Origin of the sequence: Streptococcus sp. cx1 (assembly GCF_052384325.1) — a bacterium.
Taxonomy (GTDB): Bacteria; Bacillota; Bacilli; order Lactobacillales; family Streptococcaceae; genus Streptococcus; species Streptococcus salivarius_G.
The window spans coordinates 57,672-115,342 of sequence record NZ_JBQSUN010000002.1; the positions used below are offsets into that span (position 1 = coordinate 57,672).

General features: G+C 39.0%; 53 protein-coding genes (1 of these 53 only partly in view). 42 read left to right on the top strand and 11 right to left on the bottom strand.

Annotated features, from left to right (window positions below; all coding sequences use genetic code 11):
* Positions 1 to 82, bottom strand: partial view of a MobT family relaxase gene (gene mobT / locus ACT170_RS03950; RefSeq protein WP_375343167.1) — the 5' portion only. Its footprint begins 1,124 nt before the window's first position; only the first 82 of its 1,206 coding nucleotides appear in the window; the start codon lies at positions 80 to 82; its stop codon lies beyond the left edge, outside the window.
* A gap of 420 nt (positions 83 to 502) precedes the next feature.
* On the opposite strand from mobT, the gene ACT170_RS03955 reads away from it, so the two are divergent.
* The 3 genes from ACT170_RS03955 to ACT170_RS03965 are packed head-to-tail and all read left to right on the top strand — an operon-like array spanning position 503 to position 2,353.
* The gene (locus ACT170_RS03955; RefSeq protein ID WP_070655024.1) at positions 503 to 883 is read left to right on the top strand and encodes a GntR family transcriptional regulator; all 381 of its coding nucleotides are present in this window, start codon (positions 503 to 505) and stop codon (positions 881 to 883) included.
* Positions 876 to 1,724, top strand: coding sequence for an ABC transporter ATP-binding protein (locus ACT170_RS03960; protein WP_070655022.1), 849 nt, complete (start codon positions 876 to 878; stop codon positions 1,722 to 1,724). Before ACT170_RS03955 ends, ACT170_RS03960 begins: the two co-directional genes overlap by 8 nt.
* Positions 1,724 to 2,353 carry an ABC-2 transporter permease gene (locus ACT170_RS03965; RefSeq protein ID WP_070655019.1) on the top strand — a complete coding sequence of 210 codons (630 nt, stop codon included), beginning with the start codon at positions 1,724 to 1,726 and terminating at the stop codon, positions 2,351 to 2,353. The genes ACT170_RS03960 and ACT170_RS03965 overlap by 1 nt, the downstream gene beginning before the upstream one ends.
* Before the next feature lie 262 nt (positions 2,354 to 2,615).
* Here the strand turns inward: ACT170_RS03965 and ACT170_RS03970 are convergent, their stop codons facing one another.
* Genes ACT170_RS03970 through ACT170_RS03980 form a run of 3 tightly spaced genes read right to left on the bottom strand, consistent with a single transcriptional unit; the run spans position 2,616 to position 4,934 of the window.
* On the bottom strand, positions 2,616 to 3,755 hold the full coding sequence (locus ACT170_RS03970; RefSeq protein WP_444818066.1) for a tyrosine-type recombinase/integrase: 1,140 nt from the start codon (positions 3,753 to 3,755) through the stop codon (positions 2,616 to 2,618).
* The gene (locus tag ACT170_RS03975) at positions 3,742 to 3,945 is read right to left on the bottom strand and encodes a DUF3173 family protein (RefSeq protein WP_000998327.1); all 204 of its coding nucleotides are present in this window, start codon (positions 3,943 to 3,945) and stop codon (positions 3,742 to 3,744) included. Before ACT170_RS03975 ends, ACT170_RS03970 begins: the two co-directional genes overlap by 14 nt.
* A complete protein-coding gene (locus ACT170_RS03980) occupies positions 3,942 to 4,934 on the bottom strand; it encodes a replication initiation protein (protein WP_444818067.1) in 993 nt (330 codons plus the stop codon). The genes ACT170_RS03975 and ACT170_RS03980 overlap by 4 nt, the downstream gene beginning before the upstream one ends.
* 650 nt (positions 4,935 to 5,584) lie before the next feature.
* Between ACT170_RS03980 and ACT170_RS03985 the strand changes: the two genes are divergently transcribed.
* Together ACT170_RS03985 and ACT170_RS03990 are read left to right on the top strand one after the other, a co-directional pair.
* Entirely contained in the window at positions 5,585 to 5,887 is a 303-nt protein-coding gene (locus tag ACT170_RS03985) for a helix-turn-helix transcriptional regulator (RefSeq protein ID WP_444818068.1), read from the top strand.
* 189 nt (positions 5,888 to 6,076) lie between these two features.
* A complete protein-coding gene (locus ACT170_RS03990) occupies positions 6,077 to 6,433 on the top strand; it encodes a hypothetical protein (RefSeq protein ID WP_444818069.1) in 357 nt (118 codons plus the stop codon).
* Between the two features lie 336 nt (positions 6,434 to 6,769).
* Here ACT170_RS03990 and ACT170_RS03995 read toward each other — a convergent pair whose 3' ends face one another.
* Genes ACT170_RS03995 through ACT170_RS04005 form a run of 3 tightly spaced genes read right to left on the bottom strand, consistent with a single transcriptional unit; the run spans position 6,770 to position 8,900 of the window.
* Positions 6,770 to 8,155 carry an FtsK/SpoIIIE domain-containing protein gene (locus ACT170_RS03995; RefSeq protein ID WP_000813488.1) on the bottom strand — a complete coding sequence of 462 codons (1,386 nt, stop codon included), beginning with the start codon at positions 8,153 to 8,155 and terminating at the stop codon, positions 6,770 to 6,772.
* Positions 8,156 to 8,183: 28 nt separating this feature from the next.
* The gene (locus ACT170_RS04000; RefSeq protein ID WP_000985015.1) at positions 8,184 to 8,570 is read right to left on the bottom strand and encodes a YdcP family protein; all 387 of its coding nucleotides are present in this window, start codon (positions 8,568 to 8,570) and stop codon (positions 8,184 to 8,186) included.
* Between the two features lie 15 nt (positions 8,571 to 8,585).
* Positions 8,586 to 8,900, bottom strand: a complete 315-nt coding sequence (locus tag ACT170_RS04005; RefSeq protein ID WP_000420682.1) for a YdcP family protein — start codon at positions 8,898 to 8,900, stop codon at positions 8,586 to 8,588.
* A 561-nt stretch (positions 8,901 to 9,461) separates the two neighbouring features.
* Between ACT170_RS04005 and ACT170_RS04010 the strand changes: the two genes are divergently transcribed.
* The 4 genes from ACT170_RS04010 to ACT170_RS04025 all read left to right on the top strand — a co-directional run bounded on the left by ACT170_RS04010 (position 9,462) and on the right by ACT170_RS04025 (position 16,008).
* Positions 9,462 to 14,201 carry a glycoside hydrolase family 70 protein gene (locus ACT170_RS04010; protein ID WP_444818070.1) on the top strand — a complete coding sequence of 1,580 codons (4,740 nt, stop codon included), beginning with the start codon at positions 9,462 to 9,464 and terminating at the stop codon, positions 14,199 to 14,201.
* A 230-nt stretch (positions 14,202 to 14,431) separates the two neighbouring features.
* Complete coding sequence (locus ACT170_RS04015) at positions 14,432 to 15,169, top strand: YhfC family glutamic-type intramembrane protease (RefSeq protein ID WP_444818071.1); 738 nt, start codon at positions 14,432 to 14,434, stop codon at positions 15,167 to 15,169.
* Positions 15,156 to 15,431 carry an autorepressor SdpR family transcription factor gene (locus tag ACT170_RS04020; protein WP_444818072.1) on the top strand — a complete coding sequence of 92 codons (276 nt, stop codon included), beginning with the start codon at positions 15,156 to 15,158 and terminating at the stop codon, positions 15,429 to 15,431. Before ACT170_RS04015 ends, ACT170_RS04020 begins: the two co-directional genes overlap by 14 nt.
* Positions 15,421 to 16,008: a DUF1648 domain-containing protein gene (locus tag ACT170_RS04025; RefSeq protein ID WP_270281529.1), complete on the top strand. Its 588-nt coding sequence runs from the start codon at positions 15,421 to 15,423 to the stop codon at positions 16,006 to 16,008. The genes ACT170_RS04020 and ACT170_RS04025 overlap by 11 nt, the downstream gene beginning before the upstream one ends.
* A 47-nt stretch (positions 16,009 to 16,055) precedes the next feature.
* Here the strand turns inward: ACT170_RS04025 and ACT170_RS04030 are convergent, their stop codons facing one another.
* Entirely contained in the window at positions 16,056 to 17,093 is a 1,038-nt protein-coding gene (locus ACT170_RS04030; RefSeq protein ID WP_444818073.1) for a S66 family peptidase, read from the bottom strand.
* 331 nt (positions 17,094 to 17,424) lie between these two features.
* On the opposite strand from ACT170_RS04030, the gene ACT170_RS04035 reads away from it, so the two are divergent.
* From ACT170_RS04035 to ACT170_RS04050, 4 genes are all read left to right on the top strand, one after another.
* Positions 17,425 to 17,748, top strand: a complete 324-nt coding sequence (locus ACT170_RS04035) for a bacteriocin immunity protein (RefSeq protein ID WP_048790024.1) — start codon at positions 17,425 to 17,427, stop codon at positions 17,746 to 17,748.
* 163 nt (positions 17,749 to 17,911) lie between these two features.
* Positions 17,912 to 19,927, top strand: a complete 2,016-nt coding sequence (locus ACT170_RS04040; RefSeq protein WP_270617351.1) for a M13 family metallopeptidase — start codon at positions 17,912 to 17,914, stop codon at positions 19,925 to 19,927.
* A 130-nt stretch (positions 19,928 to 20,057) separates the two neighbouring features.
* Positions 20,058 to 20,381: a hypothetical protein gene (locus ACT170_RS04045; protein ID WP_175057644.1), complete on the top strand. Its 324-nt coding sequence runs from the start codon at positions 20,058 to 20,060 to the stop codon at positions 20,379 to 20,381.
* A 50-nt stretch (positions 20,382 to 20,431) separates the two neighbouring features.
* The gene (locus tag ACT170_RS04050; protein ID WP_014634746.1) at positions 20,432 to 21,262 is read left to right on the top strand and encodes a metallophosphoesterase family protein; all 831 of its coding nucleotides are present in this window, start codon (positions 20,432 to 20,434) and stop codon (positions 21,260 to 21,262) included.
* A gap of 105 nt (positions 21,263 to 21,367) precedes the next feature.
* Here the strand turns inward: ACT170_RS04050 and ACT170_RS04055 are convergent, their stop codons facing one another.
* Positions 21,368 to 22,633, bottom strand: a complete 1,266-nt coding sequence (locus ACT170_RS04055) for a threonine/serine exporter family protein (protein WP_048790027.1) — start codon at positions 22,631 to 22,633, stop codon at positions 21,368 to 21,370.
* A 325-nt stretch (positions 22,634 to 22,958) separates the two neighbouring features.
* On the opposite strand from ACT170_RS04055, the gene dhaK reads away from it, so the two are divergent.
* From dhaK to ACT170_RS04085, 6 genes are all read left to right on the top strand, one after another.
* Entirely contained in the window at positions 22,959 to 23,948 is a 990-nt protein-coding gene (gene dhaK, locus ACT170_RS04060; RefSeq protein ID WP_048790028.1) for a dihydroxyacetone kinase subunit DhaK, read from the top strand.
* 31 nt (positions 23,949 to 23,979) lie between these two features.
* Positions 23,980 to 24,555 carry a dihydroxyacetone kinase subunit DhaL gene (dhaL, locus tag ACT170_RS04065; RefSeq protein WP_444818074.1) on the top strand — a complete coding sequence of 192 codons (576 nt, stop codon included), beginning with the start codon at positions 23,980 to 23,982 and terminating at the stop codon, positions 24,553 to 24,555.
* 3 nt (positions 24,556 to 24,558) lie between these two features.
* Positions 24,559 to 24,933, top strand: a complete 375-nt coding sequence (dhaM, locus tag ACT170_RS04070) for a dihydroxyacetone kinase phosphoryl donor subunit DhaM (RefSeq protein ID WP_002885319.1) — start codon at positions 24,559 to 24,561, stop codon at positions 24,931 to 24,933.
* A gap of 14 nt (positions 24,934 to 24,947) precedes the next feature.
* Positions 24,948 to 25,931, top strand: a complete 984-nt coding sequence (locus tag ACT170_RS04075; RefSeq protein ID WP_410532233.1) for a Gfo/Idh/MocA family protein — start codon at positions 24,948 to 24,950, stop codon at positions 25,929 to 25,931.
* Positions 25,932 to 26,083: 152 nt separating this feature from the next.
* Positions 26,084 to 27,175 (top strand): glycerol dehydrogenase, encoded by a 1,092-nt coding sequence (locus ACT170_RS04080; RefSeq protein ID WP_289092599.1) that lies wholly within the window; start codon positions 26,084 to 26,086, stop codon positions 27,173 to 27,175.
* Between the two features lie 302 nt (positions 27,176 to 27,477).
* Positions 27,478 to 27,822 carry a hypothetical protein gene (locus ACT170_RS04085; RefSeq protein ID WP_410532232.1) on the top strand — a complete coding sequence of 115 codons (345 nt, stop codon included), beginning with the start codon at positions 27,478 to 27,480 and terminating at the stop codon, positions 27,820 to 27,822.
* Between the two features lie 221 nt (positions 27,823 to 28,043).
* On the opposite strand, the gene ACT170_RS04090 is transcribed toward ACT170_RS04085, so the two are convergent.
* A complete protein-coding gene (locus ACT170_RS04090; RefSeq protein ID WP_021146096.1) occupies positions 28,044 to 29,528 on the bottom strand; it encodes a DUF1846 domain-containing protein in 1,485 nt (494 codons plus the stop codon).
* A 306-nt stretch (positions 29,529 to 29,834) separates the two neighbouring features.
* Between ACT170_RS04090 and ACT170_RS04095 the strand changes: the two genes are divergently transcribed.
* From ACT170_RS04095 to dexB, 6 genes are all read left to right on the top strand, one after another.
* Positions 29,835 to 31,094 carry an ABC transporter permease gene (locus ACT170_RS04095; protein ID WP_444818075.1) on the top strand — a complete coding sequence of 420 codons (1,260 nt, stop codon included), beginning with the start codon at positions 29,835 to 29,837 and terminating at the stop codon, positions 31,092 to 31,094.
* A gap of 15 nt (positions 31,095 to 31,109) precedes the next feature.
* Positions 31,110 to 31,742, top strand: a complete 633-nt coding sequence (locus ACT170_RS04100; protein WP_444818076.1) for an ABC transporter ATP-binding protein — start codon at positions 31,110 to 31,112, stop codon at positions 31,740 to 31,742.
* 13 nt (positions 31,743 to 31,755) lie between these two features.
* Positions 31,756 to 33,132, top strand: coding sequence for an ABC transporter permease (locus ACT170_RS04105; protein WP_444818077.1), 1,377 nt, complete (start codon positions 31,756 to 31,758; stop codon positions 33,130 to 33,132).
* A 71-nt stretch (positions 33,133 to 33,203) separates the two neighbouring features.
* Positions 33,204 to 33,857 (top strand): response regulator transcription factor, encoded by a 654-nt coding sequence (locus tag ACT170_RS04110; RefSeq protein WP_002885374.1) that lies wholly within the window; start codon positions 33,204 to 33,206, stop codon positions 33,855 to 33,857.
* Positions 33,854 to 35,158, top strand: a complete 1,305-nt coding sequence (locus ACT170_RS04115; protein ID WP_444818078.1) for a histidine kinase dimerization/phospho-acceptor domain-containing protein — start codon at positions 33,854 to 33,856, stop codon at positions 35,156 to 35,158. Before ACT170_RS04110 ends, ACT170_RS04115 begins: the two co-directional genes overlap by 4 nt.
* A 230-nt stretch (positions 35,159 to 35,388) precedes the next feature.
* A complete protein-coding gene (gene dexB / locus ACT170_RS04120; protein WP_201061422.1) occupies positions 35,389 to 36,999 on the top strand; it encodes a glucan 1,6-alpha-glucosidase DexB in 1,611 nt (536 codons plus the stop codon).
* A 57-nt stretch (positions 37,000 to 37,056) separates the two neighbouring features.
* Here the strand turns inward: dexB and ACT170_RS04125 are convergent, their stop codons facing one another.
* Complete coding sequence (locus ACT170_RS04125; protein ID WP_014634734.1) at positions 37,057 to 38,052, bottom strand: LacI family DNA-binding transcriptional regulator; 996 nt, start codon at positions 38,050 to 38,052, stop codon at positions 37,057 to 37,059.
* 140 nt (positions 38,053 to 38,192) lie between these two features.
* Between ACT170_RS04125 and ACT170_RS04130 the strand changes: the two genes are divergently transcribed.
* From ACT170_RS04130 to ACT170_RS04210, 17 genes are all read left to right on the top strand, one after another.
* The gene (locus ACT170_RS04130; protein ID WP_444818079.1) at positions 38,193 to 39,359 is read left to right on the top strand and encodes a galactokinase; all 1,167 of its coding nucleotides are present in this window, start codon (positions 38,193 to 38,195) and stop codon (positions 39,357 to 39,359) included.
* 19 nt (positions 39,360 to 39,378) lie between these two features.
* A complete protein-coding gene (gene galT / locus ACT170_RS04135; protein ID WP_175064854.1) occupies positions 39,379 to 40,860 on the top strand; it encodes a UDP-glucose--hexose-1-phosphate uridylyltransferase in 1,482 nt (493 codons plus the stop codon).
* A gap of 29 nt (positions 40,861 to 40,889) precedes the next feature.
* Positions 40,890 to 41,891: a UDP-glucose 4-epimerase GalE gene (gene galE / locus ACT170_RS04140; protein WP_002888050.1), complete on the top strand. Its 1,002-nt coding sequence runs from the start codon at positions 40,890 to 40,892 to the stop codon at positions 41,889 to 41,891.
* Between the two features lie 69 nt (positions 41,892 to 41,960).
* Positions 41,961 to 43,007, top strand: a complete 1,047-nt coding sequence (locus tag ACT170_RS04145; protein WP_156209604.1) for an aldose epimerase family protein — start codon at positions 41,961 to 41,963, stop codon at positions 43,005 to 43,007.
* A gap of 110 nt (positions 43,008 to 43,117) precedes the next feature.
* On the top strand, positions 43,118 to 45,022 hold the full coding sequence (locus ACT170_RS04150; protein WP_175061369.1) for a PTS sugar transporter subunit IIA: 1,905 nt from the start codon (positions 43,118 to 43,120) through the stop codon (positions 45,020 to 45,022).
* A 3-nt stretch (positions 45,023 to 45,025) separates the two neighbouring features.
* Entirely contained in the window at positions 45,026 to 48,043 is a 3,018-nt protein-coding gene (locus ACT170_RS04155; protein WP_156209608.1) for a glycoside hydrolase family 2 TIM barrel-domain containing protein, read from the top strand.
* A gap of 437 nt (positions 48,044 to 48,480) precedes the next feature.
* Positions 48,481 to 49,701: a hypothetical protein gene (locus tag ACT170_RS04160; protein ID WP_225745243.1), complete on the top strand. Its 1,221-nt coding sequence runs from the start codon at positions 48,481 to 48,483 to the stop codon at positions 49,699 to 49,701.
* A gap of 93 nt (positions 49,702 to 49,794) precedes the next feature.
* Complete coding sequence (locus ACT170_RS04165) at positions 49,795 to 50,637, top strand: aldo/keto reductase (protein WP_048675304.1); 843 nt, start codon at positions 49,795 to 49,797, stop codon at positions 50,635 to 50,637.
* Positions 50,638 to 50,768: 131 nt separating this feature from the next.
* Complete coding sequence (gene relB / locus ACT170_RS04170) at positions 50,769 to 50,984, top strand: type II toxin-antitoxin system RelB family antitoxin (protein WP_048675307.1); 216 nt, start codon at positions 50,769 to 50,771, stop codon at positions 50,982 to 50,984.
* Positions 50,974 to 51,228 (top strand): type II toxin-antitoxin system RelE family toxin, encoded by a 255-nt coding sequence (locus ACT170_RS04175; protein WP_444818080.1) that lies wholly within the window; start codon positions 50,974 to 50,976, stop codon positions 51,226 to 51,228. Before relB ends, ACT170_RS04175 begins: the two co-directional genes overlap by 11 nt.
* Before the next feature lie 144 nt (positions 51,229 to 51,372).
* A complete protein-coding gene (locus ACT170_RS04180) occupies positions 51,373 to 52,059 on the top strand; it encodes a YoaK family protein (RefSeq protein ID WP_444818081.1) in 687 nt (228 codons plus the stop codon).
* A gap of 92 nt (positions 52,060 to 52,151) precedes the next feature.
* A complete protein-coding gene (locus tag ACT170_RS04185; protein WP_227072029.1) occupies positions 52,152 to 52,784 on the top strand; it encodes a nitroreductase family protein in 633 nt (210 codons plus the stop codon).
* 185 nt (positions 52,785 to 52,969) lie between these two features.
* A complete protein-coding gene (locus ACT170_RS04190; protein ID WP_073687034.1) occupies positions 52,970 to 54,262 on the top strand; it encodes a PTS sugar transporter subunit IIC in 1,293 nt (430 codons plus the stop codon).
* The gene (locus ACT170_RS04195; protein ID WP_070438109.1) at positions 54,249 to 55,112 is read left to right on the top strand and encodes an alpha/beta hydrolase; all 864 of its coding nucleotides are present in this window, start codon (positions 54,249 to 54,251) and stop codon (positions 55,110 to 55,112) included. The genes ACT170_RS04190 and ACT170_RS04195 overlap by 14 nt, the downstream gene beginning before the upstream one ends.
* 178 nt (positions 55,113 to 55,290) lie before the next feature.
* Positions 55,291 to 55,740: an Rrf2 family transcriptional regulator gene (locus ACT170_RS04200; protein ID WP_049553619.1), complete on the top strand. Its 450-nt coding sequence runs from the start codon at positions 55,291 to 55,293 to the stop codon at positions 55,738 to 55,740.
* Between the two features lie 132 nt (positions 55,741 to 55,872).
* Positions 55,873 to 56,754 carry a VOC family protein gene (locus ACT170_RS04205; protein ID WP_080611926.1) on the top strand — a complete coding sequence of 294 codons (882 nt, stop codon included), beginning with the start codon at positions 55,873 to 55,875 and terminating at the stop codon, positions 56,752 to 56,754.
* Positions 56,755 to 56,850: 96 nt separating this feature from the next.
* Entirely contained in the window at positions 56,851 to 57,453 is a 603-nt protein-coding gene (locus tag ACT170_RS04210) for a nitroreductase family protein (protein WP_004182276.1), read from the top strand.
* Positions 57,454 to 57,671 lie beyond the last annotated feature (218 nt).

A 57,671-nucleotide genomic window follows, 5' to 3' on the forward strand; every position in this document is an offset into this window, starting at 1 on the left:
GGTTTTGAGATAGTCCATAAGCCAAGCGTTTTTCTTTTAAATGCTGTAACCAAGTTTGTTCATTCAGTAAAAATCCCTCCAATCAAAAAGGCGTATGTCAACTTTTAAAGCCCATTTGACATACGCTGAAATTTTGTAAATCCCTTGTAACCAAAGGATTTTCTAATGTTTTTTTGACTGTTTCCTGTCGATTTGTACCCCCCTGTTAGATATAGTGGGAAAATATGAAAAAAAGCCCTTTAAAATGAGGCTTTTGAGGTGTGTTTTCTTTTTTTGGTAGCTAATTTGGTAGCCAAAGAGATTTAGTCGATAAAATCACTTGATATGAGATTGAGTTTATCTGTTAATTCGGAATCAGAGTTTGGGTATAAATGACAATTTAGATAGTAATGAGAAGAAGCGGGCAAAGAAAATTTTGTCTGCTTTTTTTAGATGTTGAAATGTTTTAACTGTTATGCTATAATAATAACAGTAAGAGCACAAATAACAGTAGGGGTTGAGGATGAATATACAGATAAATAATTCCAGTGATGATCCAATATATCTGCAAATAAAAAATCAAATTAAAGCACAAATCATTTCTGGAGATTTGAACGTGGGAGAACAACTACCTTCGATAAGATTCTTAGCGAAAGAATTAAGAGTAAGTATGTTAACTGCAAAAAGAGCTTTTGATGAATTAGAGTTAGACGGGTTTATAAATTCGGTACAAGGAAAAGGTAATTTTGTTGCAGCACAAAATAAAGAACTAATTCGAGAAGAATACTTAAAGAAAATTGAATCGAAGCTTCAAGAAGTAGTTGAACTTTCAGAAATTGCAGATGTATCCAGTGATGAATTGATAGAAATGTTAAAGAGTTATGTGGAGGGTGAATATGAGTAAATATGCTATTGAAATTAAAGATTTAGTAAAAACATTTGACAGTTTTAAACTAGGACCGGTAAATCTTACTATTCCGAAAGGAACAATAGTTGGATATATCGGACAGAATGGTTCTGGTAAAAGTACAACTATAAAATTGTTACTTGGGCTTTTAAGAAAAGACTCTGGCGATATAAGACTTTTAGATGAGGAAAATCCTAATAGTGTTGAACTGAAAGATAAACTTGGAGTGGTATTTGATGATTTGTTAGTGCCGGAAGAAATGACATTAATCGATGTTGAAAAGTTTTGTTATAGAGTTTATTCAAAATGGGATAAAAAGCAGTTTTATGGATTAGTTGAAAAATTCAATTTACCACATAAAAAGACGATTAAAAATTATTCTCGTGGTATGAAAATGAAACTTTCAATGGCTGTTGCTTTATCTCACAATGCTGAACTTTTGATTTTAGATGAAGCAACAAGTGGGCTTGATCCAATTGTAAGAGAGGAAATCTTGGATTTGTTATTAGATTTTATGCAAGATGAAAATCATACAATTCTTATTTCTTCCCATATTTTATCTGACTTAGAAAAAGTGGCAGATTACATTGCTTTTATTCACAATGGAAAAATCTTATTTATGGAAACAAAAGATGATTTAAAAGAAAACTACGGTATATGTACTTTATCCAATGAAGAAGTAAATAACATTGATGAAGAAGCCATTGTAGGAAGAAGAATACATTCTTTTGGGCAAGAGTTACTTGTTAAAAAGAGTCTTGTACCTGATGGTATCAAGTTACAAAAACCGTCAATTGAGGATATTATGATTTACTTTGTGAAAGGAGTGAGACAATAATGACAGCATTAATTTTGAAAGATATAGCTACTTTAAAAAAGACATTATTATTAACGGTTACTATCAGTATTGCACTGGCTGTATATGGAATTTATGAAAATGAATTGTTTATGGTTCCGTTAATATGTGCAATGATTCCGCTTATACTTACTGCAATCGCCTTTGGTTATGATACAAAATCAAATTTCGAACAGTTTGCATTTTCTATGCCAATAAAAAAGAGCAGTTATGTGTTGAGCAAGCTTTTCTTTGCATTTGCCTTTGGTTTGGTCGGTTCAATCTGCATTTTTGTACTGTTGATGATAAAAAATCAAATGTCATTGGATAATATAGTGTTTATTGCTTTAATTACATTAGCTGCTAGTATACTTATGCCTGCCATTCAATTACCATTTATTCTTAAATATGGTGCTGAAAAGGGTAGACTCATTATGGTAATCACTTATTTCTTAATATTTGCTTTATCAACACTGTTAAAAGAAAAGTCAAATTTTCTTGCAGAACTAATGGAGATTTTTAGTAAGAATTCTATATCAATGATTTGCTTAGGAATTTTAGTTGTAAGCATATTAATCATAGGGGTTGCAGTAAAATTGTCCGTTATGATTATGGAGAAAAAAGAATACTAGTTATAAATTATTTAATTTGTAGTTAGATGGTAGAGATGGGAAAACAATTTTTTTATTTAGCTGCTATTATATTTTTAGTATTAGGTTTACAGACAAAATATCTTGTTTTTTGCAAATAATACTTAAAAAGAATGTTGAATTATCAGCATTCTTTTTCATTTCAGATTGATTCTCGGAATTTAGTCATAGTGGGAAAATATGAAAAAAGCCCTTTAAAATGAGGCTTTTGAGGTGTGTTTTCTTTTTTGGTAGCCAAAGAGATTTAGTCGATAAAATCACTTGATATGAGATTGAGTTTATCTGTTAATTCGGAATCAGCGTTGGGGTATAAATGACTATAAATGCTAAGTGTAGTTTTGACATCAGAATGACCTAATCGTCTTTGAATATATAGAGCATTTACATTATATTCATTAATAAGTAATGACGCATGGGAGTGTCTTAAACCTTTTGGTTGAATGTATTTTACTCCTGCACGTTTAGAATATTTTAGAATCTGGTCTCTAATACTACGTTTACGATATGGGTTTCCATCAAGTGATAGAATGAACGGTATCTTGTCAACTTTTGCTTGTCGTTCTTTCCATTCTTTAAGTACGTTTAGAGTATTATCATCAAGGCCAATGGTTCGTCTGGAGCTTTCAGTTTTTAGTTTGTTACGCCGAACCCAATTATTACGGTTGATGTACTGTAAGTTATGATTGATTGCTAGAGTTTTCTTTTCAAAATCTACATCTTCCCAATAAAGAGCAGTCGCCTCATTTACACGCATTCCTGTAAAATAATAAAGCCAAAAAAGTGTATAAACAAAGTGCTCAAAATAACTATTTTTATCAAGTGATTGTATTACTTTTTGGAACTCGTCTTTTGTCCAAAAATCTATATGTTTTTTTATGATTGGAATTGGACTGATATTACTTGTGGGGATTTCATGAAAAATCAACCCATATTTTTTTGCAGTTTTCAAAACTTGATTAAGCAAAGTCATCTTGTTTCTTGCATATGAATTTGAATATCTCTCTAATAAACCGTTTCTATAATTAATCACATCATAAGTAGTAATTTCTCTAGGTTTTTTCTTACCAAAGTATTGAATAAATTCATCGAATATAACTTGACGTCTGTGTTCGAGATCCGGACTTGTTGTAGCGTAATAATTTGGCATAAAAACTTCTTCCATAAACTGCTTAAAAGTCCATTGAGTATGCTTAATTCCTCCTTTTTGTTGTATCTTATTTAAGGCTCTTGTACGTGCTTCAAAGGCTTCTTTTGCGGTTTGAAAACCACGTCTACGTTCTTGATAAGGTTTACCAGTGGCTAGGTCAACCCCAGCTTTAAAATAATAAGTATATTTCCCAGTTTTATCATCTTTAGTAACACCAGTGTATCTAGTTTTTGACATGAAGTTCCTCCAATCCAAGTATTTCTGCTACAACTGATACTGGAACAGTTCCAAGTCCTTTATTGTTATAGAAATCGAAACCACGCTCAACCATAATATGTTTTGCTTGTCGTAAAATATTATAAGCAGTCCATTTTGAAAAACCTAAGTCCATAATTTCTTGTACTGTCATAGTTAGTTTATCGTTCATAAGTCAATTTCTCCTTTACTAGTAAGTTCTAGGAATTCTCCTATTAATTGCTTTAGTTCATTATTTAATCGTTGGGTTTGTTCTTTAAGTGCATCTTGTAGCTCTAAAGAAAATGAGCTACTATCAAATGCTTTTAAATGTTTTCTAAGTCTAGTCTTTTTAACTCTTATAGTGTTAGGTTTCAGATAGGGGAATAATTCGGGTAAGAGTGCAGGTTCATGGAGAAAGATATAAGCAAATGCTTTGCTATCATCTGGAACACTTGAAAGACTAAAAAAGCTAAAATTCTCCAATCGTTTAGAAATCTCTGAAATGGTTTCTTCATTTATAGCCTTTGTCCGAAGTTGGAACTCTAATCGCCACCAAAAAGGCTTACTCTCTATATTTAATTTATCAGCTCTTTTATGACTTAATACCTCTATATTCTTATCATACAAACGTACTTGAACGTTGCTACCACTTGCACCCCAGTATTTACTTTCTATATTTCCCCCTCTACCGTAGAATATTTTATGACTAACCCCTCCTTTGATATGTTGTAAAAAAACTATTTCTGGCCTATTAAAGATATCAAAAGCAAGATCTAATCGTGACAGTCTAATTTCTAATCGATTTAATCGAGCATAATTCATAATCTGCCTCCACACTTGTAACCCCTCAAATTCTTTTAGTGAGTTTGGGTTGAAGTCTAGGCGTATGACTTGATAACCACCATAATCCGATAGTTGAAAGAAAACTAGATTTATACTATCTTCGTTTATCGTTTTATAAAGAGTAAAATAGTCTTCTTTTGGATTTTCTTGAATACTAAATTCTTGAATTATATTATCGAGTGATTTTCGTAATTCACGAAATATTCGTCTAAGTGATTGGTTCTCACTATCAAAGATTACTGTTAATCGGTCAATGCTGATATAAATAGATTTTTCTAGTTTTGATAAATCTACTTGACTTTGATATTCTCGTAGAGATTGAATGGTATTTTTCAACTGTAACGCCTCCTTTCTATGCTTAAAATATGCGTAATTCGTTGCTACTATTGATTTTTGCCAATGACTCGTTACTTAGGACGTTGTCTTAAGTGTATCGGTTTGCTGGCTGTTAGAAACGCCAGCTTTTAAATTGAAGGTTGAAAGTACTTCGTGCTTCGGGCGCTTTGCCTTCGGCTTGCGCCCTTGCACTTGCCTCCCAACCTTCAATTTAATTGGTTAAAAAATTAGCTAAAGTACTTGTCTAGAAAAGCCGAGAGCAGTTCAAGTACTCGAAGCTCAATTTCCTCATCTCTAATGTCATTAAATACCTCATCATTTACTAAAATAGACATTTCTAAACTAGGCGAATAGAAAGAATGAGTATTGCTAATGTTGTTGTCTTTTATTGTGTAGATGTCATAATATCCTCAATCCAACCATATTTAGCTTCTTATGGACTTTTTATTACCATTTTGGTATAATTGCGTTGGTTTTAAACGAAAGCCTCAGAACGCTTTGCAGAGCTTTCTGGGGTGTTTTTGCATACTCATAAAGCTAACTAGTATCACTTATTTTGGATGCTTTGTTTTATATAACCATTTTGGTTATATAAGCATAGTACAACCATTTTGGTTATAAGTCAATAGAAAAACGAAAGGGATTATAAATTGTTAAAAGACAATATAAAAAAAGCCCGACTAGAAGCAGGACTTACTCAATTAGAAGTTGCTAAAAAATTGGGTGTAGCTCAAGCACAATATGCTAGGTGGGAAAACGGAGGGAGAAATCCGAAAGATGAAACAGTAGAAAAATTAGCTGAAATCTTTGGTACGTCTTTTGAGATTTTAAAAGGACGCGATGACGGGCTAGAAGAAATTGTTAGTTTATTGAAAAAGTATGAACTAACTGAAGAAGACAAACAAGAAATTATTACTTTTTTAGAAAATTTTCTTGCTAACAAGAAAGATTAATATAGTGCGAGGAACTTACAGTAATTACAAGATTGTAATATGTTTCTGTTATAGCTTTATGTAGCATGGGTATATATGTTATAATAAATAAAATAGAATTTTATAGGGAAGCACCATTATGGCAATTGCTAATATAAAGGTTATCAATAGTATAATTTAAAGAGAAATAAGATTTAGGAGGAATAACATATGGTATTTAATAATGATTGGTTATTGAGTCAAATAAGAGGTACAGCTAATATGATTGGAAAGGTTTTTAAACTAGAGACCATTTTAATTGATTTAGGTGTTGTAGAGGATGAAGAGGGGCGAACAATAAATGGAAATGATTATCTCAACCAACTTATTATTGATGAAAAATTTGACCTAGCTACTGACTTTATCCATGGACAAATGAAAAGACTTAGTACATATGAATATAATCGTTTAGTTGATATTTATATTGCATATCTAAAATCATTAGATAGTGAAACACAAAAAAGAAATCAAATTAGCGATGATTCCATCCAAACAGTTCAAGATAATCTTAGAAATTTTAATTGGTAAAAGGTTATGCTTAAAGATATTTGAAAGGGGAGAGTGGCTTCTATAGTCGCTATAACGTTACTAATAGTTATAGAAGTTATTCTTTCAATGCCAATTCCTTATTTAATTTATCAGAAACTTGGTAATAAGATATATCACAATTAAACTTATTAAAACTAATTACAAATTTATTGGTAGCTTTTTGGTAGCTAAACAGACAAATTTTATAATGTTTATCAAAGTGAACATAAAAAGAATGTTGATTTGTCAGCATTCTTTTTTATTTCAAATGTATTCTCGGAATTAGAAACGGGGGGTTAAGTGCTGGCGTGGCTATTGCCACACCAGCCAGCAAGATCAGTCCACACCTGCGACTTCCGCTTCGCACGTCGCCTGCGTGGACTGTCTGCTGTTGGATAACTTTTTAATTTCCTCCAAGAAATCATATCCTTTTGGTACAAGGGGAGTATAAAACTCTGATATGACACTTGTTCCTACATCAACATAGCCACGACCTTTGATTCGCTTTAAGAAGAAATCCTTTTGTACGTCACTGCCAAACATCATGCCATAGCCCATTTCAGACATACGACCTAAAGCCACTCTGAAATTAAACTGATCACGGATTCCGTCGCCTAAATATTTTGCGTCTGGACGTTGACAAGCCAGTATTAGAAAGAAGCCAGCTTGACGACCTAACATGACAATCTGTTTCAGCTTATTCATAACTGCGGTGTTTTCTTTTGTTCCCAGCATTTCCATGAAAGCGACGTATTCATCAAAGATTAAGAAGTGTGCCGGGAGACCTAAGTAAGCATAATTTTTGCCAGTCTTATAGTTCTTCATCTGCTTCATTTCCTCACTACGTTTCATCATTTCTTCATAGAATGTTTCAATGCAAGAAAGCAAGTCTTCTTTTCTATAGTAGACATTTGCCATCACAGAACCTAAGTCCGCAAGATCAGCATTTTTCGGGTCAAGAATATACAGTTTTGAATCTGTATGAAGCAAGGCTTCAATCAGTGTCAGTATAAAGTAAGTTTTACCGCCACCTGTACCACCAGCAATCAACATATGAGGGAGCTTATCATATTCCCACCATACGTTTTTCATTAAGCGAAGTTTACCATCTTTAGCTTCTACTTCATCAATAGAAATACGACTGGCTATGGTGTCATAGAGCAAAGTATATTCCACATAGGAATCCTTTAACTCTTTATCCGTCAGCTCACAGTACAAGCCACTCTCTAATTTCTTTTCCAAGTGTAAGAGTTGGTCTTGATATTTTCCCAGCGTGATTTCCACCCGTATCTGTATCAAGCCATTTTTAAGTCGATAATACATTTTAGGGAAGTAGGTTATCTTTTCCTTTGTACGACCAGCACTATCTTTAAAGAAACCCTCTGTTTTGACCTGTTCAGATTCATACCACTTGTTTTCAAGTATCATCTTTGCCAGTTTTTGACGGTGGTAAAGTTGTTTAACCGTATCATAGCGAACCCGTTTGAATACAAACGCTACCAGCAAGCAGATAAGAATTGCGACACTGAAACTGATAATTAAATAGGGAATGTCAATCTTATCTGCTTGTGATAGGTTAAAATCCTGCCAGTTGATCTGCTGGATTGTCTTCACATGAAACAGTCCGACAACCAGCAGGAAAACAGGCAGGAGTGACGCTATCGTAAAATGAAAGACTAAATCTTTACCAGATGGGCGAATCCTTTTACCACGCTGTTTCATGCGAAAAAGTCTCCTTTCTACCTAGCGACTATTTGTCTTGTGTCGGTTCTTTCTTTGCTTGTGGTTGAGCTTTGAATGAACTAGAATCCTTTGTCAGCACAATATCGTCTGCCTTGATATACCAGTCAACATCTGCTCCTTGATAGGTGGCAGTAGCAACGGTGTCCGCAATGGGATTGATAAGTTCCACCCGTGCGTTATAATCAAACTCTTTCAAAGGCACGCTGGCAGGAATACTTACTTGAATCATGCGTCCTTGTCCTTTGGATTTTAAGTCATAGGTACGTTCCTTGATTTCATCTGAAACCGACCCGTCTTCATTTTGGATTCTCACTTCACGACGTAGAGCAGAGAATTTCAATTCTCCAAAAGTCGTGTCTTTATCTAATACAATGCCATTTGCTAATCTCATCATTTTTCCTCTCTTTCTTTATTCTTTTATCATGTCGTCAGCATGTAAAAGGTAATTTGTAAAACCACGAGTGCCGATTTTGTAGCCCTCTGCGGTAATACGTGGATTGACTAACTTCACACGTTCCTCAAAGCCGAAATGTTTTTCGCCAGCTTCAGCAGGAAGCACCACCACAATATCATCTGCTCTTTGAACATCAGAATAGAGATTATAGCTTCTTGATAAGACAGTTAGCCGTCCGTTGATTCTTCGCTGAACGACTTTATCCTCGCCAGCAAATTCTAAATTGCCGAATGTTTTTTCCATGTTGGGAATCACAAATTTAAGTTCCATATTTTTACCTATCCTTTCTTTTTTATTGGCTGAATGAATGTTTGATGGTCTTAAAGAGTGGGGAACGACCTTTTGATTCTTGATTTTTTGTTTTCATAAGTTCACTTCCTTTCAAAATCGGGTAAAAAAATAGACACCTCATTTTTTGAAGTGTCTACCTATTAAATATTCAAATTTTATTGGAAGTATCTTTATATCTTCACTTTTCAAGGATAAATCGTCGTATCAAAGCTCATTCATAAGTAGTAAATTAGTAGTAAATTGAGTGGTTTTGACCTTGATAAAGTGTGATAAGTCCAGTTTTTATGCGGATAACTAGATTTTTATGCTATTTTTTATTTAAAAATAAATTAAGATTGTTGGGGTGCAAGGAGTGCTTGGAGGGGCTATAACCTAATGATACCGTTAGTTACCAATTCCTCGTTTCGTCTACCATTCATTTGAGCCTGATTTCTTAGAAAACCAGGGGCTATACATTAAGCTGACATTATAGTTGTGTAATTGTATTCCCTTGTCAAATAGCTTATGATAGAAGTAATATAAGGGAAAAAGGTATATAATATGGAACAAAAAGTACGCTTTAAAATGCATAAAGTGAAGAAGAATTGGGTGACAATTGGGGTAACAGCACTTTCAATGGTTACTGTTGCTGGTGGAACCTTGTTGGCGGATCAACAGGTTCAGGCCGATGAGCAAAATCCTGCGAATCAGTCGGGTGATAGCAGTCAGGAACTACTTCAAGAAACGCCTGCCACAACTAATGATGCAGCAACTACGGTAGCACCAACTATCACAGCAGATGCTAATACTGCTAGCGTCAACATCCCTGTCGCAGATGCTACTAGCACGACAACAAGTGTGACAGATAGAGCAGCCACACCTACCACAAACGCAGCGACAGTTGATACCAACTCAGATCAAGCAGCACCAAGCACAAATGTGCAACCAGCTGCAGCTGATACGAGTGCTACAACTACAGATACAACCAACAATACTACAACAGCCACTACAGACCGTGCAGCAACAACGGATACGGCAAATACAGAAGCTCGTACACGTAGTCGTCGTGCCTTGGCAGAAACTCGTGAAGCCAACACCAACACAACGACTGGAATCCAATGGATCAACGGCAAACAATACTATGTCAATAGTGACGGTAGTGTGCGTAAAAACTTCGTTTTTGAGCAAGACGGTAAGTCTTATTACTTTGATGCTGAAACAGGGGCTCTTGCAACTAAGTCACAGGATGAATTTTCAACAGAACCTATCAAGGCAACTGTAGATTTTTCATCTGGAAACCAGCTCTACAAAAACGATGACAAGTCTTTGGACCAACTTGACACCTTCATCACAGCGGATGCTTGGTACCGTCCAAAGAGCATTCTCAAGGATGGTAAGACTTGGACGGCTTCAACCGAGGCTGACAAACGTCCACTCTTGATGGTTTGGTGGCCTGACAAGTCAACTCAGGTTAACTACCTTAACTACATGCAAAATCAAGGTCTTGGTGCAGGCTCATTTTCAACAAACTCTAGTCAGGAAAGTCTAGACCAAGCTGCCAAAATGGTTCAGACTAAGATTGAAGAACGTATCGCTCGTGAAGGCAACACAAACTGGTTGCGTACAAGTATCGACCAGTTCATCAAGACTCAGCCAGGTTGGAATAGTAGCACTGAAAATAGTTCATACGACCACTTGCAAGGTGGACAGTTGCTCTTTAACAACAGTAAGGGTGATACTGGCAACCGTACCAGTCACGCCAACTCTGACTATCGTTTGCTTAACCGCACACCGACTAACCAGACGGGTACACGTAAGTACTTCAAGGACAATTCTATCGGTGGTCTTGAGTTCTTGCTTGCCAACGATATTGATAACTCAAACCCAGCTGTTCAGGCAGAGCAACTTAACTGGCTCCACTTTATGATGAATATTGGAAGCATCATGGCCAATGATCCAACTGCCAACTTTGACGGTTTGCGTGTCGATGCCTTGGACAATGTGGACGCCGACCTGCTCCAAATCGCTTCAGATTACTTCAAAGCAGCCTATGGTGTTGACAAGTCTGAAGCCAATGCCATTAAGCACTTGTCATACTTGGAAGCTTGGTCTGCCAATGACCCATACTACAACAAAGACACTAAGGGAGCACAACTTCCGATTGATAATGCCCTTCGTAATGCCCTTACCAACCTCTTGATGCGTGATAAAAATACACGTATGCAACTTGGGGACATGACTGCTTTCATCAATAGTAGTTTGAATCCACGTGGTGCCAATGATAAAAACGGTGAGCGTATGGCTAACTATATTTTCACCCGTGCCCATGATACAGAAGCTCAAACCATTATTCAACGTATCATCCGTGATCGTATCAATCCAAATTTGTTTGGTTACAATTTCACCCGTGATGAAATCAAGAAAGCCTTCGAGATTTACAATGAGGATATTGATAAGGCTCACAAGACTTATGCATCATACAACTTGCCATCTGTCTATGCCCTCATGTTGACCAATAAGGACTCTGTAACACGTGTTTATTACGGAGACCTCTACCGTGAAGATGGTCACTACATGGCTAAAAAGACACCTTACTTTGATGCCATTGACACCCTCTTGCGTGCTCGTATCAAGTATGTAGCTGGTGGTCAAGATATGGAAGTGAAGAAAGTCGGAAATGATGGACTCTTGACATCTGTTCGTTATGGTAAAGGTGCCAATAACAGAACAGATTTGGGAACTTCAGAAACTCGTACGCAAGGTATGGGTGTCATTATGACCAACAACTATGATTTCCGCTTGGGTAGCAATGAAACTGTAACGATGAACATGGGTAGAGCACACCGTAATCAGCTTTATCGCCCATTGCTTTTGACGACTAAGGATGGTATAGCAACCTACCTCAACGATTCTGATGTGCCTAAACACCTTCTTAAACGTACTGACTGGAATGGGAACTTGACCTTCAATGCCAACGATGTTTTCGGTGTAGAAAATGTCCAAGTCTCAGGTTACCTCGGTGTCTGGGTACCATACGGAGCTAAGGCTAATCAAGATGCACGTACACAGCCAAGTAATCGTGCCAATAGCGACGGTCAAGTTTACAAGTCTTCAGCAGCCCTTGATTCGCAAGTCATGTATGAAGCCTTCTCAAACTTCCAAGCCTTTGCGGACGATCAACCTGAACTTTACATGAACCGTGTCTTGGCTAAGAACACTGACTTGCTCAAAGCTTGGGGGATCACGTCAGTCGGACTTCCACCACAGTACGTTTCAAGTAAGGATGGCACCTTCCTTGACTCAACAATTGATAATGGTTATGCCTTTGATGACCGTTACGATATGGCCTTGAGTCAAAATAATAAATACGGCTCACTTGAGGACCTTCTTAACGTCCTTCGTGCCCTCCATAAAGACGGTATTCAAGCCATTGCTGACTGGGTGCCAGACCAAATCTATAACCTCCCAGGAAAAGAAGTGGTAAATGCGACACGTGTTAATGGTTATGGTAACCACCAAGTAGGTTACCAAATCATTGACCAAGCCTATGTGGCTAATACTCGTACAGATGGTACAGACTATCAAGGTAAATACGGTGGTGCCTTCCTTGATGAGCTTAAAGCTAAGTACCCATCTATTTTCAACCGTGTGCAAATCTCAAATGGAAAACAGTTGCCTACGAATGAAAAGATTACTAAATGGTCTGCTAAGTACTTCAACGGAACTAATATCCTTGGACGAGGTATCAACTATGTCCTTCGTGATGACAAGACTAACCAGTACTTTAATACTTCAGCTAACAGCCAACTCTTGCCAACACCACTTCGCGATACAGGTGCCATCACAAGCACTCAAGTCTTCCAACGTCGTGGACAAGATGTTTACTTCCTTCGTGATAACCAAACCGTTAAGAATGAATTTGTTCAAGACGGAAACGGTAACTGGTATTACTTCGGTGGTGACGGTAAGATGACTAAGGGTGCCCAAAACATCAATAACAAGGATTACTATTTCTTTGACAATGGTATCCAATTGCGTAACGCCCTTCGTCGTGCTAGCAACGGCTATACCTACTATTATGGTCTAGACGGTGCCATGGTTAAGAATGCCTTCGTTGATTTTGATGACAAACATAAGCAGGTTCGTGCCTTTACGACTCAAGGAACAATGGTAGTAGGTAACCTTCATTGGAGTGGCCACCATTTCTACTTTGACCGTGAAACTGGTATCCAAGCTAAGGATCGCGTTGTTCGTACAGATGATGGCAAATTGCATTACTATGTTGCTGAAACGGGTGACATGGGACGTAACGTCTTTGCGACAGATAGCAGCACAGGTAAACGTTATTACTTTGACGCTGATGGTAACACTGTGACTGGCTCACGTGTCATTGACGGTAAGACTTATTACTTTAACCAAGATGGTAGTGTTGGTACGGCCTACAGCAATCGTGCAGATTCTATTATCTTTGAAAATGGTAAGGCTCGCTACATCACACCAGCAGGTGAAATCGGACGCAGCATCTTTGTCTACAACCCAGCAACTAAGGCATGGAACTACTTTGATAAAGAAGGTAACCGTGTCACAGGACGTCAATACATTGATGGTCACCTCTATTACTTCAAGGAAGATGGTAGCCAAGCTAAGGGTGAAATTATCGAGGAAAACGGCATTAAGTATTACTATGAGCCAGAATCAGGTATTCTTGCTAGCGGACGCTACCTCCAAGTTGGTGATGACCAGTGGATGTACTTCAAACAAGACGGTTCACTGGCTATCGGCCAAGTTCGTGCTGATCATGGATACCTTAAGTACTTTGATAAAAATGGTATCCAAGTTAAGGGGAAAACTGTTGTCGAAGATGGTAAGACTTATTACTATGATGCGCACAGTGGAGCTCTTGTCACAAGCAGCTTTGCTGAGATTGCACCAAACCAATGGTCTTACTTCAATACTGATGGCCAAGCCCTTAAAGGCAAGTGGACGATCAATGGCAAGGAATACTACTTTGACGAAAATGGTATCCAATACAAGGGCAAGGCCGTTAAGGTCGGCAGCCGTTACAAGTACTATGACGAAAACGACGGTCAACCTGTAACTAATCGCTTTGCCCAAATCGAGCCTAACGTCTGGGCTTACTTCGGAGCAGATGGTTATGCCGTAACAGGCGAACAAGTCATCAATGGCCAACACCTTTACTTTGACCAATCAGGTCGCCAAGTTAAAGGTGCCTACGTCACAGTCAACGGCCAACGCCGTTACTACGATGCTAACACTGGCGAATATGTCCCAGGAAGGTAAGCAGTAGTAGCTCATGTGACTGACCAGAGAATACACAGCCGAGAATGAGGGAAAATTCTCAAGAAGAAAGATCGTGAAAACGGTCTTTTTTTGTATCACTATTTCGATTTTTTTCGAAATAGCCTTGACAGTGCTTTCAGAAAAGCGTAGAATCTATTTCGAAAAGTATAGAAATAGGTGTTCTAACTCAAGTCGTATTGATGCTCCGTTTCAATGAAAGGATAAATCAAATGGAAACATTCCTTTTTATGGCAATTCTTACCATGTTGGTTATCGCCGTCATTAGTTTTATCGTTCTGAAGAAAAGATGGCAATTTTCAATCAAGCTCTTTTTAGTCGGTCTGATTGGTTTTGCTTTACCTGTCATGATGATTGAAGGACCTATCAATGCCCTAGTTCTTTCAAGCTTTGGTCACTCTTCTAAATGGTTCACCATTATTTATGGAGGGCTTATGGCTGGCCTTGTTGAAGAAACAACTCGCTATTTGGTTTTTAAGGTACTTGCAAAGAAAAGAAGTTTGATGACGTCTGATATTGTAGCCTACGGTTTTGGACATGGTCTTAGTGAATTTATTTTACTTGGGGTGATGGGCTTACTCACTAACATCATTGTTTTACAGGCCATCCATTCCGGTCAGGCCAGTGAGTTACCTTCAACTCTTGTGAGTCAGGTCAACCAATTAACGGGATTTACTGTGCTTATGTCTCTCTTTGAAAGACTAGTTGCCTTGGTGTTACAAGTCTTGCTTACAGCTTGGGATTTTCTAGCAGTCACTAAGCATAGACTTTCATTCTATTTCTGGGCAATTATACTCCATGCTGCCATTGATTTTTTGGCAGGTGCTTATCAACTAGGGCTAGTCAGCAATCTCTTACTAATCGAACTTATTTTAGCTATTTATGTGTTAGGTATGGGACTTCTGACACGTCGGATTTGGAGAAAGGAGGAAACTCATGGGCTTATCTGAAACCTTAAAAGCCATCTCTGCCCCTGTGAGGAGAGAAATTTTAGACTATCTAAAGTCTGGACCAAAGTCCGCTGGTGAAATCAGCCAGCAGTTTGACTTGGCTCCCGCAACAGTTTCCCATCATTTGTCTACCTTGAGAAAAGCGGGACTTATTGAAGAAGAAAAACAGAAGAATTTTATCTACTATAGTTTGAACTTGACCGTTTTTGAAGAAATTTTAACTTGGATTCAATCACTTAGAGGAAAAGAAGATGAAAAATAATATACAAAGAGTCATTGGTAATATAGTAATACTTACACCGGTTATCGTCGGACTAGTCTTTTACAAACAACTACCAAATCAGATTGCTATCCACTTTAATGTCGAAGAGCAAGCCAATGGCTTTATGAACCGCAATCTAGCAATTGTTGCCCTACCTTTTCTTGCGTTAATCATATATAATCTCTGTTTTTCATTCTTTAAACAAATAACGATCCCATTCTTAAAAGAGTTTATGCTATGGTTGCTCCCAATTTCTGCTGTGCTTATCCAAGGTCTTATATTGACTGTTGCCTTAGGAGGCCATGTTCAAGTTCGCTTGACTGTGATTTGGTTAGTGGCACTTATTTTTCTAGTGATTGGAAATTATCTTCCTAAAAGTATTGGCCTGGCTACAAAAAATCATAACCAGAGCAGTAAATCAGTAGTGAGAAAGTTGGGATACCTAATGATTGGAATAAGTCTTGCCTTGCTAATAAGTCTCTGCTTTAATCCCTATACTACAATTATGGTTTTGGGCATTTTTATAGTTCTTATCTTGAGTGTCATAATACCTATTTTTCGCTATTTAAGAAAATAAAGAGAAGTAATCATCTGATTACTTCAATCTGAGCTGAGAAATTCATCTCAGCTTTCTTTGTGATAGTCAAAGCGAATGACTTGCTCTGTTGCATCTACATACGCGTGAACTCCAAAGGGAACAATCGCTCTTGGTGTGGCATGTCCGACATTCAGATTATAGACAATCGGGATATTGCTATCAATGATGTCCATTAAAGCCTCCTTATAGTCGTCATAGAAGGTTTCATCCATAGGTTTCCCGACCAAGAGTCCACTGATGATCTCGAATATACCAGTTTCCTTTAAAGTCCACAACATCTTTTTGAAATCATCAGGTTCAGGCTTTTCTTCACTTGTTTCTAGCAATAGAATCTTTCCTTCCCAGTCGGATAAGTCAGGGAAAAGTTTGTATTTTTGGCAGTGGTCTGTGCTATCTGCGTGTAGAGAGTTGTCAAAAATATCATAGAGAGACTCAAGACAACCACCGAGGATTTCTCCCTCAAACTGAGCATTGCCTTGTAACAAGTCAAAACCTGTATTTGCATGGCTGACACGAGGTGTTCCCAAGGCTTTGGGACTAAAATCAGTCCGTTCCTCATACCAAACGTTACTAGGGCGAATTTCTGAGATTTTTCCAGTCTCAATCAATTCTTTAAAGTAGTAGCGGCTATATGGCAACATTTCTTTGTCTAACTCACAAATGTCTGCTAGAAATGATTGGCCGTAAAAAGTCTTGATTCCTAGTTTATGCAACATGAGATGGTTCATGGTTGAATCTGAGAAACCAAGAAAAATCTTTTGTTTGATAAACTTTTGTAGTTGGTCATTTTCAAAAAGATAAGGTAGCAAGCGATAGGTATCGTTTCCACCGATGGCGCATAGGATCATATCGATACTATCATCAGAAAATGACTGAATCAAATCCTCCGCACGAGCTTCGGGATGTTCTTTGATAAAGTCTAAGCCTTTTAGTGAATGAGGTAAAAAAATAGGATTGAGTCCCAGGTCTTTGAGTCGTTGGACCCCCAAGTCCACTTCGTGCTTGACAAAGTCCTCTCCGATAACCCCACTAGATAAACTTACAATACCAATAGTAGAAGCCATATATTATCCTCCTAGAAATAAATTGATGCTATTGTATCATAAAGAATGATAGAAAAATATAAGGAATAGCGTTAGACATACGATTTTGTGTCAATAAAGCAATAGAAAAATAACCGCTCGAAGTGCTTACTTCTTTTTATCTGTTTGTGCTAAATTTGGACCATTTGTGGCAGAAGGATATTATTATTCTTGAATTTGCTATGTTAGATGTGTATAATGATGTCACAGCGAACTATTGAAAGAGGTCGTTGCTCATGACAACACAAACAATTAACCAATTTAATTCACTTGCTCAACCTAATCTTGCTACAGGTTATAGGAGGTAATCTAGATGACAAAAAGCAATAACACGCAAATTACGGATATCTTAAACAATATCTATAATCTGATTGTAAATCCAGAAACAACTGAAAATGAGAGAGAGTTGCTCGTAACGTTTAAAAATGAAATCGAAGTTGGAAAGAAGGATAATGACGAACTTCTTGCAGAATTAAGGAGAGCTATTCAAGTTCTAGCAGTCAGCAATCTTTCTAAAGGGAAATCACTGAGTTCTGGAGTGAGTGACTTGAGTAAGATGCTCACAGAATTCCAAGAAAAATCAGAGCGTAACTTTAATCTAGCAAGAGGATTAACATCACTCGGTAGTTTCTTTTAGATGATTTATCTTGAGTGTCATGATACCTAATTTTCGCTATTTAAGAAAATAAAGAGAAGTAATCGTCTGATTACTTCTTTTTGTCTCCCAAAAACAGCTTGCTAAAACAAGTGTTCTAATGATATAATACAAGTATATTAATCTAATTTTCTAAGGAGTATCTATGAAAAAGCGTAAGAAAATTATTCTTGGTTCCATAACGGGAGCTTTGGCCTTGGCTCTTGCAGGAGGTGGTTTTTGGGCCTATAAAACCTTTGTCCCACAAGAGACACCGATTGACAAGAATGCTACGGTAGCCTCAAATTTTTACCAAGCTGTTAACAAGGACTGGCTCCTAAAAACTAAAATCCCTGCTGATTCTCCAAGTATTGATAATTTTTATACTTTAGATGAAGATATCAAAGGAAAGTTAAAGAAGGATATCAAAAATTTAGGGGAGGGCAAGGAAACGTCAGATATTACAGGGATGTCTGAGTTTATCACCTTCTACAAGGCTGCTAGTGATTACAAGCAACGTGAGAAAGATGGCCTTGAACCTCTCAAACCTTATCTAAAAGAGATTGAGGATATCAAGGATTTAAATGATTTGGCCAGTAAATCTGCTAATCTGACTGATAAGGGTATTCCTCTTCCATTTGGTTACAACGTTGGAACTAACGCAGAGAATACCAGTCAAAAACAAATCCAATTGAGTCCCCCAAGTATCTTATTGCCAGATGTGTCTATTTATAAAGACGAGGCCAGCAAGAAACAATATTTAACTCCAATTGAAACAGCTACGCAAAAAGCCTTGGAAATGCTTGGGTATAGCGAAAAAAATAGTAAACGCATTGTCAAAGAAGCACTGGAGTTCGACGAAATCATTGCTAAGTACAGTCTCAGTAACGAAGAGATGTCTGAAAGTAAGAATTTAGTTCACCCTAAAACAGCAGAAGAGATTAATGCCTACTCTGGTTCCTTCAAATTATATGATGTCATTAAAGGCATTATGGGACGTGATTTAGAAACCATCAACGTCCCTAATACCAAGTATTTTGAGAATTATAGTAAGATCGTCAATCAGGACAATTTTTCTAAAATCAAATCATGGATCTTGGTGCAAGAAGCTATGGCAGCCTCAAATTCTCTGACAGAAGATTACCGCTTGAATTTTCAATCGATTAGCATGGCTATTATGGGTACACAGAAGCCAGTTTCTAAGGAAGATACGGTTTACGAGATGAGTGTCCATCTGTTTAGTGATGTCATGAGTGTCTATTATGGACGTAAATACTTTGGTGAGGAAGCCAAGACTGATGTGACAGGCATGATTGATAAAATCAAAAATGTCTATCGTGGCCGTCTTCAACAGAATGATTGGTTAACGGAAGGCACACGCAACAAGGCCATCGAAAAGTTGGATAAAATGAAGGTTTTTGTAGGTTATCAGGAAGATGTGGATCCCGGTACTAAGGAACTACATCTTGATTCGAACAAGTCCTTCTTTGAACTGTCAGAAGATATTGCCCAGTTTGGAAAACGTTATACCATTGATCATTTTGATGATCCTATTGATAAGAATAAATGGTCTGGTTCTGCCTTTGATATCAATGCCTATTACAATCCAGAAAGTAACAGTATCAACTTCCCGGCTGGTATTTTGCAAGCTCCATTTTATGACAAGAACCAAAGTACTGAAAAGAACTATGGTGGTATCGGTGTCGTGATTGGACATGAAATTACCCATGCCTTTGACTCCAATGGTGCCGACTATGATGAGAATGGCGACATGCATAACTGGTGGACAAAAGCAGATACTAAAGCTTTTGACAAGAGAATCAAAGCTTTTGAAGACCAGTGGAATGGTTTGGAAATTTACGGGACTAAGGTAAATGGAAAACTCACAGTCACTGAGAATGTCGCAGATGCTGGCGGTCTTTCATCCACACTCCAAGTGCTCAAAACAGAAATGACAAAACCTAATCTCAAGGATTACTTTGAGAACTACGCAGATATCTGGAAACAAAAGGCCAGCCTACAGTACAATAAATATACCATGGTACAAGACGTCCACGCACCAAATGAGTTGCGTGTAAACCAACAACTTAAAAACCTTCCTGAGTTTTATGAGGCCTACCCTCAAATCAAAGAAGGAGACGCCATGTATTTAGCACCAAGCAAACGCATTAGTTTGTGGTAAGATGTGTTGCTATTTTGTAAATCGAGAAGAGAATTTGGAATGGAAACATCCCAGGTTCTCTTTTTATGTTGTCGTTTTGGGGAATCATTTTCTAGTGTTATAATGGTGCTATTAAGGAAAGGATTCAAGAATGAAGCATAAAAGGAATCTGATAGAAGATAATAAAAGGGGTGAGAATCAGAGCTTTCTCTACTTCCTACACGAGGAGAAAAAATTTGATGTAAAGGCACTTGATGATTTGTGTCACTACATCATAGAATTGGATACAATCAGTCTCGGGCAGTTGAGAGATATCCATTATATTGAAAATCAAATACTACGCCATCTCGTGTATCATTTTGATGATAATGATCTAAGTAAGATTTCCAATCTCCCTTTTGAGTATTGGGAGTATATAGAGCCCTTTGAACGCTTGGTGGCATGTTTGTATGAGGGTGAAAGTAAGGAAGGATAGTTGATGTTGTATTGGTTTCAACCTAGTAGACCATCAGTAAAGGAGTATAGATGAAACATCGTATTGCAATTTTGTCAGATATTCATGGGAATACAACAGCTCTTGAAGCAGTTATTAAGGATGCACAAGAGTTGGGTGCAACAGAATATTGGTTAATGGGGGATATTTTGTTACCTGGACCAGGTAGAAATGAACTCTTTAAACTCCTGTCTTCTATTCCGATAACAGCGACTGTTAGAGGAAATTGGGATGATTGCGTTTTGGAGGCTTTGGATGGGGAGTATGGTCTGGAGGACCCTCAAGAAATTCAGCTCTTGCGACTTACTCAGTACTTGATGGAAGAGATAGATTCTAAATATGTTGATTGGATACGTTCTCTTCCTCTGGTTGTGAAAAAGGAAATCAATGGGATTCGTTTTTCTTTGACGCATCACTTACCGGAGAAGAATTACGGAGGCGAGTTACGTCCAGCTAACGATACCAGTCATTTTGATCAGTTGTTAGATAATCAAACAGATATGGCAATTTACGGTCATGTGCATAAGCAATTGCTTCGCTATGGTAGTAAGGGGCAACAGATTCTTAATCCTGGTACGATTGGGATGCCCTATTTTGATTGGTCACCCCTGCAAAATCATAGGGCTCAGTATGCCATAGTCGATGTCGAAGAAGATGGTGTTACTAATCTCCAATTTCGAAAGATTGCCTATGATTATGAAGCAGAGTTGCAGTTAGCCAAAGACAAACAGTTGCCTTATATTGAGCTTTATCAAGAATTACGAAGAAATGACAATTATCCAGGGCATAACAAAGACTTAATCGAGCGTTTAAACCAGCAGTATGGCTATGCTAAAGATGTTAAGGAATATTTTGATTTGTAGTAGATTTTGCGAGGTAGCTTTTTAGGGCTACCTTTTTTGGTGTCAATTACTTAATCGAAATACTAAGAAAGCCACTGGCATACAAAACCACTGGCTTTTAATAATTTATTTCTTCTTCCCTAGTACAAAATAGCGGCTAGGGATTTGTTGTGTCAAACTGACGGCGATGGCGATGGTAAATGAGGCCAGAAAACAAGCCCGTAGGAAGCTGAGTCCTAGGTCTGAATTTCCAATCAAGAGGAAGTAGACCGCACGGTAGAAGCTCATCCCTGGGATGAGTGGGAACATGCTTGAGGCTAGGAAGACTGTAGCTGGACATCTACGGTAGTGGGCCAAGAAGCGTGAGGTGAATGTGACTAGAAGGGCTGGGAAGAGGATGGCAAGGACTTCGTGATGGGTATTGTTCCAAATCAAGAGGTAGAGGAGCCATGAGCCTGCACCTAGGGTTCCGAGGTCTAAGAAGTATTTCTTTGGTACTCGGTAAAGCACGGAGAAGGCTGCTGTCCCTAGGCCTGCCATGAAGGTCTGAATCAAGACCTCCTGCCATGAGGTAGATGGTGTTGAGAACATGCCTGATAATTGTTCCGCAAAGGGAAGAAGTGAAATCATGGCAAGAACACCGACAGAGATAGACAGACAAGTGGAGACCCCAGACAGCATCAGGGCCAGACCACTATAGTAGTTGTTCTGGGTGAATTCTCGTATGGCATTAACAAAGTAGGCCCCAGGAATCAAAATCATCAAGGTTCCCAGAATAATCACACTACGATGTTGGCCGATTCCTAGATAGTAGAGAACATTGGCTGATAAAGCAGCAATGGCACTAGAGAGGATAATCTGCAAGAAGCTGGTATGAATAAAACGAGAAAAGAGCTGCATACCAATCCCTACAAAAAGTCCCGATATAGCCGCAGCAGTTCCGTCAATCCAGCTACTTCCAAGGGCTAGCGAGAAGCTCCCAGCACCAATGACACAGGCTATAATATCCTCTAAAGGACGATAGAAAGTCTTCTGCTCAATAGTTTTCAGCTTTTGGAAAATACTAGAGACAGGTTGATTGGGCTGCTCTGCCAGTTCACGAGACAGGCGGTTCACTTCCTCGAGTTTGCCCAGATGGATAGAAGGAGCTGAGGTAGCTAGGACACGGGACTCCTTAAGACCTGAGCGGTTGAGTCCGGAGATCATAACCCCTCGATTGACCACGTAAGTGGAAAAGTCTCTGATGCCAAGAGACTTGGCCATATGACCCATGGTGTCTTCAATACGGTAAATCTCAGCACCGCTCTCCATAAGGACACGGCCAGCCTGAAGGACGGCATCCATTTCGTTTTTAGTTTCTGTTTCTGTCTCTCTTTGGAAATCGATGGTCATTTGAACCTCCTTATCGCTTAATTCGTCATTCCATTATAAGGTTTGAATGGTGGTTTTTCAATAGCTTTGGCGACTAAAATAGGACTTTCTATGAGATTTTTCTTCTACTTAATGATAGAAGTCAGGAAAATGGAGGTCTTGCCTTTTGCCTTGCTATTGATAGAGGCAAATGCTACAATTAAATTATAAAATGTATGCGTTTACATATTATTACGCTGTCTTTCTCAAAAAGCCTTGAAGTCCTTTATTTAAAGGGAATTAACAATCACAGAAGGAAGCCAATGTAAGTGCAAATAGTTGATACCTTTGAAAAGGAGGCAATCCCATGAAAAAAATTATCAATAAACCTGAAAATGTAGTGACAGAGATGCTAGATGGCTTGGCTTATGTTCACAGTGATTTGGTACATCGTGTTGAGGGGTTTGACATCATCGCAAGAAATGAGCAGGCTGCTGGTCAGGTTGGTCTCATTTCTGGTGGTGGAAGTGGTCACGAGCCAGCTCACGCAGGTTTTGTAGGTGATGGTATGCTTTCTGCAGCCATTGCAGGTGCTGTCTTCACGTCACCAACGCCAGATCAGATTTTGGAAGCTATCAAGGCAGCGGACCAAGGAGCTGGTGTCTTCATGGTTGTTAAAAATTATTCTGGCGACATCATGAATTTTGAGATGGCTCAAGAATTGGCTGAAATGGAAGGCATCGAGGTTGCTAGTGTTGTTGTAGACGATGATATTGCTGTGGAAAATAGCCTCTATACACAAGGTCGTCGTGGGGTTGCAGGTACTATTTTCGTTCACAAAATCCTAGGTCATGCGGCTCGTGAAGGTAAGTCTCTGGCTGAAATCAAGGACTTGGCTGATAAGATTGTTCCTAACATCCACACCATTGGTTTGGCCCTTAGTGGTGCGACCGTTCCTGAGGTTGGTAAGCCTGGTTTTGTCCTAGCTGAGGATGAAATTGAGTACGGTATTGGTATCCATGGTGAACCAGGTTATCGTAAGGAGTCTATGCAGCCATCTCGCCAGTTAGCTGAAGAATTGACAGGGAAACTCCTTGAAGCCTTTGAGGCTAAGGCAGGTGAACGCTATGCCCTTCTCATCAATGGTATGGGTGCGACACCTCTCATGGAGCAGTATGTCTTTGCTAACGATGTAGCAAGCATTCTTGGAGAAGTTGGACTAGAAGTGGCCTATAAAAAATTAGGTAACTACATGACATCGATTGATATGGCAGGTCTTTCATTGACGCTCATGAAGATTGAAAATGACGCTTGGCTTGAGGCTCTGGAGAGTCCTGTTAAGACCATCGCTTGGTAGTCTGACATGAAAACTAGAAATTAGGTATATTATGGATAAAACAGTTGCAGTAAAATGGATGCAATGCTTTGATCAAAGGGTTGAAGCAGAAAAAGACCACTTGTCTGAATTAGACGGTCCTATTGGAGATGGTGATCATGGTGCTAACTTGGCGCGTGGTATGGCAGCAGCCATTGAGGCTATTAACAGCACTGAACCACAAAGTGCAGCAGAAGTGTTCAAGGCGGTCTCTATGGCCTTGATTAGTAAGGTTGGTGGTGCCTCAGGTCCGCTTTATGGGTCTGCCTTTATGGGCATGATGAAGGCTGAACAAGCTGGTCAAGATTTGGCAGGAGTGCTTGAGGCAGGTCTCGAGATGATTAAAAAACGTGGTCATGCAGAGGCCGGTGAAAAGACCATGGTTGATGTTTGGCACCCAGTTGTTGAAGCTGTCAAACAAGGTCAATTAACCAATGACCTTATTGATCAAGCTGTTCTTTCAACCAAGGAAGTTGTGGCTACCAAGGGGCGTGCCTCTTATGTAGGTGAGCGTTCTATTGGTCACATTGATCCAGGCTCTTATTCGTCTGGTCTACTCTTCAAAGCCTTGCTAGAAGCGGAGGGCTAGGATATGCCAGAACTTGGAATTGTGATTGTGTCCCACTCTGCGGACATTGCTAAAGGTTTGGTGAGTCTGATTCGTGAGGTTGCCCCAGATATCCCTTTGACGGCTACAGGCGGTCTGGAAGATGGTGGCTTGGGATCTAGTTTTGACCATGTCCAAGTGGCTGTGGAAAGTCAGCCCGCCAACCGACTCTTGGCCTTTTACGACCTAGGCAGTTCCCGTATGAACTTGGAAATGCTTGAGGAATTTTCAGACAAGGAAATCCTTATTCAACAGGTACCTCTCATTGAGGGGGCCTATGCGGCTGCAGCCTTGCTTCAGGCAGGAGCGAGTGAGGTTGAAATCTTATCTCAGATTAATGAATTGACTATTCAAAAATAGAATAAAGGAAAACTATGACAAATCAAATTAAGTACAACTGGGCTAGTCTTGGAACTGGCGTTATTGCCAACGAATTGGCACAAGCCTTGGAAGCTCTTGGCGGGAAACTCTATTCCGTAGCCAATCGTACCTACGACAAGGGAGTAGCCTTCGCTGAAAAATATGGCATTGAAAAGGTTTATGAAGAGATTGACCAAGTCTTTGAAGACCCTGAAGTGGATATTATCTATATCTCAACGCCTCATAATACGCATATTAATTACCTTCGCAAGGCCCTCGCAGCTGGCAAGCACGTCCTCTGTGAAAAATCTATCACTCTAAACAGTGAGGAATTGACAGAAGCTATTCAACTCGCCGAAGAAAATCATGTCAAACTGGCAGAAGCCATGACCATTTTCCATATGCCTATTTATCGGAAACTTTCTGAAATCGTGGAAAGTGGTAAGTTGGGACCTCTTAAGGTTATCCAGATGAACTTTGGTTCTTATAAAGAATATGACATGACCAACCGCTTTTTCAATCGTAACTTGGCTGGTGGAGCTTTACTTGATATCGGTGTCTATGCCCTCTCCTTTGTACGTTGGTTCATGACATCGCAACCGACAGAGATGGTTTCACAGGTTAAATTAGCTCCAACTGGTGTTGATGAACAAGCGGGTATTCTCCTTACCAATGTAGAAGGGGAAATGGCCACTGTAACGCTTAGTCTTCATGCTAAACAACCAAAACGTGGCACCATCGCTTATGACAAGGGCTATATCGAACTTTATGAATACCCACGTGGGCAAAAGGCGGTCATCACCTATACGGAAGATGGCTCACAAGAAGTCATCGAAGCAGGAGAAACCGCTAAAGCCCTCCAGTATGAGGTCCTCGATATGGAAGCAGCTGTTGCAGGCGAGGATGATTATACCTACCTCAATTACAGCCGAGATGTCATGGAACTCATGACACAACTCCGTAAAGACTGGGGTTTGACCTACCCAGAAGAAGAGTAGGAGTTTTGAAAACAGAGTAAAAAATTAGACTTATGTACTGACTCCAAATAGATATGCTGTCAATTAAAGTGAGTTTTTAGCTCTATATTCCATAGAACTAAGGTCGTTTAATTGATTCTATATAAATACATTTATGTCAAAGGAGAAAGACTATGAGAAATTTTGCAAGTCCGTCGCGTTACATTCAAGGTGAAAACGCCTTATTTGAAAATGCAAAAACCATTTTGGAACTAGGAAGTCATCCTGTACTATTGTGTGATTCAGTAGTTTATGACATTGTGGGTAAACGTTTCGAAGAATACCTCGTTCAAAATGGACTTACAGTTGTTCCAGTCTTCTTTAATGGTGAAGCTTCGGATAATGAAATTAATCGTGTGGTAAGTTTGGCCAAAGAAAAGGGCTGTAATTTAGTCGTTGGATTAGGTGGCGGTAAGACTATTGATAGTGCTAAAGCCATCGCAGATCTTCTAAAATCTCCAGTAGTGATTGCTCCTACCATTGCCTCTACAGATGCTCCAGTTTCAGCCTTGTCTGTTATCTATACGGACGAGGGTGCCTTTGAACGCTACATCTTCTATTCTAAGAACCCAGAATTGGTTTTGGTTGATAGTAAGGTTATCTCTCAAGCGCCAAAACGCTTGCTCGCTTCTGGTATTGCAGATGGCTTAGCAACTTGGGTAGAAGCTCGAGCAGTTATGCAAGCAAATGGTAAAACCATGCTAGGCAAACACCAAACACTTGCTGGTGTTGCCATTGCTGAACGCTGTGAAGAAATTCTATTTGCGGATGGTTTACAAGCCATGGCTGCCTGTGAAGCAAAAGTGGTAACGCCTGCCCTTGAAAACATTATTGAAGCCAATACCCTTCTCAGTGGTATCGGATTTGAAAGTGGTGGCTTGGCTGCGGCTCACGCCATCCATAATGGTTTCACAGCCCTCACTGGCGATATTCACCATTTGACTCATGGTGAAAAAGTAGCTTACGGAACTCTTGTACAATTGTTCCTAGAAAATCGTCCAAAAGAAGTTTTGGATAAATACATTCGTTTCTATCAACAAATTGGCATGCCAACCACTCTTAAAGAAATGCATCTTGAAAATGCAAGTTACGAAGATCTTCTCAAGGTTGGTCAACAAGCAACAATCGAAGGAGAAACTATTCATCAAATGCCATTTGAGGTGAAAGCTTCTGATATTGCGCAAGCCATCGTTGCTGTAGATGCTTATGTTCATGGATTAGCCTAAGTAAATTTGGTCTTTTGTAGGGAAAGTGCCACCATTCCCGTATAGGAATATTATCCCCCTCAGGCACTTATCCCAACAGGATAGACAAATTCTTATAGGAAAGGGTTCAGTTCTGTATTAGATAGGACTGAGCCCTTTTTACTATTTAAAAACCAATATTTCCAAAGTCCCTCAAAGCGGTTTAAGAACTTTTGAAAACATAAAACATTTTCAAGAAATCTTGATTTAACAGTCATTTCCCTTGTGTAAGCGTTTCAAAAAGTGTATACTATAAGTAGAAAGATAGGAAAAGGAGATGGCTAGTGGCTAGTATAACAATTGAAGCGAGCAAGGTAGCTAGAAAGAGTCCTATTCGCGTAGACACTAGTCTTGTGGGGACCGTTTCTGGAGTGGAAGACGTGAGCGTTTCCCTACCATCGTCAAAAGCTCGTTTGAGTGTCGGAAAATTGGGTTACAAGTCTAACACCATTACTGTCGAGGACGGACAAACCGTTCGTGTTACTAGCAATTTTCTAAATCGTTTCATAGCGATAGCGCCATTGTTACTCTATCTTGTTGGAGGTCGTTACCTCCCACTTGTGGCAGTCCTATCTACTATAATTTTGCTTTTTAGCTTACCTTTTCTCAAGTTAGAAATCGTAGGCTGATTAGAATCGGGAGTGGCTTAGCCCTCTGTTTGATACCTTTAACTCACTTTTTCATAATAATGCTAGGCCACTCCCTTTTCATTGGGAACGGGTCGAGACGAAAGAGTGGGTTATCAAAAAGGGAACTCGATAGAGTTTCCCTTTTTTCTTTCTCCAACTAAATGCAATTCTAAAAGACCTCAGTTTTAGCAACTGAGGTCTTTGTTGTTTATAGTCATGCATTATTTACGATACAATTTGTCGTATTGATAGTAAGGGTCGAAGGTTACATTGATACCAAGCTTACGGAGAACATTTTTATCTTCATCAGTAAGGATGATAGTTGAGTGGGCTTCAGAACCCTTGAGGTTACCAAGTTCCTCCATGGCACGCGCTGCATCCGCATTGTTAGCAGCTGTGATGGCCAAGGCAATGAGGATTTCGTTTGAGTGGAGGCGAGGGTTACGGCTACCTAAATGGTCAATTTTCAGACCTTGGATAGGTTTAACCACTTCAGGCTCGATAAGTTTAGTTTCCTTATCAATACCTGCAGAAGTCTTGATAGCGTTGATCAAAGCAGCCGCAGTTGGACCAAAGAGTTCTGAATTTTTACCAGTGACAATTTGGCCATTTGGCAATTCAAGCGCAAGGGCAGAACCACCTGTTTCTTCAGCCTTAGCGCGTGCTGCAACGACCACTTGGCGATCTTCAGGAGTAATGCCAAGATCGTTCATGAGCAACTCAATCTTCTTGACAGCGGTCTCAGGAACACGTTCATTTTTGAAATCAAGTACAGTTTGATAGTAGCGACGGATGATTTCTTGTTTAGAAGCTTCTTTGGCGGCCTCATCATCCGTAATGGCAAAACCAACCATGTTAACACCCATATCCGTAGGTGAAGCGTAAGGAGACTCACCAAGGATACGCTCAAGCATACGTTTGAGGACTGGGAAAATCTCGATGTCACGGTTGTAGTTTACTGTAGTCTTGCCGTAAGTTTCCAAGTGGAATGGGTCAATCATATTGACATCATCAAGGTCTGCAGTGGCAGCTTCATAGGCCAAGTTAACTGGGTGATGAAGCGGCAAATTCCAAACTGGGAAGGTTTCAAATTTAGCATAACCTGACTTGATACCATTGATTTGGTCGTGGTACATGTTAGACATACATGTCGCCAATTTACCAGAACCAGGACCAGGAGCAGTAACGACGATAAGGTTACGGCTAGTCTTGATATAATCGTTTTTCCCCATACCCTCAGGAGAAATGATATGGTTCATATCCGTTGGATAGCCCTTGATAGGGTAGTGGATGTAAGACGTGATGCCATTTTTTTCCAATTGGTTACGGAAAGCATCGGCCGCAGGTTGACCTGAATACTGAGTGATGACAACAGAACCCACATAGATATTGAGTTCGTTAAATTTATCAATCAGACGAAGAACCTCTTGGTCGTAGGAAATGCCAAGGTCACCACGAGCCTTAGAGTGCTCGATATTGCTGGCATTAATAGCAATAACCACTTCGACCTGATCTTTGAGCTCTTGAAGGAGTTTGATTTTATTGTCAGGTTCATAACCAGGAAGGACGCGGGCAGCGTGGAAATCTTCCAACATCTTACCACCAAACTCCAAGTAGAGCTTGCCGTCAAACTGGTTAATGCGCTCCAAAATATGGTCGCGTTGCAGATTCAAATACTGTTCAGAACTAAAAGCTTGTTTCTTCATAAATAAAAATACCTCTGAGAAAAATTATATCAAATGCCGAGGGTAAATGCTATTGGCGAGAGACGATTTATGGGAGAAAAAGAGGTGAAGTCAATCATGAAACGAATTTTTTATGATAGTCCTTTAGAGTTATTATTTAATTGGAGTTCTCATCTCAGCAGTTAGATTTTTAGATAACAATCACTTTAGAATATTGAATTTCATAAAGGTTTCACATTTGTCGTCTATAATTAGGATAAGAAAAATGAAGAGTCCTCATTTATCTTTGGTGTAGCTGAGGGCCAATGTCTTAAATGGAGGTGGAAGATGGTTCTCTTACAACAGGCAGTTGCTTATATTTTCCGCAAAAAAACGCGGAATTTTATCCTTTTTCTTATTTTATTTTTGATATTATCTTGCTTGTATTTTTGTTTTTCTCTTATGCAAGTTGGTGGAGGAATGGAGGCACAAATCAGGAAGTCAAGTGGGGCAAGTTTTGATCTGGTAAGTAAAGAAAGAGGGAGTGCCTTTTCCTGGAAAGAGGGGGCAAAGATTAGTCATCTATCTGATGTGATTTCAACGATACCCCAATATGTAAGTCCGGTGCGACTTATCGATAAGAAGGTAGTTACAGGAAAACAAACGGTGGAACGTGATGATCTTGATAATGAGGCTAATCAAGCCTTGGGAGCCACTTTTACTAAGGAAACAGGCCAAAGTGTTGATTTTAGGAGTGGTGCTTTTCAACTCCGTAAGGGGAAGCACTTATCTGCTAAAAGGCAAATTATGATTCATGAATCGCTTGCTAGGAAAAATAAGCTAAGCGTCGGAGATAAGCTGACCTTGTCCAATTTCCAGATGACTGAAAGTGGAGCTAGGGAAATGACCTTTGATATCGTTGGTATTTTTTCTGGCAAGAAGGAGGAGACATTTACTGGAATGTCCTCAGATTTAAGTGAAAATCAAGTATTCCTCCATTATGAGGACGCTAGCCAACTGCTTAATTTGACTGATAAGTTAGTGACAAAATTATCCTTTGGTATTAAGAATCCAGATAGAATCGACCAAGTCATTAAACAAGTGGAACAATTGGATATCGATTGGTATCGTCTACGTTTGGACGAGGACCGTAAGGCTTTTGACTCCTTGAAGGAATCGTCTCAAGCGCTACAAGGAATCGTCAGAACGATGATGATTAGTTTAATTGTTACAGGAGCAGGGATCCTCTCATTTTTAATGGCACTATGGACGCGTGAGCGAAACCATGAGATAGGTATTCTTTTAGCAATTGGGAAGAGTAAGGGACGCATTTTTGCTCAATTTCTTATGGAGATATTATTGGTGTCCCTTATGTCTTTGCTACCTGCCCTTGCTATTGGACGGCTACTAAGTCGACTGTTTTTGCAAGAATTTATAGGACAGCAAGGACAGCAGCAGGCTCTTCAGTTATTAGATCAAATTCCTCAGGGACTACCTTTAGGCCAATCTTATCTAAGTCTTCTAGTCTTGGTAATATTATCGCTCGGTGTGACAACAGGTCTCATTTGGCGCAAAACTCCAAAAGAAATCTTATCTAATATGAGTTAAGGAGAAAGGAACACTATGTTAGAACTCAAAGATGTTACGTATAGTTATCAAAATAAAAGTGAAGCTATCCTCTCGAAGGTGAATTATCGTTTCGAGAAAGGTAAATTTTATAGTATTATTGGGCAATCTGGAGCGGGAAAATCGACCTTACTTTCCCTTTTGGCAGGTCTTGATTATCCCAAGAAGGGGCAGGTCTTGTTTAATGGAGAAAATATCAAGAAAAAAGGCTCTAGTTATCATCGTAGACACCATGTTGCGCTTGTTTTTCAAAATTACAATCTCATTGATTATCTTACACCTTTAGAAAATCTACGACTTGTTAATAAAAATGCCGATAGGAAGATACTTTCTGAATTGGGATTAGATGAAAAACAAATTAATCGAAATGTCCTGCAACTTTCAGGTGGGCAACAACAACGTGTAGCTATTGCGCGGGCTTTGGTTTCAGAGGCTCCAATTATCTTAGCAGATGAACCGACAGGAAATCTAGACGAGGAAACTGCGAAGGATATTATTGCTATCCTTAAAAGAATGGCCTTAGATCGCCAAAAATGTGTCATAGTTGTTACGCACAGTAAGGAAGTTGCTCAGGCATCTGATGTGGTTTTAGAGTTGAAGAAGAAACAACTCATAGAAAAGAAAAAATAAAGAAAGGACTCTTATGTTTCGAAACGCTTTTGCATATATTACACGAAAATGGTCAAAGTCACTATTACTGTTAATTATTATTCTTTTGATGAGTACTCTTAGTTTGTTAGGACTTGCTATGCGAAGTGCAACCCAAGAAGCTGCATCCAAGAGTCTAGGGTCAATTACCAATAGTTTTTCAATGCAGATTAATCGTAACACGAATCCTGGAACTCCTCGAGGGGCTGGAAATCTTAAGGGAGAAGATATTAAAAAGATTAGTGAGACTAAAGGGATTGTTTCGACTATAAAACGAATAAATGGTATTGGTGATTTACTAGATTATGAGATTATCGAAACAGAGCAAACGCTACAAAATCAGTCGCCAGAACGTGCTAAAAATTTTAAGTCTACCTTGATGTTGACAGGAGTCAATGACTCATCAAAAGAAGACAAATTTGTTTCAGGTGCTTATAAACTAGTTGAAGGAGAACATCTAACCGATAAGGATCATAATCAAATCTTGATGCACGAAGATTTAGCTAAAAAGAATGGTCTTAATGTAGGAGATAAAGTAAAGCTTAAATCTAATCTCTATGACGCTGATAACGAAAAAAGGGCTGATGAAACAGTAGAAGTGACTATCAAAGGTTTATTTTCTGGTCAAAATAAAGCAGCCGTTACCTATGCTCAGGAGTTATATGAAAACTCCCTCATCACTGATCTAGATACAGTAGCAAAACTCTATGGTAATACTGTAGAAACTGCCACTTATGAGGATGCCACTTTCTTTGCTAAAGGCGATCAAAATCTTGATTCCTTGATAGCAAAGATTCAAAAGTTGGACATTAACTGGACCCTCTACGATCTTGTTAAGAGCTCATCAAACTACCCTGCATTACAGGAATCTATTCTTGGGATGTATCGTGTGGCAAATCGTATGTTTATTGGAAGTCTCATTTTTACAAGTTTATTGCTAACCCTTCTGTTGATTTTATGGTTAAATGCTCGTCGTAGAGAAGTTGGTATTTTTTTGGCCTTGGGACTTAAAAAGACACAGGTTGCGGGTCAATTTTTAGTGGAATTGCTGATGATTGCCTTACCAGCCTTTCTTTTATCATATGGTTTAGCGAGTTTCTTTGCCGAAAAAGTTGGTAAAACAGTCCTTTCCAATGTTACGGAAGGTATCAATAAGCAAATGACAAAAGAATCTCTAGCTGCAAATCTCGGTGGAGGGGCTGAGGCAGAGAGCTTCAGTAAGACTCTGACTCAGATTCATATGACAGTCCAACCTAAGCAACTTTTGGTAGTCATTCTAGTCGGTGGCTTTATCTTAAGCTTAGTATCCTTGATTTCTTCTCGCTGGCTTCTTCACAAGAAACCTAAAGACCTCTTAGTTGATGTTGAATGATAAGTTTGCTGCACCTATAAAAAACGGTATAATGAAAGAAAGCGACTATATATAGATGAAAAGGATAATGTATGAAGATACTAATCGTAGAAGATGAAGTCCTGATTCGAGAAGGGATGAGCGACTATCTCATGGAATGTGGCTATGAGGTCTTTGAAGCAGGCGATGGGCAGGAGGCCCTGGATCTCTTTCACAGAGAAGCTCCGGATCTAGTCTTGCTGGATATCCAGCTTCCTATCCTCAATGGCTTGGAAGTACTGAAGGAAATCCGTAAGACCAGCTCAGTCCCAGTCCTCATGCTGACGGCCTTCCATGACGAAGAGTATAAGTTGACAGCTTTTGGAGAGTTAGCAGATGGCTATCTGGAAAAACCTTTCTCCTTGTCCCTCTTGAAAGTCCGCATCGAAGCTATTTTTAAAAAGCTTCAACCTTCACGGGTCTTCACCTATGGAGAGGCACGGGTGGATTTTGAGAGTTATACAGCCAGCCTCGCTGGGCAAGCCATTTCCATGAATGCTAAGGAGTTGGAAATCTTGGAATACTTGCTCCAGCATGAAGGCAAGGCTCGGACCCGCTCTCAGATCCTCGATGCCGTCTGGAAGGAAACCGAGGAGATTCCTTTTGACCGAGTAATTGACGTCTATATCAAGGAACTACGAAAAAAACTAGAACTGGACTGTATCGTAACGGTACGCAATGTCGGCTATAAATTGGAGAGACCATGACCAAACGGAGTATCTTTGTAAAGCTCTTTCTGATAACTTTCGCCCTCTTTAGTGGCTTAGTTATCCTGTTACACGCATCCGTCTACTTTATTTTTCCATCGACTTATATTGAGTCGCAACGTCAGACGATTTTGAAGAAATCGCAAGTCTTGGCTGAAAGTTTTCAAGGTCAAGAAGTGGGCACCATTGAGACGGTTATTGCCCTCTATTCTAAGACTAATGATATCAAGGTCTCTATCAAGGGCAAGGAAAAACAAAATGCCCTAGAGGTCAAGGATGACCTGCTTCTGAACCCTGACAGCCAGAATAATTCCCTGGTGATTGAAGAGCGAAAGATTCAGACCAAGGAAGGGAAAGACTTAACCTTGCAATTCTTAGCGACCGTCGATTCGCAAAAGGAAGCGCGGGACATCAGTCTGGGCTTTCTTCCCTATAGTCTCCTTGCTTCCTTTGTTCTGTCGCTAATTGCCTCCTATCTCTATGCCCGCATGATTTCTGCTCCGATCCTTGAGATCAAGCAGATGACCAAGCGGATGAAGCGGCTGGATCGGACAGCCAGTCTTCCTATTCACTCGCAGGATGAAATCGGTGTCCTTAAGCAACAGATCAACGACCTCTATCATCATCTTTTAGAGGTGATCGACAATCTAGAGCAGCAGAAACAGGAAAATCTGAAGTTGGAGCAGATGAAGGTGGAATTCCTACGGGGGGCTTCGCATGAGCTCAAAACGCCTCTGGCCAGCTTGAAGATTATCCTAGAAAATATGCGAGATAAAATTGGTCGCTACAAGGATCGGGACCGCTATCTGGCGGTCTCCCTCGATATCGTCGATGAGATGAACCAGATTGTCCTAGAGATCCTGTCTTTATCTTCTGTTCAAGAATTAGGTGGTGATAAGGAGTGGATTCAGTTAGATGATGTGGTAAATCGCATACTTACTCAAAATCAAGTGTTGGTTGAGAATCGCTCCCTATTAATTGACAATTATCTTCCGGCAACTAGTATTTTCATGAATTTACCTATTTTGAAATTGGTTCTCTCAAATATCATCAGTAATGCAGTCAAGCATTCTGATAAGGGTGGAGTGATTCGAATAGATTTAGAAAATGAAGGAACTGATTTTGTCATTGAAAATACGAGTGTATCTAAAGAAAATATTTCAACTAAAGCTCAGTCTAAGAAAGAAGGAGGATTAGGCCTTTTTGTGGTCAAATACCTTTTAGAGCATGAGGAACTTAGCTATAGATTTGAAGAAAGTTCTACGGGGAGGCGCTTTGTTATGGTCTTGCCCAAAAAGTAAAAAGCGACGGTTAAGGTATTAACTGTCATTTTTTGTATTGTTAAAATAAGCAAAGGCTAACCTTACATTTCAACTCTATTATTTTTCAATATTACCAAAAGTTTATGGAGTCCGGAGTATAGGTCATTGAAATGTTTTAAACAACAAAAGAAAACGCTTGCATAACTTCTAGAAAAACGTAAAATAGAACTATCAGACTCACGATAATAATAACTACGAGGAGTAGAATCATGCAAAAATACTGGTGGCACAAGGCTACAATTTATCAAATTTACCCCAAGTCGTTCATGGATTCCAACGGTGATGGCATCGGTGACCTCAAGGGGATTACAAGTAAACTAGATTATCTTCAAAAACTCGGAATTACAGCTCTTTGGCTTTCTCCTGTTTATGATAGCCCAATGGACGACAATGGTTATGATATTGCTAACTATGAGGCTATTGCGGATATTTTTGGGGATATGAGTGACATGGATGAGCTTTTGGCGGAAGCCAAGAAGCGTGATATTCAAATTGTTATGGACTTGGTGGTTAACCATACGTCTGATGAGCATGCATGGTTCATCGAAGCGCGTGAAAATCCAGAAAGTCTTGAACGAGATTTCTACATCTGGCGAGACAAACCTAATGAGTTAGTATCTATCTTTAGTGGCTCTGCTTGGGAATATGATGAGACCTCAGGTCAATATTATCTGCATTTCTTTAGTAAGAAACAGCCAGACCTCAATTGGGAAAATCCACAGTTGCGCCAGAAAGTTTATGACATGATGAATTTCTGGATTGATAAGGGAATCGGTGGTTTCCGCATGGATGTGATTGATATGATTGGTAAGATCCCAGATCAACTGATTGATACAAACGGTCCAAAACTTCACGATTATATCAAGGAGATGAGCCAGGCAAGCTTTGGAAAGCACGACCTTCTAACCGTTGGTGAAACCTGGGGAGCAACACCTGAAATTGCTAAACAGTATTCAAATCCTGATAATCAAGAACTTTCTATGGTTTTCCAGTTTGAACATATTGGACTTCAGCATAAGCCAGATAGTCCTAAATGGGAGTATGAGAAGGAGTTGGATGTTTCAGCACTTAAGACTATTTTTAATAAATGGCAAACCGAGTTAGAGTTGGGACAAGGGTGGAACTCACTTTTTTGGAATAATCATGATCTGCCTCGTATTCTCTCAATGTGGGGAGATACTGGTGTCTATCGTGAGAAGTCAGCTAAGGCCTTGGCTATCCTCCTTCATCTGATGAGAGGAACACCTTACATTTATCAAGGTGAAGAAATCGGCATGACCAATTATCCTTTTAGAACTTTGGAAGAATTGAATGACATTGAATCTCTCAACTATGCCAAAGAAGCTCTCGAAAAAGGGGCATCGATAGAAGTTATCATGGACCAAATCCGTCAGGTGGGTCGTGACAATGCTCGAACACCAATGCAATGGGATACGTCTAAAAATGCTGGCTTTAGCTCAGCAGAACAAACATGGCTAGCTGTTAATCCTAACTATAAAGATATCAATGTTGCCTCAGCCCTTGCTAATCCAGATTCGATTTTCTATACCTATCAGAAACTGGTTGAGCTTCGCAAAACACAGGATTGGTTGATTGATGCTGACTTTGAACTCTTGGAAACTGCCGATAAGGTCTTTGCCTATATCCGTAAGACTCAGGATAGCAGCTATCTAATTGCAGTTAATCTATCAGACCAAGAACAAGACTTTGATTATGATTTTGAAGTCGCAGAAGTCGTCATCGCAAATACCGAATTAGAGCCAATTACAGACCAAGGCAAACTCCAAGCCTGGGATGCTATTTGTGTGAAAGTGAAATAAAAAGAAAAGTGGTTGTCAACTAACTGTTGGCGACCACATTTTTCTATTAAATAGTTGTTATTTCGTACTTTCTCTCAGAGTCAGTTTAGTGCCTAACATAGTAAGTGTCGGGATTTCTCTTGGAGCCAAGACTTGTTTATTAAGGACATCCATGGCCGTTCGTCCCATTTCTTCGGTATAAACAGTAACACTAGAAAGTGGCGGATAAACTTGTTTGGCTAGACTGGTGTCATTAAAGGAGATAATCTGGATATCTTCTGGGACATTAATGCCATTTTCCTGAAGGGCTCTAAGAGCACCGATAGCCAGACTGTCACTAGCTGCAAAGTAGGCATCTGGTAGGGGTGTACCACTTGCTATTTTAGAGGCTAAAAGGTCATAGCCAGATCGAACTGTAAAATTACCTGAAAGAATCAAAAGAGGGTCATAGATGCTCTTTTCAATACAGTAGTTACGATAAGAACGTAAACGAGGCTCCGGAACGATTTCAGTTGAATCCGTTGTTTTTTCTTGCCCTGTTAAAAGACCGATGCTCTTACACCCTTGCTCAGTGAGATAACTTAGTGCCGTTTGAACAGCATTTTCAAAGTCAGTTGTCACACAAGGATGTCCCTGAAGTAGGGTATCACTATCTACAAAGACCAGTGATCTACCCAATGATTCCAATTCAGTAATCTGTTCACGACTAAACTTTCCGATACAAAGTATACCTATGACTTCTTCAGCGAGACTAAAAGGAATGTCATTGAAATAACGAAGCATCTCGTAGTCTAGCTCATGGGCTCTTGTTTCAATTCCAAGCCGAATGTTGTAGTAGTAGAGATCGTCTAACTCATCTTCCTCACTTACCCATTGGATAATTGCCACTTGATGTTTTTCTTTTTTCAAGGTTCCGATTTTCTTATGTTTGGTATATCCGATTTCATCTGCCGCAGTTAAAATACGGTGCCTGGTTTCTTCAGTAACGGAGAGGTTTTCATCTTGGTTGAGAACACGTGAAACAGTTGCGATTGATACATCAGCCAATTTTGCGATATCTTTTAATGTAGCCATATTGTTCTCCTTTCATCCAAAGTATATCATAAATTCTAAAATTTTACCTATTTTTTACTAAAAAAACAGTAAAAATATTGATTTTCCTTGTGAAAGGGGTTACACTGTTAGTGTAAAAAAGAATAAGCGAGGTACATCCTATGAAGACATCACAGTTAAGAGAAAAGTTTAAAGAAGTTTTTGGTGTAGAAGCAGAACATACTTTCTTTTCTCCAGGTCGTATTAATTTGATTGGTGAGCATACGGACTACAACGGTGGTCATGTATTTCCAGCAGCCATTACCCTAGGTACTTACGGAGCGGCCCGCAAACGTGATGACAAAGTTTTGCGTTTCTTCTCAGGTAACTTTGAGGATAAAGGCATCATCGAAGTACCACTTGAAAATCTTCGTTTTGAAAAAGAACACAACTGGACAAACTATCCAAAAGGTGTTCTTCATTTCTTGCAAGAGGCTGGTCATACGATTGATTCAGGTATGGATATTTACATCTATGGTAACATTCCAAATGGATCAGGCTTGTCATCATCATCATCTTTGGAATTGTTGATTGGTGTTATTGCTGAAAAACTTTATGACCTTAAATTGGAACGCCTTGACTTGGTTAAAATCGGTAAGCAAACTGAAAATGACTTTATCGGCGTTAACTCTGGTATCATGGACCAATTCGCTATTGGTATGGGAGCTGATCAACGTGCGATTTACTTGGATACAAATACTTTAGAGTATGACTTGGTACCACTTGACCTTAAAGACAATGTTGTTGTTATCATGAACACTAACAAACGTCGTGAATTGGCTGATTCTAAATACAATGAACGTCGTGCTGAATGTGAAGCAGTTGTATCTGAACTTCAAGAAAAACTTGATATCCAAACACTTGGTGAATTGGACCTTTGGACATTTGATGCATACAGCTACTTGATTAAAGATGAAAACCGTATCAAACGTGCCCGTCATGCGGTTCTTGAAAATCAACGTACACTTCAAGCTCGTAAAGCACTTGAATCAGGTGATTTGGAAGGATTTGGTCGTCTTATGAATGCTTCTCACGTGTCATTGGAACATGATTACGAAGTTACAGGTCTTGAGCTTGATACTTTGGCACACACAGCATGGGAACAAGAAGGTGTTCTTGGAGCTCGTATGACAGGAGCGGGATTTGGTGGATGTGCCATCGCGTTAGTAAACAAAGATAAAGTTGAAGATTTCAAAAAAGCAGTTGGTCAACGTTATGAAGAAGTCGTTGGTTATGCACCAAGCTTCTATATTGCTGAAGTAGCTGGCGGTTCACGAGTACTTGATTAATGAGAAAGAAGTAGAGATTATGGCTGAAAATTTAGTAAACACTTTTGTAACTCTGGTTATTGAAAATAGTGATTATGAGGAATTGGACCGTATCTATTTGACAAACAAAGTTTTTGCTTTGGTTGGAGAAGGAGTTGCTGATGTTGAAACAGATAGCTCTGAATTGATTGACCTTAAAGACCATTTGCTTCAAGCAGGTGTTAAAGCTGGTTCTGTAGGTGATCTTAATGAAGAGCAAGATATCATTGGAGCTCAACTCATGGACTTGATTACACCAAGCCCTAGTGCTGTCAATCGTAACTTCTGGGATACTTATAAATCTGCCCCAGAGCAAGCAATTGCTGACTTTTATGCACAAAGTAAACGCAATGATTATGTGAAAGTCAAAGCCATTGCACAAAATATTGCTTATAAAGCACCTACTAAATACGGTGACTTGGAAATTACGATTAACCTTTCAAAACCTGAAAAAGATCCAAAAGCCATCGCTGCAGCTAAAAATGCGGTAGCTTCTGATTATCCAAAATGCCAACTTTGTATGGAAAATGAAGGTTATCTTGGTCGCATCAATCACCCAGCTCGTAGTAATCACCGTGTTATTCGTTTCCAAATGGAAGGAAATGATTGGGGCTTCCAATATTCACCATATGCTTACTTTAATGAACATTCTATCTTCTTTTATGGTAAGCATGAACCAATGCACATCAGTCCATTGACATTTGGTCGTCTCCTATCAATTGTTGAAGCATTTCCTGGTTACTTTGCAGGTTCAAATGCCGATCTTCCAATTGTAGGTGGTTCAATTCTTACACACGAACACTATCAAGGTGGTCGCCACACCTTCCCAATGGAAGTAGCAGGCATTAAAGAAAAAGTTAGCTTTGATGGATACTCTGATGTTGAGACTGGTATCGTTAATTGGCCTATGTCTGTTCTTCGTTTAAGAAGTGAAGATAAGGAAAGACTTATTGCTCTTGCAACCAAAATTTTAAATTGTTGGCGTGGTTATTCAGACGAAAAAGCTGGTGTCTTGGCTGAGTCTGATGGACAACCTCACCACACCATTACCCCAATTGCTCGTAGAAAAGACGGCAAATTTGAATTGGATTTGGTTCTTCGTGACAATCAAACTTCTGAAGAACATCCAGACGGTATCTACCACCCACATAAAGATGTTCAACACATTAAGAAAGAAAACATTGGTTTGATTGAAGTTATGGGATTGGCCATTCTTCCTCCTCGTTTGAAAACAGAACTTAAAGATGTTGAAGATTATCTATTAGGTCAAGGTAACCAAGTTGCTCCAATTCACCAAGAATGGGCAGATGAACTCAAAGCTCAAAATCCGAATGTTACGGCTGGGGAAGTGACAGAAGTTGTTCGACAATCTGTTGCAGATATCTTTGCTCGTGTACTAGAAGATGCTGGTGTTTATAAGACTAATAGTGAAGGCTTAGATCAGTTTAAAGCATTTGTAGATTTTGTAAATTTAGCTGATTAATTGTTTTTTCTGAAGAAAGGAGATAAGAAATGGCAATTTTAGTATTAGGTGGAGCTGGTTATATCGGTTCTCACATGGTTGATCGCTTAGTTGAAAAAGGTCAAGAAAAAGTAGTAGTAGTAGATAGTTTGGTAACCGGTCACCGTGCTGCCGTACATCCAGATGCTATTTTCTACCAAGGCGATCTCTCTGATCAAGATTTTATGAGAAAGGTCTTCAAAGAAAATCCTGATGTTGATGCCGTTATTCACTTTGCGGCCTATTCATTGGTTGGTGAATCAATGGAAAAACCACTCAAATATTTTGATAACAATACAGCTGGAATGGTTAAATTGCTTGAAGTTATGAACGAATGCGGTGTTAAATACATTGTCTTCTCATCAACAGCAGCAACTTACGGTATCCCAGAAGAAATTCCAATTCTTGAAACAACACCACAAAATCCTATCAACCCATATGGTGAAAGTAAGTTGATGATGGAAACTATCATGAAGTGGTCTGATAAAGCTTATGGTATTAAATATGTGCCACTTCGTTACTTCAACGTTGCTGGTGCAAAACCTGATGGATCTATCGGTGAAGACCATGGTCCAGAAACTCACCTTCTCCCAATTATCCTTCAAGTAGCTCAAGGTGTTCGTGAAAAAATCATGATTTTTGGTGATGACTACAACACTCCTGATGGTACAAATGTTCGTGACTATGTTCACCCATTTGACTTGGCTGATGCTCACCTCCTTGCTGTTGAATATCTTCGTAAAGGTAATGAATCTACAGCCTTTAACTTAGGTTCATCAACGGGATTCTCAAACCTTCAAATTCTTGAAGCCGCTCGTAAGGTAACTGGTAAAGAAATCCCAGCTGAGAAAGCTGATCGTCGTCCTGGTGATCCTGATACATTGATTGCTTCATCTGAAAAAGCACGTACAGTTCTTGGATGGAAACCACAATTTGATAACATCGAAAAAATCATCGCAAGTGCTTGGGCATGGCATTCTAGCCATCCAAAAGGGTACGATGATCGAGGATAATTAAAATAATAAAAAAAGGGTCAAAGAGTATATATAATTATTGTACTCTTTGTTTTTTGAGGAAATAGTATGAAAATAAACTGCGAAATTATTGGAAAAGTTGATTCAGGCGATGTCAGTAAAATTTCAATGGAAAATAATAATGGTGTTGTCATTTCCACACTCACAACAGGTGCTACACTTCAGGAGTTTTTGGTTCCAACAGAAACTGGTGCTCTTAAAAATATAGTACTTGGTTTCAGTGATTACGAGGATTACTATAAGAATAATTTATGTGCCTGCCAGTCTATTGGTAGGGTTGCTGGAAGAATTGGGAAAGCTTCGTATACTCATAATATGGTTCTTTATAGCCTTCCTAAGAATGAGGGAGAAAACTGTTTACATGGCGGTCCAAAAGGAATGCAGGTTCAAAATTGGAACTATGTCACAAACCTGAATGATGAATATGTTGAGACAAAATTTATTAGAAGACTTTATTCAAGTGTAGATGGCTTTCCTGGTGATGTTACAGTCTCTATTAGTTATAGACTTAACAATAATAACCGCTTAACAATACTCTTTGAAGCCTTCGATGTTACAGAGTCAACAGTTTTTAATCCGACAAACCATGTTTACTTTAATCTTAGCGACAAACAGGATTTATCAAGTCATGAGTTACAAATCTATTCAGACTATCGTTTAGAGTTGGATTCTGAGTTAATTCCAACAGGACAAAAAATTAATGTAGATGGAACGAATTATGATTTCAGAAAGACAACTGACTTGCTACCTCGAATTGAAGCAAATAATGGTTTTGATGATGCCTTTGTAGTTGGAGGGGAAACTTGTGATCATGTGAAAGAAGTAGCTATTTTGCATGACAAAGAAAGCGGAGATGGTATTGAAATCTTCTCTAACAGAAATGGTTTAGTTATTTATACTATGGATATTATAGAGGATAATATTTACTTTGCGAGAGATCGAGGAACAATTGCAAAAGGACGAGAAGCTATAGCTATGGAAGCTCAAACACTCCCAGATGCCGTTAATCATACAGATTTTGGAGATATCATCTTGGAGGAGGGTCATAGTGTAAGCTATGAAATCGGTTTCCAATATTTTAATTCATCAAAATAATCATGTTTTAGTAAAAGTTTAGTAAAAAATCACTAAAACTATTGACGGTTTAAACTAATACTTATATAATGTAAGCGTATTCAAAAAACAACTAACAGGAGGTTTTCGTAATGGGAAAATCTAAAGGTCAAATGAAGTCTCGTCTATCCTATTCAGCTGGTGCTTTTGGTAACGACGTCTTCTATGCAACGTTGTCAACATACTTTATCATGTTTGTGACAACTCACTTGTTTAACACAGGTGATCCAAAGCAAAATAGTCACTATGTACTATTAATTACTAACATCATCGCTATTTTGCGTATCTTGGAAGTATTTATCGATCCATTGATCGGTAACATGATTGATAACACTCATACTAAGTATGGTAAATTCAAACCATGGGTAGTTGGTGGTGGTATCATCAGTTCTATCGCCTTGTTGCTTCTCTTCACCGATTTAGGTGGTTTGAATAAAACAAATCCTTTCTTGTACCTTGTACTTTTCGGAATTATCTACCTTGTAATGGATGTCTTCTACTCAATTAAAGATATCGGTTTCTGGTCAATGATTCCTGCCTTGTCTCTTGACAGTCATGAACGTGAAAAAATGGCAACTTTTGCCCGTATTGGTTCTACTATTGGTGCCAATATTGTAGGTGTTGCCATCATGCCAATCGTTTTGTTCTTCTCTATGACGAACAGTAGTGGCTCTGGAGATAAATCTGGATGGTTCTGGTTTGCATTTATCGTTGCTCTCATTGGTGTGATTACATCAATTGCTGTTGGTATTGGTACACGTGAAGTTGAGTCAAAACTTCGTGATAACAAAGAAAAAACTAGCCTTAAACAAGTCTTTAAAGTTCTTGGTAAAAACGACCAATTGATGTGGTTGTCTCTCGGATATTGGTTCTATGGTCTTGGTATTAATACACTTAATGCTCTTCAACTTTTTTACTTCACATTTATCCTTGGTGATCCAGGGAAATACTCAATCCTTTACGGATTGAATACAGTTGTTGGTTTGGTTTCAGTTTCACTCTTCCCTAGCCTAGCTGGTAAATTCAACCGTAAACGTTTGTTCTATGGATGTATTGCAGTAATGCTCGGTGGTATCGGAATCTTTAGTATTGCAGGAACATCACTTCCAATGATCTTGACTGCTGCTGAACTCTTCTTTATTCCACAACCTCTTGTGTTCCTTGTTATCCTCATGATTATCTCTGACTCAGTAGAATATGGTCAATGGAAATTGGGACACCGTGATGAATCACTTACTTTGTCAGTTCGTCCACTTGTTGATAAACTTGGTGGTGCGATGTCAAACTGGCTTGTTTCTACAATTGCCGTAGTTGCTGGTATGACAACAGGTGCCTCAGCATCAACAATTACAACACATCAACAGTCTATCTTTAAGCTTAGCATGTTTGGTTTTCCAGCAGCAGCAATGCTCATCGGTGCCTTCATTATTGCTCGTAAAATCACTTTGACTGAAGCACGTCACGCTGAAATCGTCGAAGAATTGGAACATCGCTTTAGCGTAGCAACTTCTGAAAATGAAGTTAAAGCTAACGTCGTATCTCTTGTAAACCCTACAACTGGTCATTTGCTTGACCTCTCAAGTGTTAATGATGAACACTTTGCTTCAGGTAGCATGGGTAAAGGTTTCGCCATTAAACCTACTGATGGAGCTGTCTTTGCACCAATTAGTGGTACCATTCGTCAAGTTCTTCCTACTCGCCATGCAGTTGGTATTGAAAGTGAAGATGGTGTCATTGTTCTTATCCACGTTGGTATCGGAACAGTTAAACTTAAAGGTGAAGGATTCATTAGTTACGTAGAACAAGGTGATCGTGTTGAAGTTGGACAAAAACTTCTTGAGTTCTGGTCACCAATTATTGAGAAAAACGGTCTTGATGACACAGTACTTGTCACTGTAACCAATTCAGAAAAATTCAGTGCTTTCCATCTTGAACAAGAAGTTGGAGAAAAGGTAGAAGCTTTGTCTGAAGTTATTACCTTCAAAAAAGGAGAATAATCTATGAACACGACTGAAAAAATTCAAACTTACTTAAACGATCCAAAGATTGTTAGCGTTAATACTGTTGACGCTCACTCAGATCATAAGTATTTTGAATCTCTTGCAGAATTTTCTGAAGGGGAGATGAAGTTAAGACAATCTCTTAATGGAAAATGGAAAATTCACTATGCTCAGAATACAAATCAAGTTTTAAAAGACTTTTATAAAACAGAATTTGATGAAACTGATTTGAATTTCATCAATGTACCAGGTCATTTGGAACTTCAAGGTTTTGGTTCTCCACAATATGTGAATACCCAATATCCTTGGGATGGTAAAGAATTCCTTCGTCCACCTCAAGTTCCTCAAGAATCAAATGCTGTTGCATCATACGTTAAACATTTTACCTTGAATGATGCTTTAAAAGATAAAAAAGTATTTATCTCATTCCAAGGGGTTGCCACTTCCATCTTTGTATGGGTCAATGGTAACTTCGTAGGATACAGTGAAGATTCATTTACACCTAGTGAATTTGAAATCAGTGATTACCTTGTTGAAGGTGATAACAAGTTGGCGGTAGCTGTTTATCGTTACTCTACAGCAAGCTGGTTGGAAGACCAAGACTTCTGGAGACTTTACGGTATTTTCAGAGATGTTTACTTGTACGCTATTCCAAAAGTTCACGTTCAAGATCTCTTTGTTAAGGGAGATTATGATTACCAAACAAAAGCAGGTCAATTGGATATTGATTTGAAGACTGTTGGTGATTACGAAGATAAGAAAATTAAATATGTTCTTTCAGATCATGAAGGCATCGTTACAGAAGGTGATGCATCTGTTAATGCTGACGGTGAACTATCTGTAAGTCTTGAAGATTTGCAAATCAAACCTTGGAGTGCTGAAAGTCCTAAACTTTACAATTTGACCCTTCATGTTTTGGATGATGGCCAAGTTGTTGAAGTCGTTCCAGTTAAGGTTGGATTTAGACACTTTGAAATTAAAGATAAACTTATGCTTTTGAATGGTAAGAGAATTGTCTTTAAAGGGGTTAACAGACACGAATTTAACGCTAGAACAGGACGTTGTATCACTGAAGAAGATATGCTTTGGGATATCAAAGTGATGAAACAACATAACATCAATGCTGTTCGTACTTCTCACTATCCGAACCAAACACGTTGGTATGAATTGTGTGATGAATATGGACTTTATGTTATCGATGAAGCCAACCTTGAAACACACGGTACATGGCAAAAACTTGGTCTAAGCGAACCTTCATGGAATATCCCAGCTAGTGAACCAGAATGGTTGCCTGCTTGTTTGGATCGTGCCAATAACATGTTCCAACGTGATAAGAACCATGCTAGTGTTATCATTTGGTCTTGTGGTAATGAATCATATGCTGGTAAAGATATTGCTGACATGGCTGATTACTTCCGTAGTGTTGACAATACTCGTCCAGTTCACTATGAAGGTGTTACATGGTGTCGTGAATTTGATTACATTACAGACATCGAAAGTCGTATGTATGCGAAACCAGCTGATATTGAAGAATACCTCACTAACAATCCTCAAAAACCTTATATTTCATGTGAATACATGCACACAATGGGTAACTCTGGTGGTGGATTGAAACTCTACACTGATTTAGAGAAATATCCAGAATACCAAGGTGGATTTATTTGGGACTTCATTGACCAAGCTATTTACAAACCACTTCCAAATGGTAGCGAATTCCTATCATATGGTGGTGACTGGCATGATAGACCTTCTGACTACGAATTTTGTGGAAATGGTATTGTCTTCGCAGATCGTACCCTAACTCCAAAACTTCAAACAGTTAAACATCTTTACTCTAATATTAAGATTGCTGTTGATGAAAAATCAGTAACTATCAAGAATGATAATGTCTTTGAAGATCTTTCTGCTTATACTTTCCTAGCTAGAGTTTACGAAGATGGTAGAAAAGTTAGCGAAAGTGAATATCACTTTGATGTTAAACCAGGTGAAGAAGCAACATTCCCAGTAGAATTCGCTGTTGGAGCTTCAAATGCTGAACGAATTTATGAAGTTGCTTGTGTTCAGAATGAAGCAACTGAATGGGCTCCAAAAGGACATGAAATTATTCGTGGTCAATATGTTGCTGAAAAGATTAGCACTGAAACACCAGTTAAAGCACCTTTGAATGTTGTTGAAGGCGACTTCAACATCGGAATTCAAGGACAAAACTTCTCTATCTTGCTTTCACGTGCACAAAATACGCTAGTATCTGCTAAGTATAACGGTGTTGAATTCATTGAGAAAGGTCCTAAACTTAACTTTACTCGTGCTTACACTGACAACGATCGTGGTGCTGGATATCCATTCGAAATGGCAGGCTGGAAAGTTGCTGGAAACTATAGTAAGGTTACAGATACTCAAATTCAAATTGAAGATGACTCTGTTAAAGTGACTTATGTTCATGAATTGCCTGGCTTGTCTGATGTCGAAGTTAAGGTGACTTATCAAGTTGATTACAAGGGTCGAATCTTTGTTACTGCAAACTATGATGGTAAAGCAGGTTTGCCAAACTTCCCTGAATTTGGTCTAGAATTTGCTATCGGTTCACAATTTACAAACCTAAGCTATTATGGATACGGTGCAGAAGAAAGCTACCTTGATAAACTTCCTGGTGCCTATCTTGGTCGATATGAAACATCTGTTGAAAAGACATTTGCTCCATATCTAATGCCACAAGAATCTGGTAATCACTATGGTACTCGTGAATTTACAGTATCTGATGATAACCATAATGGTCTTAAATTCACCGCACTTAATAAGGCATTCGAATTCAGTGCTTTGCGTAACAGTACTGAACAAATTGAAAATGCTCGTCATCAATATGAATTGCAACAATCTGATGCTACATGGATTAAAGTTCTTGCTGCTCAAATGGGTGTCGGTGGTGACGACTCATGGGGTGCTCCAGTTCATGACGAATTCTTGGTTAGCTCAGCAGATAGCTATCAATTGAGCTTCGTGATTGAACCACTCAACTAAAGTATTATTGGACTTTGCCTCCAACGATATATTTGATAAAGGAAACTCGAAAGGGTTTCCTTTTGTCATGGTTTGAAGTAAGAAAAAAGGAAACAGACCTCTGTTTCCTTTTAAAATATAACTCAGTTTTCAATTCCTTTAAAAATGGGAGTGGTCAAGTAAAATTATGAAAAAGTGAGTTAAAGTTATTGATATAGAGAAGGGACTAAACCACTCCCAAGGCGTTAATGATTTTTTGTAGCTTTAAATGAAACTTGAAGATTATGCCTTGACGTTAATCGTCCAATGGCACTCTATCTAATATAAGTATACAACTTTGAGTTTAGATGTCCCAAAATAAGACTCTATGGATTCTTATCTGTATTGTGATTGGCGACTATTTTTGTCAATAAAAATTTAAGAGGTTGTTGATTTCACTTAGAATATAGTAATGTTCTATGAAAACGTATACAATAGTAGATAGAGAAATAAACATAGATTGGAGAAGATTGATGACATCATCTTTTGAAGACTTCACAAAAAAAGCAGAAGCATTCTTAGAAGAACATATTACAGAGTATCTCAGTGTGGACATGGCTCTTGAAGATTTTGCAAGACAATACAACCAAGGGCTTTTTGATGAGATCACTTCCCCTGATTCAAAGCAGGAGAGAGCTTGGAAACTCATTGAAGAGGCTTATCATTATCACGAGGAAGATCCTTCGAGAAGTCAGGAATTTTTGACAGAAGCTTTAAAACTAGATCCTGAAAATCTTGATGCTAAGCAGATGCTCTTAACTTTTCAAAGTCCACTTGAACATCTAAAAGGCCTAATTGCTTTAGAAAAAGAGCAAAGGTCCAAGTGGGATCAAGGTCCAAAAATGGGCTGGGCTAATCTTGACGAGCGTCCTTATTTGTCTTTGAAGTATAATCTTGCTAAATTTTATTTAAGCAACAGTATGAAGCGGTTTGCTATTAAGGAATTTGAAGAGATTCTAGAGATAGATGTTCAGGATCACATGGGAGTCCGTTACGAATTGATGGCTACCTATTGTAATCTGGAGGACTATGATAAGGCTAAAAACTTTTTCGAATGTGAGCAAATGGAATATCACGAAGAAGATTTGATGATAGTACCAATGATGACGGTCTCTCTAATGACGGGACATATTGAGGATGCGGATTTCTATTTTGATTTTCTCTATGCAAAAAATCCAGAGTTCGAAAATTATTTAAAAATGATTGAACAAGGTGATGACGAGCGTCTAGTTGCCGAAACGCTTAAAGTCAACCCTATCTTATTTGAAGCCAATAGTATGAAAAGTCTTTTGATGGTTTTTAATCAAGTCGTTGATCTGTCCCAGTCAGAATATTATTTTACTTGGTTAATCGAAAAATATCGTGTAAAACGTCCACAAAGACATGTTGCGAAAAAGAAAAATCCAGAATTGCACAAACTAATTAGAGAATTGGAAAAAAGTATAGAACAAAGCAAAGCCCTCCAAGGTCTTTCAATAAGTGTGGAGCGTATACTTCGTCAACATGGCTTAATAGATTTTAAAGATTTTAAAAAGAAAACGGAAGAGGAAGTAGCAGCGATTAGAGGAGTTGGAAAGGTGAGCATGAAAATCCTTAAAGAAAATGGTGTTGTCTATAAAAAGAAGCGGAAAAAGAAGTAAGGAACTATTCATCAAACAAGCCGTAGCAAATCTTTGCAATTTTATCTTATATTCTTTAAGATAATTCTGTTACAACTTGAAAAGGAGAACAGGATGGAAACATATACACTTTCAAATGGCGTTACGATTCCTAAAATCGGTTTTGGGACTTGGCAGATTCCAGAAGGGGAAGAAGCTTATAACAGCGTTAGTTTCGCACTAAAGGCGGGTTACACACATATTGATACAGCGCAAATCTACGGTAACGAGGTTTCTGTAGGTAAGGCGATTGCTGATAGCGATGTGGCGCGTGAGGATATTTTCCTAACAACAAAACTTTGGAATGACAAGCACGATTACGAATTGGCTAAAGCCTCTATCGACGAGTCACTTGAAAGATTAGGTGTGGATTATTTGGATCTTTTGCTCATCCACTGGCCAAATCCTAAAGCTCTTCGTGAGAATGATGCTTGGAAGGCTGGCAACGCAGGCGCTTGGAAGGCAATGGAAGAAGCCTACAAAGATGGTAAGGTTCGTGCTATTGGGGTGTCTAACTTTATGCAACATCACCTCGAAGCTCTCCTTGAAACGGCTGAAATTGTGCCACATGTCAACCAAATTCTCTTGGCTCCAGGTTGTGCCCAAGAAGACTTGGTTGCCTATTGTCAAGAACGTGACATTCTTCTTGAAGCCTACAGTCCACTAGGTACTGGTAGCATTTTTGGAAATGAAGAGGTTGAAGTAGTGGCTGAACGTAACGGAAAATCTGTTGCTCAAGTTGCCCTACGTTGGAGCCTTCAAAAAGGTTTCTTGCCACTACCTAAGTCAGTGACACCAAAAAATATCGAAGCCAACTTGGATATCTTTGACTTTGATTTGTCGGAGGAAGATATGGCAGTCTTGGATAAGATTCAAGGCATCAAGACTCAGGATAATCCTGACACCGTTAATTTTTAATAGAATAGAAGCAACTCGTGAGGGTTGTTTTTTTATTGTTTTACGAATAAGAGTATGAACCTATTATCAAAATTGACAAGAAGGAGGAGAGGTAATACAATGGTGTTACAAAAGAGAACGAGGTTAAGGATATGACAACAATTACATTGAAGGTTTCAGAAGCAGATAAGAAGTTCATGCAGGCAATTGCGAAATTTGAAGGCGTATCTTTGTCAGAATTAATTCGTACCAAGACTTTAGACGCCATTGAGGATGAATACGATGCTAGAGTAGCCGATTTGGCATTAGAAGAATATGAAGACTATCTTGAAAACGGTGGGGAGGTGCTAAATTGGGATGACCTATAAGATGGTACCAACCCCTAAATTTGCCAAAAGTTTTAAAAATTTGGATCCTTTTGGCAGAAAACAAATTAAGGCTTATCTCAATCGTGTCACAGATAATCCAAGAGCTAAGGGTAAGGCCTTGGTTGCCAATCGAACTGGACAATGGCGCTATCGTATTGGTGCCTATCGTGTTATTGTCAATATTCAGGATAATGAACTCATCATACTTGCCCTCGAAGTCGGTCATAGACGTGATATCTATTAGCATCAAGACTCAGGATGACCCTGACACAGTTAATTTTTAATAGGATAGAAGCAACTCGTGAGGGTTGTTTTTTTATACTGTATATGCTCGAATTTGCTATAATAAGGCTATCCTATCAATCACTATTAGAAGGGAAGTTATGCTATGGAATCTCGGAACCTTCTTCCTCAAAATACACGTCTGATGGCAAATTTGCTAAGTTTCTCAGGAGGGGCTTTGGATGTCTTTTGTCATATGTACTACCATAGTTTGGTTGCTACACAGACTGGGAATATCCTTTGGTTGGTCGCTGACTGGCGAAACAGTAGTATGTACAATAACTTGTTGCGTTGCTTTTCGATTTTATTCTTTTCTTTAGGTTTTCTTTTTGGCATGTGGTTTAAAGACAAACGTAAGAATGCCTATTGGCGAGTTTATGGTCTGCTTCCACTTTGTGTGATGACAGCCATCCTGCCTTTCCTACCTTCAAATGCCTTGATTGAGCTCCCAATTATCGCTTTTTCTGCAGGTATCATGATGAAGACCTTTACTGGCAGTCAGATTGAGAATCATCCTTTCGTAATTTTTATGACCTCAGGAAATTATCGAAGGATGTTAACGGCCCTCTATTATGCCATTCAGGGAAGCGGTGATCAGAAAGAATATCGTCGTCAGGCTGTCAATTATAGCTTTATCGTAGGGAGCTTTGTCGTTGGCGCTATCGTCTCAGCTCTTCTGATGCACTTCATTTGTATTAAGTCAATCTGGCTAATCACTATTAGCTTGATTACGATTATGGTTTACTATTCATCTGAAGTGAAACGTCTGGGACTCAAGGAAACTAATCTTTAGTCGTCTGTAGCAAATATTTTTGATAACAATTGTCTTGTGTTATAATCTTGGTTATATTAATTTTTTTTAACCCTGAATAAAGGAGAATTAAGATGCCTGTAATAAATAATGATTTTTCAGATATTGTATATAACCGTCGTTCCATTCGTAACTTTGATACTTCTGTCAAGATTCCACGAGAAGAATTGTTGGAAATCCTAGATAAGACTGTTACAGCACCATCATCAGTCAACATGCAACCTTGGCGTTTTGTCGTCGTTGATAGCGAAGAGGGCAAGGAAAAATTGACACCGTTCGTCAGCTACAATGGTGTGCAAAATGAAACATCATCAGCCATGGTCCTTATTTTTGCCGATTTGAAGAGCCAAGAAAGAGCTGAAGATATCTACGGTAAGGCTGTTGCTCAAGGAAAAATGCCTGAAGAAGTCAAAGAAAAACAACTGTCAAGCATTGTACCAATGTATGAAAATGCTCCTCGCGAAATGATGAATGAAATTGTCCACATCGATGCTAGCCTTGCTGCTATGCAGTTGATGTTGGTTGCACGTTCTTATGGCTATGATACCAACGCCATCGGTGGCTATAAAAAAGATGGCCTTGCCAAAGCATTTTGCCTTGATGAAGACCGTCATGTGCCAGTTTTGCTCATTGCTCTTGGGAAAGCCAATGAAGAGGGCTTTGAGTCTGTTCGTTTGGACGCCTCTGATGTGACAACTTTTGCTTAATAAATAATCGACCATAGGTCTCGGAGTGGAGACTTATGGTTTTTGTATTAAAAGATAGCTAAGTGTTTTTAGTAAGATTAGGTAGTTGCTTTAACCCATGATTAAGGTAAGTCCTTTTCCTTTGTGCTATAATGAAGAAAAACGTTGAATGTAAAGTTTATTTAGCCTTTTACTAGGAGTCTTTTATGACAAACTATTTGGTCCAGAGGTTTCTCTGGTTTCGTGAGCGAGGCTTCGTCCAAATTACGCAGAAAACCTTGGTTTCGCTCTTTCCCTTTTTCCTATTTTCAGGAATTATTCGGGTGATTTCACTATCTGTCTTTTCGGAGCTTGGTTATATTAACCAATTGTTTTCAGTTTCTGACTGGTTACCAGCCTTTAAGATAACTGGGCAGGTGCTCATTAATCTTTCCAACTTTCTTGGTGGCTTAGCCGGGCCCTTATCAACCTACTTTGCAGGAAAATACACAGCTGGTCACTATGGTAGAAGTACTGGTACAGCTGGTGTGACATCCCTTTTGGTTAGCTTAATTATAGGATCGCAGGAGCTGTTGCTGTCACCGCTAAACGATGGTGTTTTGACTCGCATCAATTTACCGGCTTCAATCAACATTATGTTGGCTATCTTTGTGGGCTATCTGGTTGGCCAGATTTTTCGCTTTTCAAGAGCTAGTGATGATCAGATTGTGGACAAGGACTATATTTATCAACCAAAGACCGTCCGTCCCATTTTTTTGTCACTCATTTTAGCTATTGGACTTAACATTCTCTTTGTGATTGGAGAGCAAGATAATGTTTTTCTGACGATTAGGCAGGTTACCTCTACCTTTACTGTAACTGATAATCACCTGTTCTCAACCTTTATGATGGGACTTTTGAACACTTTTTCTGCTTGGATTGGAAATAGTCAGGCTTTTGCCCTAAATTCAATTGCCGAGGATAGTTTTGCCTTGGAAAATTTGACCTATGCTGTTTCCCATCATACGACGACTGGGCTTCCTCACCTTTACACACTAACAAATCTTTATCATAGTTATGGCTTGGTTGCTGGCATTGGCTCAGGGCTAGCCCTCTTGGTTGCTCTGCTTTTAGCATCAACCAGTTATAAGGATAAGAAGGTGAGTCTTCTAAGTGTCTTTCCTAGTCTCTTTAACAATGGGGCTCCATTTATGGTGGGGATACCAGTCTTGCTTAATTTAGTTTATCTGCTTCCTTTCCTACTGGCACCTATGATCAATATGGGCATTGCTGCGGTGGCCTTGGCTATCCATCTTATGCCAGCTGCGGTTTATCCAGTTCCAGATGGTACACCAAGTCTTCTTTACGCCTTTATTGGAACTGGTGGTAGTCTGCGGGCACTTGCTGTTAGCCTGCTCTGTTTTGCGGTTGATGTTGCTATCTTTATTCCCTTTGTTCATCTGTCTAATAAGGTGCAACACGGTTTAAAAGAGGAAGGAGAGAGCAATGAAGTTCAGTAAAAAAACGAAGTTGGTCTTTATCCTTGTCGCTGTCTTTCTCATTGGTTTGGCAGTTCCGTCTTATAGTTGGACCAGGAAAAATGTCAAGGAAATCGAGACTTTCTATAATTCAAAATTGTCTCCTATTATCATGATTCCAGGGAGCTCCGCTACAGAAAATAGATTTGATGGCCTGGTGCGTAAGCTCAATCAAGACCGTCCTGGTGTTAAGCATAGCCTCCTCAAGGTTAAGGTTTGGAACAATGGGCGTATCACCTTTGAGGGTAAAATCAAGGATAAGGATAACGAGCCAGTCATTGTTATTGGATTTGAGAATAACAAAGATGGCTATAACAATATCAAGAAACAAACCAAGATGATGAATCAGGCATTTGAAGCCTTGCAGAATAAATACAATTTCAATAATTTTAAAGGGTTGGGGCATTCAAATGGTGGCTTGATTTATACAGCTTTTATTGAAAATTATCTTAGCGACTACGATGTCAAGATAAATTCTTTGATGACTATCGGAACGCCCTATAATTTCACTGAAACCAATATTAAAAATAAATCGGTCATGCTAGCAGACTTTATAGCTGCTAAGGAGAATATTCCGGCTACTCTACATGTCTATTCGGTAGCGGGAACCATCACCTATGATTCGGACGAATTGGTTCCCGATGCTAGTGTGTCCGCTGGGAAATATATCTATCAGAATCAGGCAAAAAGTTATACTGAAATCACTGTTACAGGTGAAGATGCCCAACACTCGGATTTACCAACCAATGATGAAGTAGTGGAACTAATCAAACAACATATCGAAGGACAAGGTGTTCGTAAGAAGCAAAAGACCAATCTAGAACCTCAATAGGCTAGAATACTATGTATTATTAGTCTAGTTAGTTATTATCAAATACAAAAGAATAGAGTCTACGATGGCTCTATTTTTTGTGTAAGACTAACTCTTTAAGTTGTTGTAACTCCTTGTTTTACAACGTTGGTTTTGTTATAATTGATTGAAAAGAAAAAGATGAATGAGAGGTTCTGATATGCAAATACCAAGTCGCTTTACCATTGCTGTTCATATTTTGACCCTTATAGCACAAAATAAGGGAAATGAAACTAAGCTAACCAGTGATTTAATGGCAGGTAGTGTGGGGGTTAATCCAGTTATTATCCGCAAAACCTTGTCGCAACTGAAGAAAGCAGACTTGATTTCAGTTCAAAGGGGAAGTGGAGGAGCCACATTAGCCAAGGCACCAGAGGAGATTAACCTTTTGCAGGTTTATCGTGCGGTGGATAGCATCGGTCCAAGTGGCAAACTCTTTAGTTTTCATGACAATCCTAATCCAGCGTGTCCAGTAGGACGTAATATCCATGGGATTTTGGATCAGAGCCTAGAAGACGTTCAAATGGCAATGGAAAAAGAACTCGAAAAGAAAACTTTGGCTGGTATTTTAAAGGATGCTAAGGCCAACTGGAAAGAAGCTGGAGCTTGATTTTTAGATTTTAAACTATAAGAAATCGAAAGTTTTTCGGTTTCTTTTTTAATTTCCAAGTTGTAATGATTGACGTGACAATAGAAAAAATTATAATGTAATTCATATAATTACAACAAAGGAGAAAAACATATGACATACGACTACAATAGTAAGATTTACCTCGCAGAAGCGGTACTCAATGTGAATGACTTGGCACGTCAGACAGCCTTTTATACACAGGTTATAGGACTTGAAATCCTATCTCAAACTGCAACAGAAGTTGTTTTGGGTGCTGGAAACAAGCCGCTAGTTCACTTGATTGAAACCAATCGTGAGGAAGCGGTCAAGTCCAGTTATGGTCTCTACCATATGGCAATTTTGTTGCCATCTCGCGAGGATTTGGCAGATGTTTTCAAACATATTGCTGAGCTAGATTATCCATTTGTCGGTGCAGCTGACCACGGTTATAGTGAAGCCCTTTATTTGGAAGACCTTGAAGGCAATGGTATTGAGCTCTATAGAGACAAGCCTGTTGCTGAATGGGATATTCGTGAGGATGGTCGCATCGTTGGTGTAACAGAAGAACTATCAGCTCAAGAAATTTACGAGATGGGACGCAAGGTTGAGCCATTTGTGATAGCTAAGGATACTCGTATGGGGCATATTCATTTATCGGTCAAAGATAGTCAGCTAGCAACGGCTTTCTATCAGGATGTTTTGGAGCTGGCAGATAAGTATACCATTCCAAGTGCTAGTTGGATTGCTTCAGGTGATTACCATCACCACTTGGCTGTCAATGAATGGGGTGGCAAAAACTTAGCCAAACGTGAAAAAGGGATGATTGGTCTTGCCTACTACGTCCTTGAAGTAGAAGACAAAGAAGATTTGATTACCATAGCAGAACGTGCTAAGAATCGTGGAGCAGAGGTCAAATGGTTATCTTCTAATGCGTTAATCTTCGAGGATAATGATGGTATTTTGACACGAGTGAAAAAATTAATAATTAGTGATTTTTTGAGTCGTAACTATTGACATTACATTTGAAAGGTCTATAATGGTTATTGTAATCAAAGTTATTACAAATAAACTTAACATTTAACATATATCACAAATAAAGAGGAAATAACGATGACAAACTTTACAGATTTACAAACAAAACGCCGTTCTATCTATGCATTGGGAAAAGATGTGGAACTTTCAAATCAAGAATTGATTGATACTATTCAAGGAGCTGTCCTTAACACACCAACAGCTTTCAACTCACAAACATCACGTGTGGTGATCTTGCTAGATGAAGAATCAGATGCCTTCTGGAATGAGATTGCTTACTCTGAGCTTGAAAAAGTGACACCTGCAGAAGCCTTCGAGGGAACAAAAGAACGTTTGAAAGGTTTTGCCCAAGCTAAGGGAACAATCCTCTTCTATGAAGATCAAGATGTGGTGAAAGGCCTTCAAGAGCAATTCCCACTTTATGCAGATAACTTCCCAATTTGGTCAGAACAAGGTCACGGAATCGCTCTTTATGCAACATGGTTGGCTTTGGCTGAGAAGAATATCGGCATGAACGTGCAACACTATAACCCACTTGTTGATGTCCAATTGGCTGAAAAATATGATATCCCAGCGAACTGGAAGCTCCGTGCCCAAGCACCATTTGGTCAAATCGTCGCACCAGCAGGAGATAAGGACATCCAAACAGAAGGCCGTTTCAAAGTTTTTGGCGACAAATAATCACCTTAACTTAGTCAGTCGGTTATGTACTGACTGAACAAAATCATAATGATAAGACAAATGACTAGCAGGATTGAAGATTCTTGCTAGTTTTTCTATTTCAAAACCAGTAATGCCCAAGAAAAGGTATAGCTTGAATTTTGAAACTTTCCTTAGGTGATAGCAAATGTCAGCGATCTTCTCCGAAGTTCCATGAGTAAAGTTTGAGTCCTCGATTT

Bases quoted from the DNA above. Each gene is read 5' to 3' on its own strand.
- ACT170_RS04200 (WP_049553619.1), top strand. From the start codon at position 55,291: ATGCAAATACCAAGTCGCTTTACCATTGCTGTTCATATTTTGACCCTT.
- ACT170_RS03960 (WP_070655022.1), top strand. From the start codon at position 876: ATGAGTAAATATGCTATTGAAATTAAAGATTTAGTAAAAACATTTGAC.
- ACT170_RS04050 (WP_014634746.1), top strand. From the start codon at position 20,432: ATGAAACATCGTATTGCAATTTTGTCAGATATTCATGGGAATACAACA.
- ACT170_RS04010 (WP_444818070.1), top strand. From the start codon at position 9,462: ATGGAACAAAAAGTACGCTTTAAAATGCATAAAGTGAAGAAGAATTGG.
- ACT170_RS04180 (WP_444818081.1), top strand. From the start codon at position 51,373: ATGGAATCTCGGAACCTTCTTCCTCAAAATACACGTCTGATGGCAAAT.
- ACT170_RS04165 (WP_048675304.1), top strand. From the start codon at position 49,795: ATGGAAACATATACACTTTCAAATGGCGTTACGATTCCTAAAATCGGT.
- ACT170_RS03965 (WP_070655019.1), top strand. From the start codon at position 1,724: ATGACAGCATTAATTTTGAAAGATATAGCTACTTTAAAAAAGACATTA.
- ACT170_RS04195 (WP_070438109.1), top strand. From the start codon at position 54,249: ATGAAGTTCAGTAAAAAAACGAAGTTGGTCTTTATCCTTGTCGCTGTC.
- ACT170_RS04115 (WP_444818078.1), top strand. From the start codon at position 33,854: ATGACCAAACGGAGTATCTTTGTAAAGCTCTTTCTGATAACTTTCGCC.
- ACT170_RS04035 (WP_048790024.1), top strand. From the start codon at position 17,425: ATGACAAAAAGCAATAACACGCAAATTACGGATATCTTAAACAATATC.
- relB (WP_048675307.1), top strand. From the start codon at position 50,769: ATGACAACAATTACATTGAAGGTTTCAGAAGCAGATAAGAAGTTCATG.
- ACT170_RS04210 (WP_004182276.1), top strand. From the start codon at position 56,851: ATGACAAACTTTACAGATTTACAAACAAAACGCCGTTCTATCTATGCA.
- dhaK (WP_048790028.1), top strand. From the start codon at position 22,959: ATGAAAAAAATTATCAATAAACCTGAAAATGTAGTGACAGAGATGCTA.
- ACT170_RS04055 (WP_048790027.1), bottom strand. From the start codon at position 22,633: ATGACCATCGATTTCCAAAGAGAGACAGAAACAGAAACTAAAAACGAA.
- dhaM (WP_002885319.1), top strand. From the start codon at position 24,559: ATGCCAGAACTTGGAATTGTGATTGTGTCCCACTCTGCGGACATTGCT.
- ACT170_RS04110 (WP_002885374.1), top strand. From the start codon at position 33,204: ATGAAGATACTAATCGTAGAAGATGAAGTCCTGATTCGAGAAGGGATG.
- ACT170_RS04045 (WP_175057644.1), top strand. From the start codon at position 20,058: ATGAAGCATAAAAGGAATCTGATAGAAGATAATAAAAGGGGTGAGAAT.
- ACT170_RS04015 (WP_444818071.1), top strand. From the start codon at position 14,432: ATGGAAACATTCCTTTTTATGGCAATTCTTACCATGTTGGTTATCGCC.
- ACT170_RS04150 (WP_175061369.1), top strand. From the start codon at position 43,118: ATGGGAAAATCTAAAGGTCAAATGAAGTCTCGTCTATCCTATTCAGCT.
- ACT170_RS04130 (WP_444818079.1), top strand. From the start codon at position 38,193: ATGAAGACATCACAGTTAAGAGAAAAGTTTAAAGAAGTTTTTGGTGTA.
- ACT170_RS04105 (WP_444818077.1), top strand. From the start codon at position 31,756: ATGTTTCGAAACGCTTTTGCATATATTACACGAAAATGGTCAAAGTCA.
- ACT170_RS04090 (WP_021146096.1), bottom strand. From the start codon at position 29,528: ATGAAGAAACAAGCTTTTAGTTCTGAACAGTATTTGAATCTGCAACGC.
- ACT170_RS04155 (WP_156209608.1), top strand. From the start codon at position 45,026: ATGAACACGACTGAAAAAATTCAAACTTACTTAAACGATCCAAAGATT.
- ACT170_RS04075 (WP_410532233.1), top strand. From the start codon at position 24,948: ATGACAAATCAAATTAAGTACAACTGGGCTAGTCTTGGAACTGGCGTT.
- ACT170_RS04025 (WP_270281529.1), top strand. From the start codon at position 15,421: ATGAAAAATAATATACAAAGAGTCATTGGTAATATAGTAATACTTACA.
- galE (WP_002888050.1), top strand. From the start codon at position 40,890: ATGGCAATTTTAGTATTAGGTGGAGCTGGTTATATCGGTTCTCACATG.
- ACT170_RS04190 (WP_073687034.1), top strand. From the start codon at position 52,970: ATGACAAACTATTTGGTCCAGAGGTTTCTCTGGTTTCGTGAGCGAGGC.
- ACT170_RS04100 (WP_444818076.1), top strand. From the start codon at position 31,110: ATGTTAGAACTCAAAGATGTTACGTATAGTTATCAAAATAAAAGTGAA.
- ACT170_RS04160 (WP_225745243.1), top strand. From the start codon at position 48,481: ATGAAAACGTATACAATAGTAGATAGAGAAATAAACATAGATTGGAGA.
- dexB (WP_201061422.1), top strand. From the start codon at position 35,389: ATGCAAAAATACTGGTGGCACAAGGCTACAATTTATCAAATTTACCCC.
- ACT170_RS04095 (WP_444818075.1), top strand. From the start codon at position 29,835: ATGGTTCTCTTACAACAGGCAGTTGCTTATATTTTCCGCAAAAAAACG.
- ACT170_RS03970 (WP_444818066.1), bottom strand. From the start codon at position 3,755: ATGTCAAAAACTAGATACACTGGTGTTACTAAAGATGATAAAACTGGG.
- ACT170_RS04000 (WP_000985015.1), bottom strand. From the start codon at position 8,570: ATGATGAGATTAGCAAATGGCATTGTATTAGATAAAGACACGACTTTT.
- ACT170_RS04125 (WP_014634734.1), bottom strand. From the start codon at position 38,052: ATGGCTACATTAAAAGATATCGCAAAATTGGCTGATGTATCAATCGCA.
- ACT170_RS04080 (WP_289092599.1), top strand. From the start codon at position 26,084: ATGAGAAATTTTGCAAGTCCGTCGCGTTACATTCAAGGTGAAAACGCC.
- ACT170_RS04205 (WP_080611926.1), top strand. From the start codon at position 55,873: ATGACATACGACTACAATAGTAAGATTTACCTCGCAGAAGCGGTACTC.
- ACT170_RS04185 (WP_227072029.1), top strand. From the start codon at position 52,152: ATGCCTGTAATAAATAATGATTTTTCAGATATTGTATATAACCGTCGT.
- dhaL (WP_444818074.1), top strand. From the start codon at position 23,980: ATGGATAAAACAGTTGCAGTAAAATGGATGCAATGCTTTGATCAAAGG.
- ACT170_RS04005 (WP_000420682.1), bottom strand. From the start codon at position 8,900: ATGGAACTTAAATTTGTGATTCCCAACATGGAAAAAACATTCGGCAAT.
- ACT170_RS04175 (WP_444818080.1), top strand. From the start codon at position 50,974: ATGACCTATAAGATGGTACCAACCCCTAAATTTGCCAAAAGTTTTAAA.
- ACT170_RS03975 (WP_000998327.1), bottom strand. From the start codon at position 3,945: ATGAACGATAAACTAACTATGACAGTACAAGAAATTATGGACTTAGGT.
- ACT170_RS03955 (WP_070655024.1), top strand. From the start codon at position 503: ATGAATATACAGATAAATAATTCCAGTGATGATCCAATATATCTGCAA.
- ACT170_RS03995 (WP_000813488.1), bottom strand. From the start codon at position 8,155: ATGAAACAGCGTGGTAAAAGGATTCGCCCATCTGGTAAAGATTTAGTC.
- ACT170_RS04020 (WP_444818072.1), top strand. From the start codon at position 15,156: ATGGGCTTATCTGAAACCTTAAAAGCCATCTCTGCCCCTGTGAGGAGA.
- galT (WP_175064854.1), top strand. From the start codon at position 39,379: ATGGCTGAAAATTTAGTAAACACTTTTGTAACTCTGGTTATTGAAAAT.
- ACT170_RS04040 (WP_270617351.1), top strand. From the start codon at position 17,912: ATGAAAAAGCGTAAGAAAATTATTCTTGGTTCCATAACGGGAGCTTTG.
- ACT170_RS03990 (WP_444818069.1), top strand. From the start codon at position 6,077: ATGGTATTTAATAATGATTGGTTATTGAGTCAAATAAGAGGTACAGCT.
- ACT170_RS04030 (WP_444818073.1), bottom strand. From the start codon at position 17,093: ATGGCTTCTACTATTGGTATTGTAAGTTTATCTAGTGGGGTTATCGGA.
- ACT170_RS04145 (WP_156209604.1), top strand. From the start codon at position 41,961: ATGAAAATAAACTGCGAAATTATTGGAAAAGTTGATTCAGGCGATGTC.